The sequence below is a fragment of the Streptomyces sp. NPDC089799 genome (genome assembly GCF_040684755.1).
GTDB lineage: Bacteria > Actinomycetota > Actinomycetes > Streptomycetales > Streptomycetaceae > Streptomyces.
Window position 1 is genome coordinate 1 of sequence record NZ_JBFBGR010000005.1, and the last position, 56,695, is coordinate 56,695.

The following is a 56,695-nucleotide window of genomic DNA, read 5'->3' on the forward strand; positions in this document are numbered from 1 at the left end:
GCAGTCGCGGACACGCGAAGCCGGTACGTGTACCGGGCGTGCCCGGCCGTATCGGCTATTGCGGTCGTCATGGTGATCAAACTATTCGACCCCACTGACAGTCCGAGAAAGCACAGGTCAGACCAGATGTGCAGAGAACTCCGCCGCTACGCCGCTCCGCTCCAAGGACCCATTCCTCCCCGGCCTGAAGGCCGGGGCATCCTGGGAGAAGTCAGGTGACCGCGGAGCGACTCACCCTCCCCCTCCCCCTCGCTCCTCACCACCTCGCGCCCCGCTTGCGTACGCCGTGCGGGGCCGGCCCGGCCCTTGCGGGCGGGCCGGCCCCGCAGGACCGGGAGGCCGTCGACGTACGCCGGCGAACCGGCCCTTCAAGCCGTCAGACTCAGACCTCAGACCTCAGACGTCAGGCCTCGTACTGCCCGGTGGACGCCATCGAGCGGCGCCACAGGGCCGATGCGGCCAGGGTGAGCAGGGCCGCGGCGCCGAGCAGCGCGATCGCCGCCGCCCAGGGGGAACCGGCGGCCACGCTGCCCTCCAGGAAGCCGGCGCCGCGCACACCGTCGAGGATGTGCAGGATGATGATCCCGGAGGCGAGGGACGCGGCCACGGCCCAGCCGATCGGGGTCTCCCGCACCGCGAGCCACACTCCGGCCGGCAGGCAGAGCGCGGCGACGGCCGCGGGCAGCAGGACCGCGAGACCCTCCCCGAACGCCGTGCCGGGATCCGACGGCAGGTGGCCGAGTGCGCAGACGAAGAGCAGGACGACCGCGGACCGGCGCAGCCACGCGTGCACCGCGGACGGCGCGGCGTCCCCGTTCCCGTCCGCCTCCGCCGGGACGCCGTGGCGGACCGTCTCCGGCGGGTGTGCCGGGGCCGCCGCCGGGGAGTCCGGCACCCCCGGGGCCTCGTGCCGGGCGGTCCGCCGCCCCTCGCCCACCGCGTTCGGCTCGTGCCCGGCGGCGGAGGGGTCCCAGTCGCTGCTGTCGTCCTCCAGGAGGGAGACGAATTCCACGACGTCGTCGATGGGCCTGCCGACGGCGATGGCACGGAGGGTGGTTTCGGCCTGGTGGAGGTCCACCCCGGAGGCGTTGAGGCGCGCCACCAGTTCCCGTACTTCCTCCAGTGGTCTGGACACCGCCGCGGCGCGCAGCGCCATGTCGGCGGCGCTGGTCACCCGTCCGGTGCGCGTCAGGAGGACGACGAGCGAGGCGACCTCTTCCAGCGGGCGTTCGGCCGCCGCCGTCCTCAGGAGGGTGAGTATCGCGGCGTCGCCGCCTTCGGCGGCCGCCGACACCTCGGCGGCGATCGCTCCCGGCACCGATCCCGTTTCCGGTGAACCCACCGGTCCGGCCACCGATGCGGCCACCGATCCGGTTTCCGGTGCGGCTTGTCCTGTGCCCAGTGGCGCCCCGGGGGCCTCGGGTGCTGCGGGTGCTGCGAGTGCTGCGGCCGGTGGTGGGGCCTGCGGTGCGGCTTCGCGCGCTGCCGCGGCTCCGGACACCACCGCTGCGGATGCGTGCACCTCCGCGGATGCCGGCGCCCGTGCGGGCAGTGCTGACGACGCGGCGGGCTGTGGTGGGGGCGGGGCGAGGGGGTGTACGGGGTGGGAGGGGCCGGAAGGCACCGGGGGGTGACCGGCCGGCTGTTGGCCGAAGTCGTCTGCGGCAGGGATGTTGAAGGGGTTGGGGCTCATAGCCAGCTCCGTTCACGGACCGCCGTCGGGCGTCCGTGGTGATCTCTTCTCTTCGAGCGCGTGAAGTGCACGCCTAGCCCCAATTAGGGTGGTTCCGTCGGCAGTACGCCATCCGGGAAGGGCTCTGCTGAGCCGACAGGGGGACCGGCTCACGCATTGAGGCGGGCGAGCTGGCCCGACGTGAGGGTCAGATCGGCGGCGGCTGCCGAGTCCCGCGCGGAATGGGGGCGACTCGCTCCGGGGATCGGGATCACGACCGGGGCGCGGGAGAGCAGCCAGGCCAGGCAGACCCGTTGGGGGCTGACCCCGTGTTCCGCCGCGACCCGGTGGAAGGCCGTGCCGGACGGGGCCGGCCCCGACGGACCGTCCAGTGCGCTGCGCGAAATGCCGCCGAGCGGGCTCCAGGGCAGGAAGGCCAGGCCCAGTTCCGCACAGCGGCGCAGCTGGGGTTCGCTGTCGCGGACGGCCGGGGAGTACTGGTTCTGCACCGAGACCAGCAGGTCGCCGAGGATGTCCCGGGCCTGGTCGAGCTGTTCGACGGACACGTTGGAGATGCCGGCGGCACGGATCTTGCCCTCCTCGGCCAGCTCGCGCAGGGTGCCCACCGATTCCGCCCAGGGCACCTCCGGGTCCGGCTTGTGCAGCTGGTACAGGCCGATCGTCTCGGTCCCGAGGCGGCGCAGCGATCCTTCGCAGGCGCGCCTGAGGTGGTCGGGGCGGCCGTCCACCGTCCAGGAGCCGTCGCCGGGCCGGCCTCGGCCGCCCTTGGTGGCCACCAGCACGGAGTCGCGGTCCGGGCCGCGCTCGGCGAGCGCGCGGGCGATCAGCAGCTCGTTGTGGCCCGTCTCTCCGGCGTGCCAGTGGTACGAGTCGGCCGTGTCCAGCAGGGTGACGCCCGCGTCCAGCGCGGCGTGCAGGGTGGCGAGGGCGCGTTCGGGGTCGGGCCTGCCCTCCACGGACAGCGGCATGGCGCCCAGCCCGATCGCGGACACCCGTGTTCCGCCGATGCGGCGTGCGGTGCTCATCGGTGACCTCCCCCGAGGGACTCGCCCGCGGCCCCTCCGAGGGCCTCGTCGACGGCCTGCGGCAGCCAGTCGGTGACATGGCCGAAGGTGAAGCCGAGGCGGGTCGCCCGCGCGTTGTCCATGGCGTAGGAACGGTCGAAGGAGAACGGGGACGCGGCGCTCCCCGAGTCCACGTAGGAGAAACGGGGGCGGCGCCCGGCGCGGTCGCCGACGAGTCCGCTGAGCCCTGCGACGTCCAGCGCGCCGTGGGAGCAGGCGTTGACCGGTCCGGTGAACGGGGACCCGGCCGTCCAGTGCAGGAAGTCGGCGATCTCCCGGTGGTGGATGAAGGAGGTCGGGTACGCGGACCGGTGGGCCAGGACCGGCAGGCCGGCGGAGATACGGTCGGCGTAGTGGGCCAGCCGGCCGGTGAAGTCGGCCCGTCCGCCGCCCAGGACGTGGGCGGTGCGCACCACGGCGGTGGGGAAGAGGGGATCGGTCAGGAGCACGCTCTCGGCCTGCCGCTTGCCCTCCGCGTACGCCGTGGCCTCGTCGGCGCCGGCCGGGACACCGGGGACGGGCCGGCCGACCGGATCGAGGACGTCCTCGGTGCGCAGCAGCCCGGCTGCGGGGGCGGCCGGAAGGGCCGCCGGGAAGGCCGCCGGGAGACTCTGGGGGAAGGTCTCGGGGAAGGTCTCGGGGAAGGTCGCCGGGTCGTAGACCTCCATCGTCGAGGTCATCACGTAGCGTCCGGTCCGGCCCGCGAACACCCCGCGGGCGACGGCGGCCTGCGCCGGGGTGTAGAGGACCTGGTCGATGACCACGTCGAAGGTGCGGGAGCCGAGCGCGGCGCGCAACTGCCGCTCGTCGTCCCGGTCGGCGACCACGTGGGTCACCCCCTCCGGTACGGGGGCCGAGCCGCGGTTCACCACCGTCACCCGCGCGCCCGCGTCGCGGAGCAGTTCGACCAGGTGCCTGCCGAAGTACCGGCTTCCGCCGATCACACATATGTTTCGCATGCCCCGACTCTGCCGCGATAACGTCACCGGCAGAACTGATCACTGACTGAACGGGTATGAAGGAAAACTGATGATCGACGTGCAGCGGCTGCGCGTTCTGCGGGCCGTCGCCGAACACGGCAGCTTCAACCGGGCCGCCGCGGCGCTCCTGTTGACCCCTTCGGCCGTCTCCCAGCACATCGCCGTGCTGGAGCGTTCCCTGGGGCAGCCGGTGGCGATCCGCAGCACCCGCGGGGTGACCCTGACCGAACCCGGCCGGCTGCTGGTGGAGGCCGCCGAGACCATTTCGGCCGAACTCGACCACGTACGGCACCAGATCGACCGGCTGGGCGCGTCACGGCCCCGGCTCACCGTCGCCACCTTCACCAGCGGCGGCCGTTTCCTGCTGCCCGGAGCCCTGGCCCGGTTCGTCGCCGTCCACCCCGAGGTGGAACTGACGGTGCGGGAGAGCGAACCGGAGACGGCCCTGCCGATGGTCCGGCGCGGCGAGGCGGACCTCGCGCTCACCTACCGGTTCGACGGGCCGCTGCCGGTCCGGCCGGGCGAGCGGCCGGGCATCGAGTGGACCCCGCTGATGGACGACCCGCTGTCGGTCGTCCTGCCCCGCGGCCACCGGCTGGCCGGGCGCGGTGCCGTCGGCCTCGGGGAACTCTCCGCGGAACGGTGGGTGCTGGGCTGCCTGAAGACGGAGGCGTACCTGCGCCGCCACGCGGAGCGGGCCGGCTTCGAACTCCGTGTGGCGGCCTCCACCACGGACTACTTCTTCGCCCAGAGCCTGGTCGCGGCCGGTGTGGGGGTCTCGCTGGTACCGAAGGTCTCGCTGGACGCGGCCCCCGGGCTCGCCGTGATCGACGTGGAACCTCCACGCCCGGCCCGGTACATCGGAGCGGCCACTCCGCGCCGGAGCCGCCCCCACCCGTACGCGGCCCCCTTCGTCGCGGCCCTGACGGCTGCGGCCGACGCCCGGGGCGGGCCGGCGTAGGCCCCGAGCGGCCCGCCCGCGCCGTCCCGCCGGCCGTGCAGCCCAGGCGGGGTGCCCGGCGCGCGGGGAGGAGCGCGCCGGGCGGGACCGGTCGGGGGGCGGCAGCGTCAGAGGAGCGGGCCGAGGAGAGGGAGGACCACCCGGCACGGGATCTCGCGCGGGTGGGCGGGGTCGAGTGCGTTGAGCACGTGGGTCAGGGCGACCGGGTCGTAGCCGATCTCCAGGTGGTCGGTGGCGTCGAGCGCGCACCGGTCCTGCACGGTGATGTTGGTGACGTGTGGTCCGGACGGCAGGAAGGCGTTGGCGTACGGGGTGACCACCTCGTCGTGGCGCGTGGCGATGACGGTGTACTCGACACCCGGGACGGTCATGCCGCCCTCGTTGAGCTCGGCGAGGAAGCGCGACCCGGTCTCCTGCTCGACGCAGGCGGCGCAGGTGGTGTCGAGGAGGGCGTTCGCCGGCTCCAGGATGTGGAGCGTACGGCCGAGTTCGGTGATGCCGGACAGGGTGGTGCCCTGGTTGTTGGGAGCGATGCCGACGAGCCTGCCCACCTTGGTGGCTCCGCCGAGGTTCTTCAGGTAGTAGCGGGGCAGGAGTCCGCCGCCCTGGGAGTGCCCGACGAGGTCGGCCTCGGGGGCACCGGTGGCGGCGAGGACCCGGTCGACGAAGTCGGACAGGTCGCGGGCCGAGTCGGCGATGGGACCGGTTCCCTGGACCGGGGAGCCGGCGGGAGCACCGTAGTCGAACGCGTAGACGCAGTAGCCGGCGTTGGCGAGCAGTGGGGCCGCGCCGCGCCAGTAGTCGTTCATGTTCTCCAAGGTGCCGTGCACCAGGACGACCGGGTTGGGATGGGCGGCGCCGGGGCGGCAGGACCAGTCGTTCGCCCCGGGGGGTGCCGTTCCGGGACTGGCGAAGCCCTTCACGAACCCGGCGGCGAAGGAGTACTCCACCGGGTGCGAGGGGGTGGCGGCCGCCGGCTGTGCTCCGGCGGTCATGAGGCCGGCCGCGGTGAGCGCCGCGACGGCGAGCGCCCGTGCTCGCGTCAATCGCATCATTCACACCTTTCGATTCCCGCCGGAATTCCCTGGCGTCCGGCGGACGGATGCCGAAGCTAGGTGGGCCCCGGCGGCGTCGTCAACGCACGGCACAAGGCTCGGGGAAATACTCCGGGCGGGTGCCATTGTTTTCCGAACGGGGACGGGGAAACTGTCACGGGCGTGAGCGTCGCGCGGGCCCCGGAGTGACAGTTGGGGCGGGGACGTGCACGCCAAACCCATTGACTCGCCGGTAACTTCACCGGATACTCCCTGCTGTGCCTGGACCTTGGGGGACCCTTCCGCGACAGTTCTCGAAAGAGCTGAGGGCCGAGGAGAAAAGCCTCGCAGCCGAGATCATCAGGGAGATCAGGGCGGCCATCCCGGAATTCTCGCGCCCCCTCTCGGGGCAATTCGGGGCGGGAATCCAGAAGGGGGTGGAGACCGCACTCGCGGAGTTCGCCGACCGGGTCGAGAACGCCGGCGGCCTCGACCCGGAGCGGCTGCGGATCTACCGCTCGCTCGGCCGCGGCGAGCTCACCGAGGGCCGCAGCCTGGACGCGTTGCAGGCGGCGTACCGGCTCGGCGCCCGGGTCGCCTGGCGGCGCTACGCGCGCGTGGCACGGCGCCACGGGCTGGGGCCGGAGCCGCTGGTGACCCTCGCGGAGGCGGTGTTCGCCCACATCGACGAGATCGCGGCCGCCAGTGTGCAGGGGTTCGTCGAGGCGCGGACCGACCGCGCGGGGGCGCTGGGCCGCGCGCGGCACCATCTGCTGCGGGCCCTGCTGGACGGGGCGTCGGAGGACGAGGTCCGGCACGCGGCCGAGGCGGCCGACTGGGAGCTGCCGGAGCGCGTGGTGTGCGTGGCGCTGGACCCGCTGCCCGCCGGCCGGCCGCGACCGCCCCGGCTGCCGGAGGCGGTCCTCGCCGACTTCGAGCCGCCGGAGGGCCATCTCCTGCTCCCCGAAGGGGAGTTGTTGCTCCATGACCGGCAGGTGCTGGAGGCGCTTCGGGGCCGGGGTGCGGTGATCGGTCCGCCGGTGCCCTGGAACCGGGCCGCGCGGTCGCTGCGCTGGGCCCGCACCCTGCGCGCCCACTCCCCCGAGCGGGCCGGCGTACGGTCCGCGACGTACGCCGAGCCGGGGGCCGAGCCGGATGCCGGGCAGTACGCCGGCCCGGACGTCGGGCAGTACGCCGAGCCGTTGGACGGACGCGACCGGCTCGCGGACCTGCTGCTCCTCGCCGACCGTCCGCTCGTCGCGCTGATCGCCGAACGGCGGCTCGCACCACTGGCCGGCCTGTCGGCCAAGCAGCGCGAACGGCTCTCGGCGACACTGCTGGCCTGGCTGCAGTCGGACCACGGCACCGCGCCCGAGGTGGCGGCGCGCCTGCGGGTCCATGCGCAGACCGCACGTCAGCGGCTGCGCCGGGTGCAGGAACTCTTCGGGGAAGCCCTCCTGACACCCGGGGCCCGGTTCGAACTGGAGGTCGCCCTGCGTGCGTCGGGATCGGTACCGGCGGAACGGGCCGACGGCACCGACCGGGCTGTCCGGTCCGACCGGGCTGTCCGCCGGGCGGAATAATGGCGGGAACGGCCTGCCGCCCGCCCCGGTGTGCGGTCACGGCCGGACCGACAGCAGAGATGGATCGTGGATCGATGACGTTGACAGAGGGCCGGCGGGTGAAGCTGGCGGCGGACCTCCTCCTGGCCGGATCGCTCGTCCCGGCCGGCCACTCCCCCGAGGACCGGGAGCACCCGGATGCCGCCGTGGGGTCGCTGTCCCTGGGGGCGGGCACCGAGGGCACCGTGGAGCGGGTCCACGGGATCCGGGAGGAGCAGGAGAGCATCGAGGTCCGGGAGTACGTGCGGCTCAAGTCGCTCCTGGACGACTTCGGCCACCAGATGCCCCCGGGAAGCAGGAAGCAGCTCGAGGAGCAGGTCGGCGCCCTGGAAGCCGAGTGGACGGCTCACCGGCAGCGCAGGCCGCGCGTGACGGTCCGCGTCCGCCTCGACAACGGGTTCGTCCTCGATGCCCTGGAGGACGTGTTCACACCCGTCTGAGCCGGCCGGCCGGGCACTCCTGCGGACGGCGATGCCGAAGGCGCGGTGACGGCTCTCAGGCCGGCAGCGGGTCGAGCAGGTGGGGTCCGTTGTTGCGGACGCTGTTGACGGCCGTGCTGACCGCGGTGGCGGTCAGGCGGCCGTCGGCCGGTGTGTGGAGGAGGGCCCGCAGGCCGGCGGCGTGCTCGTTGACGGGGTCCAGCCAGCGGGCGTAGTCACCGGGGTCGAGGGCCAGGGGCATGCGGGGGTGGATGCGTCCGGCCGCGTCGGTGGCCTCGGTGGTGATGATGGTGGCGCTGGTCAGCCAGGCCGCCGGATCCTCGTCGTCGGCCACGGCCGGATCGCGCCAGAACTCGTACAGCCCGGCCATCGCCATCACGCCCCGGTCCTCGGGGCGGATGAAGTACGGCTGCTTGTACGCCCTGGTCTGCGCGGTAGCGGGTACGGTCACCCACTCGTAGAAGCCGTCCGCGGGCAGCAGGCAGCGGCGCCGGCCGAAGGCCCGCCGGAAGGCGGGCTTCTCGTGCACCGTCTCCACCCGCGCGTTGATCATCCGGGAGCCCACGGACGGGTCCTTGGCCCAGGACGGCACCAGCCCCCACCGCACGGGCCTCAGCTGCCGGACCACCTCGCCCGACTTCCGGTCGGCACGCTCCAGCACCGCCCACACCGGGTCGGTCGGAGCCACGTTCCACGAGGGGCCCGGCGCGTCCCGACCGCCCTCGGGGCGCGCGTCGAAGAGCCCGGAGAGGTCGTCCGGGGCCCGGGTCGAGGCATAGCGACCGCACATACCCCCACTGTGCCACCCGCGGCGGGGTCGCCGGGGCGGGCCACACCGGTGCCGTGGACGGGGCGCGACGGCCGGGCCGGTCCACGGGCCGGGGCGGTCGGGCGGCCCGGGGCGGCCGTGCGGCCCGGGGAGGAGCGCGGCGGGGTGGTCAGGACGAGCGGCGGGGGCGTACGGGCCGGCGCGGGCGGCGCCGGACCTGGGGGTCGTCGCCGGTGGCGGCGGGGGAAGAGAAGCCTCCCGGGACCGCGGCCGGGGCCGGGCGGCCCGTGGCGGGTGCGGGAACCATGGCGGTGCCTGCGGGAGGCGCCGCAGCGGGTCCGGCCGGCGCCCGGCCGACGACGGACATGTGCGGGATCATCGGGGCGCAGGCCTGGCACACCTCGGCCAGGGTCCAGACCTGCCCGACCGCGGCGTTGTGCACCAGGACCAGGAGCGTGGTGCCGGAGCAGTGGACGCGGTCGTCGTGGAGGGAGCACTGCCGGGCCCCGCAGGCGCAGGCCGCGTGGGGGCGGGGCGTGGCCAGCCGCGCGTGTGCCTTGGCGTGTTCGGCGGCGAAGCGCTTCAGGGCCGCGGTGTCCCTCGACCGGGGCGGCATGCGGCAGGCTTCGGTGCTGCAGGTGACGGAGGCGGTGTGGTCTGCGTGGCCGGTGAGCCGAACCGTCCAGGTCCGGCCGGGCACACGGGTTGCAGAGGTGAGCATCGAGTCCGGGTCCGATCGTCATGAGTCAGGTGGGTTGCGTCGTGCTGCTGCGGGTCTGGGTCGCGGCGGGGTGGACTTCGCGGGGCTTTCGGCCCGGGCGGTACTTCCCGTAGCGCGGACTCCGGCGGCAGAGTCGAAGGACGACCTCAAGGGGTGTGACCTTGTTGTCGCACGGGCCGCCGACCTTGTCAACATCGCCGGTCACACGACCGTGTGGCACATGCCGTCGGCCGGCCGGTCCCTGCGGTCCGCACCACCCGGGACGCGTGGGGTGCGGGGCCCTGCGGAGAACACGTCACGGCGGGCCACGGCAGGCCGGTTTGAGGGGATTTCAAACCTGCGAAGCACGATGCCCCGGTCCGCCCCCGGTCCGCACCGGTTCAGCCGTCCGACGCACGGGGACGGTTCGCGGGTGCGGGATGGTTCGAGGAGGAGTCCGGATGGGCACACGTTCGTGTGACCGGTCGTTCCGACGCGTCGTCGGGTCGGCCGTGGGCGAGTCGGGGCGTGCTGCCTGCGGGCGGCCCCTTCGGAAAGTATGATCACGCGATGGCTGATATGACCGAAACCACGCCCGGCTGGCTTCCCACGGACGAACTGGAAATGGCCCGGGCCCGGATGCCGATCCTGTACGTCGAGGCCGTTCCCGTACGCGTGGACGACAGCGGCGAAGTGACGAGCATCGGACTGCTGCTGCGCATCGGTCCGGACGGAACGGTCAGCCGGAACCTGGTGTCCGGCCGCGTCCTGCACCACGAGCGGATCCGTGACGCACTGCTGCGGCACCTGGAGAAGGACCTCGGCCCGGTGGCGCTGCCCCGTGTCCCCGCCTCCCTCCAGCCCTTCACCGTGGCGGAGTACTTCCCCACCGCGGGCATCAGCTCGTACCACGATCCGCGCCAGCACGCCGTCTCCCTCGCCTACATCGTGCCCGTGACCGGCGACTGCCGGCCCCGTCAGGACGCGCTCGACCTGGTGTGGTTCACCCCGCAGGAGGCCGCCTCGCCCGCCGTGCAGAACGAAATGCCCGGTGGGCACGGGGTCTTGCTGAAGCAGGCGCTCGCCCACGTGGGGCATACGTACTGACGCGGCGCGGGCGACGCGGGACGGCGCGCCACGATTGGTGCGGGTGGTGCGGGTGGTGCGGGTGACGCAGCACGACGCGACGCCGGCGACGAAGGACTCGGCGGACGGACGGCGGTAGGGTTCCGCCCGTGTACGGGCATCAGCGCGACCTCGTCGGCTACGGCGCCGAGCCGCCGCACGCCGCCTGGCCCGGTGGTGCCCGCGTCGCCGTCAGCCTCGTCCTGAACTACGAGGAGGGCGGCGAGCAGAACGTCCTCGAAGGCGACCCCGCCTCGGAGGGCTACCTCCACGAGATCGTCGGCGCACCGCCGGTGGTGGGCGGGCGGGACCTGAACGCCGAGTCGATGTTCGCCTACGGTGCGCGCGCCGGGTTCTGGCGCGTCCACCGCACGCTCGCGGCCCACGGCGCGCCGCTCACCGTCCACGCCGTGGAGCAGGCGCTCGCGCGCAATCCGGACGCGGCACGGGCGATGGGCGCCGCCGGCTGGGAAGTGGCGGGCCACGGCGGGCGCTGGATCGACTACCGGCACGTGCCCGAGGAGGTCGAGCGCGCCGACATCGCCCGCACGGTCGCCACCGTCGAGCGGCTCGTGGGACGCCGTCCGGCCGGCTGGTACACGGGCCGGACGAGCGCCCACACCCGGCGTCTCGTGGCCGAGGAGGGCGGCTTCCTCTACGACTCCGATGACTACTCGGACGACCTGCCGTTCTACGTCGAGGCCGCCGGGCGGCCGCATCTGGTGGTGCCGTACAGCCTCGACGCGAACGACTTCAAGTTCCTGATCGTGCACGGCTTCACGACCGCCGACGACATGCTCGCGTACCTCGTCGACACGTTCGACGCGCTGCACGCCGAGGGCGCGGACCGCCCGCGGATGATGAGCGTCGGACTGCACGGCCGGATCATCGGGCGGCCGGGCCGCATCCGTGCGCTCGACGGCTTCCTGCGGCACGTCGCACAGCGCGGCGGGGCGTGGCTCGCCACGCGCGAGGAGATCGCACGTCACTGGCTCGCCACGCATCCGCCGCCGGCCTGAGCGGCACGGTCGCGAGTCGCCGTACCGGTCCGCCCAGCCCCCCTCCGGGTCTGTGCGCTCCCCCGTGGTGCGGGGCAATCGCACAGACCCCGGCCCGCAGGGGCCTCCGGTGTTCCGGAGGCCGCCGCTGCGGACCTTCCCCCCTTCCCGCTCTCCCCTCCCCGAGACCCCCGTACCCGAGCAGAGGTGAGTGGAGACTCCGGCCGTACGCCGGGCCGCCCGTGGGCGGCGACCGCGTCGTGCGGGAACGATCTCAGGCTATGGGGCCTGAGGGCGCCCTTCCGGGGGCAGCACGCGCCAGCGGGGGGACCGCGCGCGCCACCGGGCCGGCCGATCGCGCTGGTCAGTCCCCCTGCCCGTCCGGACCGGTCCGGTGGGCGTGCCGGGACTCCGCGCCCCGCACCGGGGGACTTTTCGCGCCGTGTTGGGGACATCTCACGCCAGAGGCCCGTGAAGAGCTGGCACTTGGCGCTCGTCTATGCTCAGCCCCTGTGGTCTCGCATGCTCACCAGGGGACGATGTCCTCCGCCCTCGCCCGTCTGAACGTCAACGCCGCCCGCAGCCTCGGCGTACCCACGGACGGGTACGCGCACCTGCTGGGCATCGCCCCCGAGCACCTGGGCGACGACCTGTGCCGCGCCCCGGTGGCCACCAGCGTCCGCATCGTCGAACTGGCGACGGCGCTCACCTCCTGGCCCGAGCTGGCGCTGCTGATGGCGCAGGGGGCACCCATGGGCAGTCTCGGGGTGTGGGACTACCTGTTCACCTCCGCTCCCACTCCGCTCGAAGGGATGCGGGACGCCGCGGCGCACCTGGCCACCATCGCCGACGTGACCACGGACTCCGTACGGATCACGGAGGACGGCGGGCAGATCACCATCGCGCATGCCAACGAGGCCGATCTGACCCATGAGGGGGCCTGTGCCGTCCTCGCCTGTTCGCTCGCCGTCTACCAGCGGCGCCTGGGCGAAGCGGCGCAGCGGCAGCTCGTTCCGCTCCGCGTGTCGCTGGCCGCCAGGGCGCCGCGCCGCCACGAGGCCCTGATACGGCTGTACGGGACCCGCACCATCGGCTTCGAGGCTCCGGTCAGCTCGATCACCTTCCTCGCGGCCGACCTGAAGGCGCCGGCACCGCGTGCCCAGCCGGGCCTGTCCGCCGTGCTCCGAAGACACGCCGAGCAGACCCTGGCCTCGTCCATACCCCTGCACAACTGGCTGGACCTGTTCCGGACGGCCCTGGCGTCCGTCCACGACGAGAGCACCCCGACCCTGCCGGCCGTCGCACGCCGCATGAACCTCAGCGCGCGCACGCTCCAGCGCCGCCTGGAGGACCACGCCACCACGTGGCGGCACGAGCTGGAGGCCGTGCGCCGGGCCCACATCACCGAGCTCCTGCGCAGTACGGACCTCGGCATCGAGGCGATCGCCGCCCGCAGCGGGTACGCCGACGCGCGCGCCCTGCGGCGGGCCGTCCAGCGCTGGTACGGCACCACCCCCGCCGGCCTGCGCCGCACCGGCCGTCTCCACGGCGGCACGGACACACCGGAGTCCGACCGCTAGGGCGAGCCCGGAGCCGGAGTTCCGCATGTGGTGCTGCCGCCGGACCGGGCGGCGAAGCGGCTGTTACACGGTCGCGCACCCGTTCGGCCCAGCGTTCCCGGTGATGTGCGGGACCGTTTCCGCAGCGCTGAGGGCCGCTGCGTCAACCCGGTCTTGATCCGTGGTCGACCCAAGGGACGGTCATCGAAATGTCCGCATCGGGTAACACGCACGCGAGTTGCGCGGTATGGGGTGGTTCGCACGCCAGAGTGTGGGTCCTCGGCAGTACCCCGGGAACCGCACGGAGACCGCCCCGCCCGCCGGGGCGGGACCGGCGGGTCCGGGCCCAGCCGAGCCGAGCCGAACCAAGCTGCACGACCGAGGAGTCATCCGCATGTCCGCTTCCTTCACCACCCGCCGTCTTCTCGCCACGGTCCTCGCCGCCGGCGCCCTGGTGGGCGCGGCCGCGCTGCCCGCCGCCGCCCACGACGACGACCGGCACGACCGCCGTGGCCGGCACTCCTCGATCGTGATCGGCGACGTCCAGCACGAGGGACGCGGCCGCGGCAGCCGGGCCCTGAACGCCGAATGGGTCGAGGTGAAGAACACCGGCCGGCACTCGGTGAACCTGCGCGGGTTCACCCTCTCGGACCGGGACGGCAACCGCTACCGCTTCGACCACCTGCGTCTGGACGGTCACTCCAGCGTCAGGGTCCACACCGGCCACGGCCGTGACACGGACCGCGACGTCTACCAGGACCGCCGCCGGCTGATCTGGGACGCGCGCGACACCGCCACCCTCCGCGACGAGCGCGGGAACCTCCTCGACACCGCCTCCTGGGGTGACCGCGGACACCGTCACGACCACCGCCGCTGATCCCGGCCGCTTCGGCGGCGGCCTTCGGCACGCATCGGCGTGCATCGGCAGCCCACTCCGGTGGGCTGCCGCCCCGTGCGGCGGACGGGCGCTCACAGTGATTCGTCGGCCGCCTTGTCCATGAAGGTCTCCAGCGCGGTGAGCTGCTGCCGTACCGCCTCGCCGAACTCGGCGTCGATCTTCTTGGCGTCGGCGCCCGCCGGTCCCTTCGTGTACCAGCCGGTCGCGATCTCTCCCACCCGGGCGGAGGTGGTCTCGATGTCGTCCAGGCCGGGCCGGTCGTCCCTGCCGGTGACCAGGCGGGCCGTGGCGAGGGCCCGGGCCAGGTCGGTGTTGGCCGTGGCGTACCGGTCCTCGAACTGGCGGCGGCGGTCGCCCTCGCTCTCGGCCGGGTCGAGGCTGATGTTGAGCAGCCGGCTGGACTGCTCGACGAACTTGTTGGTGCTCCCGGCGAGATCGACGTAGGCCGCGCGGCGGATGTCGGCACGGCGCGCCTGCGCCTCGTAGCGGTGGGTGTCCCTGGCCTCGAAGTAGGCCAGCATGCTTCCGGTCAGCCCGGCGAAGGCGCCGATCAGGGCTCCCACGAGCGCGGCGAAGGCGGGGCCCCGCTGCCGCTGCCGCCCGGTGTCCCGGTCGCCCGCACCGTCCTGCTTCTCTGCCATGCACTACCCGTACCGCGGCCGGGAGGGCACGGCACCTCCACCGCCCGGAGGGGCGGGCCGGGCCGCGGGGCAACATGCCGCGATCGGCGTAATGGCCGGTTCGGGGCCGTTCTCTCCGCACGCTGTGACCGTCGGTCACGCTTTCGTCAGGAGGGCCCTGTGCACACGTCCCGTCGGTGGCCGGTGCCGCGGTGGGTGCTCGGAGGGCGGGCGGTGCGGCGCCGTCGCCCGGACGTGTCACTGGTGGTGGCCGGTGACGAGCTGGGCTTCACCCCCGTGGAGCCGCCCGTCTGGATGCGGTGCCTGCCGTTCGCCTACGTGGCAGTCGTCCTGCTGCTGGAGGCGGGGCTCCAGCAGGAGTGGGCGGTGAGCTTCTTCCTCATCGCCCTGCCCCCGATCGTCGCGTGCGCGTACGGGCCTGCCGCGGTGGCGGCGTTCACCGTGTTCGCGATCCTCCTGGAGGGCGTCCTCGCGAGCACCGCGCACCACCTGTGGGAGAACCACCACGTCACCGCCGACATCGCCACCGCCCTCGTGGGCCTCCTCTCGACGGTGCTCGCCGCGCACCGCGTCCGGCAGGCGCGTCACCTCGTCCACGCCAACTCCGTGGCCGAGGCGCTGATGCGGACCCTGCTGCGGCCCGTTCCGCACCAGGTCGGCCGGGTGCTGGCGGCGAGTCTCTACCGGCCCAGCGAGGTGGGGACCATGGTGGGCGGCGACCTCTTCGACATCCGGGTGACGGACAGCGGGGAGCGGGCCATCATCGGCGACGTGCGCGGCAAGGGGCTGCAGGCGGTGCGGGCGGTCGCGGCGATCCTCGGCAGTTTCCGCGAGGCCGCGTACGAGGCCGGGGACCTGCCGACGGTCGCGGCCCGGCTGGAGCGCCGCCTGGTGCTGGAGGCCACGGAGATCCCCGACGAGGAGCTCTTCGCCACGGCGCTGCTGATGGAGTACGACAGCCTGGCGGACCGGGTGACGTTCACCAACCACGGGCACGTGGAGCCGGTGCTCATCTCACGCGGCCAGGTGAAGGCACTGGAAGGACCGCCGGTACTGCCGCTGGGCCTGGGCGGGCTGGCGGCGGCGGACGGACCGGTGGCGTGGAGCCACCGGTTCGCCCGGGGCGACGTCCTGCTGCTGGTCACGGACGGGCTGGCGGAGGCCCGCGACCACGAGGGCGAGTTCTACCCGCTGGTCGAGCGGCTCCGGCGCCGCTTCGCCGGGCGCCCGGCGCCGGGCCCCGCCGAGGTCGTCGACTTCCTCAACTGCGACCTCCCCCGCTTCGCCCGCGGCCTCCACGACGACGTGGCCATCCTCGCCATCGCGCCCCACTCCGCCTCCGCGTGACGCGGCTTCAGGGGGACAGCCGGCGGCAGAGCAGTGCGTCCGGGGTGCCCTGGCTTCCGACGCGGGTGGTGTAGGCGATGCCGGCGGCGTATTCGTCGGGGGCGCACTGGCCCTTGTGGCGGCCGTGGGCGAACTCGCCGCCGGGGTCGGCGGCGGGGCGGTTGTCGCCCCGGTCGAACCACACCGTGCGGCCCGCGGTTCCCAGGGGCGTACGGGCGGGTGCGCACAGGGCCGAGGAGGTGCGGGCACCGCGGACGGCGTACCCGATCAGGAAGGCTCCGGGCGGGCACTGCAGTTTGGTGTAGCCGCCGGCCCAGTCGCCGCCGGGCGGCACGTGGCGTTCGTCGCGTACGACGGTCTGCTCGGGCCCGGTGGCGCGGAGGTCGCCGGTGGCGGTGTCGGTGCACAGGCCGCGGCCGCCGGTGTGGGACAGGCCGGTCAGGCGGAGGCCGTCCGGGCAGGCGGCCTTGCGGGCTCCGGGGTCCCAGTCACCGGTGGCACGGACCCGGAGGGATTGCACGAAGTCCCGGTGGTCGGTGGTGAGTTGCCGCCACTGCGCTTCCCGGGGGACGGTGCCGGTGCGGCCCGTGGCGGCGGCGAGGCGGTTCCACACAGGGGTGCGCCAGTCCCCCGCGTCCAGGAGGCCGGAGCGGGTGCCGTCCGGGGCGTAGCGGAGCATGGCCCAGCTGTCGTGGCCCTCCCAGCCCACCAGCGGCCAGTACGCGAGGTCGGCGTCGGCGGCGATCAGTTCGTCGGTCATGTTCGCGAACCAGGCGCGCGGCTTGGCGCTCGTCTCGTCCGAGCCGATGCCGAACTCGCTGATCCAGACGGGGGCCGTGAAGTGCCGGCCGGTCTCGGCGGAGACGAAGAACGCCTGGTCCCGCAGGACTTGGTGGAGTTCGTCCCGGGACAGGTCCTGGTAGCGGGGGTCGCTGGTCTCGCCGAGGCCGGTGGCGCCGCTGTGGTGCGGGCCGGTGTAGCCGTAGAAGTGCGCCGAGTAGACCAGCTTGTCCGGGACGGGCGGGGTGTGCGAGAGGATGCGGGCCGGGGTGAGCGTGGGGCGGCCGTGGGCGAAGCCGTCCACGGGGATGCCGGTCCAGTTGATGCCCTCGATCACGACCAGGAGGTCGGGGTTGGCCTCGGTGAGGATGCGGTCGGCGGCCTCCTGCGCGGCCGCGTGCCAGTCGTGGGCGTCGCCCAGGCCCCAGTTGGGGTCGTCCCACACGTCCCGGCGGACCTCGTTGTAGAGGTCGGCGCCGGCCACGCGGGGTTCGGCCCGGTAGCGGCGGGCCATGAACACCCAGTCGTCGGTCCACTGGCGGGTCGACTGGGAGCTGTTCCAGCGTTCGTTGCCGTCGACGCCGCAGCACCAGCGGGTGGTGTTGGTGTGGTTGTTGAGGATGACGGCGAAGCCCTCCGAGGCCAGCGCGGAGACCACGGCGTCGAACACCTGGAGCGGGGTCTTGCCGCGCAGCTGCGGGTTGGCCGCCACCGCGGCGTCCGGGACGGGTGCGGTGGTGCGGATCATCTCGTTGGAGAAGGGCAGCCGGACGCTGTTCAGGCCCAGGCGGTGGAAGTCGGCGAGCAGGGTGGGCAGCGGGACCCGGTCCAGGCCCAGCGGGATGCCGTGGGAGTCCTGCCCGGCGTGGTGGGAGGCGGGGTCGCCGATGTCCCCGGAGCCCGACCAGGAGCCCTGGGCACCGTCCCAGTTGGCCGCCGTGAGCCGGAAGCGGTTGCCGTCGGCGTCCACGACGTACCGGCCGCGGGTGGACAGCGGCGGCCGCCAGGCCGGAACCGTCGCCGTGCCGGCCGTCCGCGGCACCGTGCCGGCCGTCCGCGGCGCGGCGGCTCCGGCGGCGGGCGGGGCGGGCGGCTGTCCGGCCGGCGGAGCAGTCGGCGGAGCGGCGGCGGCCGTGCCCGCCACCGCGAGCCAGAGGGCCGCACCCGCCCCCAGCACCCGTAGCAACCGTCCCACGTCCGCCCACCCCTTCGTCGCCGGATGTCTGTTCGACGGCCGTAAATTACTGGCCGGTTGCGTCATGCGCCACCCCTGTGGGAAACCCCGCCCGCCCGGTCGGCGGAGCACCGCGCGCCGGATCTCCGGCGGGCGCGCACAGTGGGAAGCCCTGGAGGGCGGTACGGCCGCCGCCGCGCACGGGCGACGGCGGGTACCACGCGACGAGGGATCGCCGGACCGGCGGCCCGGAACGGAAGAACGGCGATGACCTCTGACGCCCCCGTACAGCTCGGAATGGTCGGACTCGGCCGGATGGGCGCCAACCTGGTGCGCCGGCTCATGCGGGACGGCCACCACTGCGTCGTCAACGACGTCAGTCCCGATGCCGTGCACGCGCTGGAGCGGGAGGGCGCCACCGGGGCCCTCTCCCTGGAGGAGCTGGTCGAGCGGCTGGACCGGCCGCGGGCGGTGTGGCTGATGGTGCCGGCCGGTGTGGTCCAGGGGACCCTCGACCGGCTCGTCGGCCTCCTGGACCCCGACGACATCGTGATCGACGGCGGCAACTCCTACTACCGGGACGACATCAGCCGGGCCAAGAGCCTCGCCGAGCGGGGCATCCACTACGTCGACTGCGGAACCTCGGGCGGTGTCTGGGGCCTCGAACGCGGCTACTGCCTGATGATCGGCGGCGAGCCGGGCCCGGTCGAACGGCTCGGCCCGGTCTTCCGCACCATCGCACCGGGCACCGGCAGCGCCGAAGCCACCCCGGGGCGCACCCGGGTGGACGGCACCGCTCCGCAGGGCTACCTGCACTGCGGCCCGAACGGTGCCGGGCACTTCGTGAAGATGGTCCACAACGGGGTGGAGTACGGGATGATGGCCGCCATCGCGGAGGGCCTCTCCATCATCCGGCACGCCGACGCGGGCCTGCAGGCGCGTACCGCCGACGCCGAGACGGCGCCGCTCTCCGATCCGGAGGCGTACCGGTACGAGATCGACGTGGCCGAGGTCGCCGAGGTGTGGCGCCGCGGCTCTGTGGTGGGTTCCTGGCTGGTCGACCTGACCGCCGACGCCCTCGCCCGCTCCCCGAAGCTGGACGACTTCACCGGCCGGGTGTCCGACTCCGGGGAGGGCCGCTGGACCCTGCTGGCGGCCATCGAGGAGAGCGTGCCCGCACCCGTCATCAGCGCGTCCCTGTGGCAGCGCTACGAGTCCCGCGACCTGGGCGCCTTCACCGCCAAGGTGCTGTCGGCCATGCGCAGCGAGTTCGGCGGCCACGCCGAGAAGCAGACCGGCGCCGGCTCCTAGCCCGACGCCTCCGCGTGCCCGGGCAGCCGACCGGCCGCCGCCCACCGCCCGACCAGCAAAGGACGTCCGCCATGGCCGAGTCCGCGCATTCCCGTCCGCCGCGCCCCGCGGAGCACGTCGTCGTGCTGTTCGGCGCGACGGGCGACCTGGCCCGGCGCAAGCTGCTGCCCGGGCTGTTCCACCTCGCCAAGGCGGGGCTGCTGCCGCACCGCTACCGGATCGTGGGGACCTCCCCGGCGGCCGAGGCCCTGGACGACGCGGCCTTCCGGGCGCACGCGCGGAAGGCCGTGGCGGAGTTCGGGCGCTCGAAGCCCGAAGGAGCGGCCTGGCAGGAGTTCGAGTCCACCCTGTCCTTCGGTGCGGCCGACGAGGGCGCCACCGGGCCGCTGGAGGAGGCGGTGCGCACGGCCGAGCAGGCGGTCGGCGGCACCCCGCGGCGGCTGTTCCACCTCGCCGTGCCCCCGGTGGCGTTCACCTCCGTGATCGGGATGCTCGGGAGCACCGGGCTGGCCGAGGACGCCCGGGTCATCGTCGAGAAGCCGTTCGGTACCGACCTCGCGTCGGCGCGCGCGCTCAACTCGGCCATCCACGCCGTCTTCGACGAGTCCCGGGTGTTCCGCATCGACCACTTCCTGGGCAAGGAAGCGGTGGACAACATCCTCGCGCTGCGGTTCGCCAACGGGCTGTTCGAGCCCATCTGGAACCGCGATCACATCAGCCACGTGCAGATCGACGTGCCCGAGCGGATCGACATCCAGGGCCGCGCCCACTTCTTCGAGGGCACCGGCACCTTCCGGGACATGGTGGTCACCCATCTGTTCCAGCTGCTGGGGTTCGTGGCGATGGAGCCGCCGGTGGCCCTGGAGGCACAGGCGCTCCGGGACGAGCAGGTGAAGGTCTTCCGCAGCATGCGGCCGCTGGACCCGGCGCACGTGGTCCGCGGCCAGTACGACGGCTACCGCGCCGAGCCCGGGGTCGATCCGGCCTCCGACACCGAGACCTTCGTCGCGCTGCGCGTGGGCATCGACAACTGGCGCTGGGCCGGGGTGCCCTTCCAGCTGCGCACGGGCAAGGCGCTGGCCGAGGGCCGGCACGTGGTCACCCTCGGCCTGCGCAAGCCCGCGCTGAGCATGTTCCCGCTCGACGCGCGGGCGGCGGGTGCCGGGCGGGCCAACGCACTGGTCATCGACTTCGCCGACCCCGGATCCCTCACCTTCAGGATCCTCGTCAAGGAGCCCGGCCCGGCGATGCGGCTGGAGGAGGCCGACATGGTGTTCGGGTACGACACCTCCTTCGCCTCCGAGAACTCCCTGGAGGGGTACGAGCACCTCATCCTGGAGGCGATGCTCGGCGACCAGTCGCTCTTCACCCGGTCCGACGGCATCGAACGGCTCTGGGAGGTCGCGGCCCCGCTGCTGGAGGCACCTCCGCCGGTGGAGCCGTACGCAAAGGGCAGCTGGGGACCGGCCGGCATCAAGGCGGTCACCGCGCCCCACCGGTGGCACCTCCCCGACGGGCACTGACCCCTCCGCTCCGGGCGCCGGCCGGCGCCGCGGCGCTGCTCCGAACGCCACACCGGCCCATCCGGACGGGGGACCCTGCTCCCGCCGTCGACGCCCCGGGCTGCGGGAGGCGCCGACCGCTCCTAGCCTCGACGGCATGCTGGGACTTCCCGACCACGTCACCGCCTGCCTGTTCGACCTCGACGGCGTCCTCACCAAGACCGCGAAGGTCCACGCAGCCGCCTGGAAACAGATGTTCGACGACTACCTGCGGCGGCGCGCCGCCGACGAGGGCAAGGTCTTCGTGCCCTTCGACCCCGTGGAGGACTACGACGAGTACGTGGACGGCCGCCCCCGCGAGGACGGCGTACGCACCTTCCTCGCCGCCCGCGGCATCACCCTGCCCGAGGGCGACCCGGGGGACGGCCCCGGGGAGGAGACGGTGCACGGCCTGGGCACCCGCAAGAACAACCTGGTCCTCCGCATGATCCGCGAGCAGGGCGTGGAGGCGTACGACGGCTCGGTGGCCTACCTCCGGGCCGTCCGCGACGCCGGACTGCACCGCGCCGTCGTCTCCGCCAGCGCCAACTGCCGGGACGTTCTGGTCGCGGCCGGCATCGAGGACCTGTTCGAGCAGCGCATCGACGGCGTCACCGTCACCGAGCAGCACCTGCACGGCAAGCCGGCCCCCGACAGCTACCTGGCGGCCGCGGAGCTCTTCGGCGTCGACCCGCGGAACGCCGCCGTGTTCGAGGACGCGCTGGCCGGGGTAGCCGCCGGCCGGGCCGGGAACTTCGGCTTCGTCGTCGGCGTCGACCGCACCGGCCAGGCGGCCGAACTGCGCGACCACGGGGCCGACGTCGTGGTCACCGACCTCTCCGAACTGCTGGACCGCGGATGATCACCCACACCGGTTTCGCCACCGACCCCTGGCAGCTGCGGGAGACCAACCTCGACCTGGACGTCCTCGCCCAGAGCGAGTCCGTGTTCGCCCTGTCCAACGGCCACCTCGGCTGGCGCGGCAACCTCGACGAGGGCGAACCGCACGGGCTGCCCGGCACCTATCTGGCCGGCGTGCACGAGACGCACCCCCTCCCCTACGCCGAAGCCGGCTACGGCTATCCGGAGTCCGGGCAGACCACGATCAACGTCACCGACGGGAAGATCGTGCGGCTGCTCGTCGACGACCATCCCTTCGACCTGCGCTACGGCGAGCTCGTCGCGCACGAAAGGGTTCTGGACTTCCGCACCGGAGTGCTGGACCGCACCGTGGAGTGGTGCACGCCCTCCGGGCGGAGGGTGCGCCTGACCACCCGGCGGCTGGTGTCCCTCACCCAGCGCGCCGTGGCCGCGATCGCGTACACGGTCGAGGTGGTCGACGCCCCGGCGACCGTGGCCGTGCAGTCCGAGCTGGTCGCCAACGAGCAGCTCCCCGGCCTCTCCGGGGACCCGCGCGTGGCCGCCGTGGTCGACTCCCCGCTCCTTCCCGAGGAGGACCAGGCGCGCGACACCCGGCTGCGGCTGATCCACTGCACCCGCGCGAGCCGGCAGCGGGTGGCGGTGGCCGCCGACCACCTCGTGGACGGGCCTGAGGGCACCACCTGGGCGGCGGAGAGCGAGCCCGACGTCGCCCGGCTTACCGTGACCGCCGACCTGGCGCCCGGGCAGCGGCTCACCCTGGTCAAGTTCGTCGCCCACGGCTGGTCCGCGGAACGGTCGCTGCCCGCCCTGCGCGACCAGGTGGAGGGGGCGCTCGCGGCGGCCCGGAACACCGGCTGGCAGGGACTGCTCGACCAGCAGCGCGCCTGCCTCGACGAGTTCTGGGGCAGTGCCGACGTCGAGGTGGAGGGGGACGCGGAGGTCCAGCAGGCCGTGCGCTTCGCCCTGTTCCACCTCTTCCAGGCCGCCGCGCGGGCCGAGGAGCGCGCCATCGCCGCCAAGGGCCTGACCGGGACCGGCTACGACGGGCACGCCTTCTGGGACACCGAGTCCTTCGTGCTGCCCGTGCTCACCCACACCGCGCCGCTCGCCGTGGCGCCCGCCCTCCGGTGGCGGCACGCGACGCTGCCCAGCGCACTGGAGCGGGCCCGGCAGCTCGGCCTCAAGGGCGCCGCGTTCCCCTGGCGCACCATCAGCGGCGCCGAGTGCTCCGCCTACTGGCCCGCCGGCACCGTCGCCTTCCACGTCAACGCCGACATCGCCGGATCCGTCGCCCGGTACGTGACCCTCACCGGTGACGAGGACTTCGGCCGCGGACCCGGCCTGGAGCTGCTGGTGCACACGGCGCGCCTCTGGCGGTCGCTGGGCCACTTCGACGCCGGGGGCACCTTCCACATCGACGGGGTGACCGGCCCGGACGAGTACAGCGCCATCGCCCGGGACAACCTCTACACCAATGTGATGGCCCGGCTGAACCTGCTGGCCGCCGCCGAGGCGGTGGGCCGGTACCCCGACCGGGCGCAGGACCTGGACGTCGGGGCCGAGGAGGCGGCGGACTGGCGGAACACCGCCGCCCGGGTGGCGATCCCGTACAACGACCGGCTGGAGGTGCACGAGCAGGCCCTGGGCTTCACCGACCAGGAGCCGTGGGACTTCGAGGGCACGGCCGAGGACCAGTACCCCCTGCTGCTGCACTTCCCGTACTTCGACCTCTACCGCAAACAGGTCGTCAAGCAGGCCGATCTGGTCCTGGCGATGATCGCCTGCCCGGACGACTTCACGGCCGCGGAGAAGGCCCGCAACTTCGCCTACTACGAGCCGCTGACCGTGCGGGACTCCTCCCTCTCCGCCTGCTGCCAGGCGGTCCTCGCCGCCGAGACCGGCCACCTGCACCTCGCCTGGGCCTACGCCCGCGAAGCGGCCCTGATGGACCTGGACGACCTCGAACACAACACCCGCGACGGCCTGCACCTGGCTTCGCTCGCCGGTACGTGGATCTCCCTGGTCCAGGGTCTGGGCGGTCTGCGCCGGCCCCATCCCCCGTCCGCTCCCGGGAGCGGGGACGCGGAGCCGCCGCTTCGGTTCGCCCCGCGGCTGCCGCCCAGCCTGACCCGGCTGGCGTTCACCGTCCGCGTGCGGGGGCGCAGGCTGCACGTCGACATCGGGCAGGACTCGACCCGGTACACGCTGCGCTCGGGCGAGCCCCTCACCGTGGTGCACCACGGCACCGTGGCCCCGGTGAGCACGGACGCGCCGGCCGAGCTCCCCGTCCCGGCGGCCGCCGAGGCTCCCGAACCCCGCCAGCCCAAGGGGCGTGCGCCCCGGGCGTGAGGCGGCGGGCTCAGGACGGACGTACGGGCGGGACGGAGGGAGGTGCGGGATGGTTCGGATCCACGAGCGGGCGCAGCGCCTGAAGGGCCGGGCCGCGGCGCTCCGCGAGCGCCGTGCCCGGGAACAGGCGCGCCAGGACGCCGAGGAGAGAGCCGAGCGGGCCCGGCAGGCGGAGGCCCGGCGGGCCCGTCCCCGGCCCTCCGAACCGGCCCAGGCGGTGCCCTGGGGCGTACGGGTCGCGGCGGAGGCGGGCTGGCGGTTCGTGGTCCTCGCCGCGACCGTGTGGATCGTGATGCGGGTGATCGGTTCGGTCCGGCTGATCGCGCTCGTCCTCGTCGCCGCGCTGCTGGTCACCGCGCTGCTCCAGCCGACGGTGGCCCGGCTGCACCGCGGCGGCCTGTCGCGGGGACTGGCCACCGTGACCACGGCGCTCTGCGGGTTCATCGCGCTGGGTCTGGCCGGCTGGTTCGTCGTATGGCAGGTGCTGGACAACCTGGGGAGCCTCTCCAGCCGGCTCCAGGAGGGCATCGACGAGCTGAAGCGGTGGCTCCTGAACAGCCCGTTCCATGTGACCGAGGAGCAGATCAACGACATCGCCGGGAAGCTGAGCGACGCGATCGGCGCCCGCTCCGACAAGATCGCCTCCACCGGTCTCCAGGGCGTGACCATCCTGGTGGAGGTGATCACCGGCCTGCTCCTGACGATGTTCTGCACCCTGTTCCTGCTGTACGACGGGAAGCGCATCTGGGAGTGGACGCTCCGGCTCGTGCCGGCGGCGGCCCGGCCGGGGATGGCCGGGGCGGGACCGCCGGCCTGGCGCACGCTCACCGCGTACATCCGCGGGACGATGCTCGTGGCGCTGATCGACGCCGTGTTCATCGGCGTGGGCATCTACTTCCTCGGGGTGCCCCTCGCGGTGCCGATCGCCGTGGTGATCTTCGTGTCCTCCTTCGTGCCCCTGGTCGGCGCGGTCGCCTCGGGCGCGCTGGCGGTGATCGTCGCGCTGGTCACCCAGGGGGCGTTCACCGCGCTGATGACGCTGATGGTGGTGCTCCTCGTCCAGCAGATCGAGGGCCACGTCCTGCAGCCGTTCATCCTGGGGCGGGCGGTGCGGGTGCATCCGCTGGCGGTGGTGCTGGCCGTGACCACCGGCGGGCTGATCGCCGGGATCGGCGGTGCGGTGGTCGCTGTCCCGCTCGTCGCCGTCGCCAACACCGTGGTCGGGCACCTGCGCGCCCGTGCGGAGGACGAGCCGGAGCCCGACCGGGAGCCGGGGCGGGAACCCGGTGGGAAACCGGGGCAGGAGCCCTGATCAGGGGTGTGTGCCTCCGGCGGTGTGGTCCGCGTGGGGGGACGCGCCGTGCTGGGGGGACGTACCGTGCTGCGGGGCCGATTCGATGGTGCCGCCCAGTCGGGTGCGGAGCGGGGTGAGGGCCTCGGGGGTCGCCGCCGTGACGACCCAGCGGGCGCCGACGAGGTAGGTGCCGCCGTAGTCACGGGCCGCCGCCAGCCAGGCGTCGCGCCCCTGGTCGGAGGCGAAGGTGGCCATGCGGTACGCGCCCGGGCCCGACCCGCACGCCCCCTCGCGCACCTCCTCGGCGTCGACGGTGGTCTCGGGGGTGCAGCCGAGTGCGCCGGCGATCTCCTGGAGGGAGGCGGGGCGCACGGCGGGGGCCCGGTCCGGGGCCGGGACGGGATCCTGCGGGGCGGCCGTGCCCCCGCCGGCGCAGCCACCGCACAGGAGCAGCAGGGGCAGGACGGCGCGGGTGGCGAAGGGGCGGAAGCTCGGGGGCACGGCTGCCTCACAGGGGCGGGGAGGGTGTCGGGGCGGGTTGCGGAGGGGCGGGTTGGAGGGGCGGGGGCTCCGTCAGGCGGCCTTCTTGCCGGTGTCGGTGACGGCGAACCACAGGTTCTGCGCCTTGTGGCCGTTGGTCTGTCCGGGTGCGGTGTCCCCGGTGAAGGTGTAGACCGGCCAGCAGTCGATCGTCAGCTGTTCGGTGCCGTCCGGCCGCTTCACCTTCCCGACGAGTTCGGGCCGGATTCCGGAGGTCTTCGTCTTGTCCACGGGGGCGGCGGGCTTCCACGTTTCCGCGCAGGCGCCGACACAGGCGATCTTCATCGGCCAGGCGCTGTCCTTGGCGAACCGGTAGAGGGTCCGCCACTGTCCGTCCACGAGGATCTTCCCCAGCTTTTCGTTCGACGCCACGGAGAGTTCCTTGTCCGAACCCGCCCCGGTTCCCGATCCTGAATCGCCTCCGTTGTCCCCGGCGCCATTCCCTCCGTAATTCGATCCGCTGTCCGCGGGCTTCCCTCCCATGTCCATTCCGGAATGGCCGGAGCCGCCCGGCTTCTGTTTCGCGTCGACGGCCTTCCTGCCGTCCGGTGCAAGCGCGTGCCAGGTGCCTCCGACGCCCTCGCCCTTCGCCTCGCCCGGTGCGGTGTCCTTGGCGTAGCGGTACACCGGCCAGCCGCCGAGGGTGAGCTGCTTGGTGCCGTCCGCCCGGGTGACCGACCCGATGAGGCCGGCCTCGATGCCGGTGGTGGCCGCCGCGCCGTCGGCGGGCACCGGCGGCCAGGCCTTGGCGCAGTCGCCCTCGCAGGCCGACTTGGGGGGCTTGGCCGTGTCCTTGTCGAAGCGGTAGAGGGAGGCGCCCTCGCTGTCGGTGACCACGGTGCCGACGCCCGCGATCTCCCGGACGGCGAGCCGGCCGGCCGGTCCGGACTCCTCCGCGGACTGTGCGGATCCGCCGTAGGCGTCGCCGGTGTCCGCTCCCCCGCCGGAGCCGTATCCCGAACCGGATCCGTAGACGTCCTGCTGGGCCTTTCCGGCGGCTGCCGGCTGTACGAGGTTCGCGCTGCGGGCATTGTTGTCGCCGTTGCTGCCGCAGCCCACGGCCAGGGACAGGAGGACGGCCACCGATCCGGCTGCCGCGAGGCGGCTCTTCTTCTTCACGGTTTCTCCTTCGAGTCGTTTCCGGAGGGGCTTGCCGAGATATTCATAAACCCTGGCGAGCCCCCGGAATTGGATCGGGCGGGAATTTGTCAAATTCCGCCAAGCCGTGAACTCGGGCTGCTGTGCGGGACGTTCGGGCGGGTGCCGACCGTTCATTCCTGGATGCGGAGGGCGAGTGCGGGGCAGCGCCGTACCGCCCGCAGGGCCTTGGGCCGCAGCCGTCCGGGAACGGGCATGACGGCCTGCGCCGGGTAGCCGTCGGCGTCCAGCCGTACGACGTCCGGCAGCAGGTCCACGCACAGCCCGTGGCCCTTGCACAGCGTCCAGTCCACGACGAGCCGCTCGGGGTCCTCCTGGGCGTGCAGGGGCAGCGTCCCCTGGACGCGTCGGCCGCAGCCGCTGCCGAGAGCGTGGTCGCGGAACTCCTCGGCGAAGACGGTGAAGGCGGAGGCCACGAAGGAGGCGGTGCCGTCCGGGTGGCTGCACGCGCCGCGTCCCCGCACTCCGCGTGCGCGGGCCTCCACCGCCTCCCAGGCGGCCCGTCCTCCCCCGGCGACCAGTTCCTCCACCGCGGAGGCGAGCGAGGGCAGCCCCCGGACGCAGGGGCCGCACTGGCCCGCCGATTCGTCGGCCATCCAGCGGACCACCCGGGCGACCTCGCCGGCCGGGCAGGTGTCCGCCGGGAGGGGCAGGACGGCCCCGGCCCCCAGGACGGCGCCGGCCGTGGCCAGGGACTGCCGTGAGAGGGTCACCGAACGGGCTGCGGCGGGGGCCAGGAACCGCCCGTGGTAGCCGCCGACGAGGACGCCCTCGCCCGGGGAGAAGCCGAACAGCTCCAGGACGTACGCCAGTGAGGTGCCGGCGGGCACCTCGACGACCGTCGACCCGGCGATGGTGAGCAGCAGCGTCCCCGGTTCGGTCGGCAGGCCGAGCGTGCGGTAGCCGGAGGAGCCGAGGCGGGCCGCGACGGCGAGCTGGGCGTAGGTCTCGGTGTTGGACAGCAGGGTGGGCACGCCGCCGAGGCCGCGGTCGCTGGTGCGCACCTTCTGGCCGGAGGGGAGCGCGGCCCTGCCCTCGATGCCGTTGATCAGCGAGGTGCCCTCGCCCGTGACGAAGCGTTCGGGCAGCCGGGCGACGCGGACCAGGCCGCCGGCCGGACCCCGTTCGGCGACCGCGGTGCGTACGGACCGGGCGACGTCCTCCCGGGTGACGCCGATGACCACCTCCTCGGCGCCCACCGCCGCGGCGGCCAGCAGGGCTCCGTCGAGGACCAGGTGCGGGGTGTGGAGCAGCACGGCCGTGTCCTTGAGGCAGCTCGGTTCGCCCTCGCTGCCGTTGACGACGACCGCCGTCCGGCCGTCGCGGGCGGCGGCGGTGCGCAGGACGGCCCGCAGCTTGCGGGCGAAGGGGAATCCCGCTCCGCCCCTGCCCCGCAGGTCGATGCGCTCGGCGAGTGCGGCGAGGTCCTCGGGGCCGTAGGCGGGGAGTGGCCCGTGGACGGCGAGGTGGTCGTTCGCGTCCAGTCGCGGGAGGGCGTCGAGTCCGGCCAGCACCCGCGGGGGGCCCACGCAGCCGAGGACGGGGGTGGTCACGCCCGCCACGAGCGCTCCCGGGCGCCGCCCTCCGGCCGGGCGGGCGGCTCGGGGGCCCCGTCGGGCCGGCGCGTGACGGCGTCGAGGCGGCTGGTGACGAAGGGGGATTCGGCTCCGTAGGGGAGGCGGTCGGGGACGGTCGGGTGGACCGGGCGCTCCGGGGCCACGATCCAGGCGGGCGCGGACGGCGGGGCGGCGGGAGCGCCTGCGGGGGGCGGGCCCGCGGGCCGGCCGGCGGGAGGACCCGCGGAAGGACCGGCGAACGGGTCGGCGAACGGGTCGGCGAACGGTGCCGTGAGCAGGTCCGGGCGCCCGGCGGCCGGGCGCGGGCCGGCGCCGGTTCCCGCACCGGATCCCGCTCCGGCACTCATGCCGAGCCCCACGCCCGCGACCGCTGCCGGTCCCGGCCCCGCCGCCTGTCGGGCCAGCCGGGCGGTCAGGAGCTCGGCGGCCCATTCGGCCGGGCGCCGTACGAAACGGTCCTTCACGCTTTGCCGGCCCTGCCCGGGCGCACGATCGGCGGAGGGCGCCTGCGCGGCGGCCGGGCGGGCGCGCTCCGCACGCAGCCTCGCCCTCAGCCGTACGAGCAGCAGGGCCGCGACGGCCAGGATGCACAGGGCGTAGGCGGCGGTCACCCAGCCGGCCGCGGAACGGCCGGACTTGAGGCCGTGCACCAGCGCGGCCCCCCAGGCCGGATAGGCGCCCAGGTGCAGGGCCCGCCACCAGGACGACCGGCCCTTGGTGGCGAACGCGCTGCGGACCGCGCCCGATACCGCCACGGACACGAAGAAGTACCCGGCGAGGCTGCCGAGGCCGATGAGGAAGGGCCGGTCCCCGCCCGAGAAGGGGACGAGGACGTCGAGGAGACCCGCCCGCGCCTCGGCGACCTTGATCCATATGTGCAGCACCAGGAAGCCGAGCCCGCCGACGGCGAGACCCCGGTGCACCCCCTGGGCGATCAGCCGGTGCCCCGAGGTGAGGAACACCCGGTCCGTGGCGGCCAGGCCCCACAGGACGGCGGAGGTCAGGGAGACGAGGGCGAGGACGCCGGCTCCGTAGTCGAGGAAGTCCCACAGGCGGGTGAGGGCTCCCGCGTGGGCCAGCACTCCCAGGGCGAGCAGGGCGGCGAGGGCGGCGCAGGCCAGGGCCGCGGGGCGGATGCCACCGGCCCGGGAGAGCAGCGGCGGCCTGCGCACGGCGCGCCGTCCGGTGGCCGCGGCCGCGCCGGCGTGGCGTCTGCTGCGGCGGACCCGGTGGGAGTGGGGCGCGCGGGGCGGGGACAGGGACATCGGTTCTCCCATACGTCCAGGTCCGAGGCATGGCTCTGCGCTCTCGGTGCCCGGGGGTCGACGGAACTGCTCCGCGGCGGGCGGCAGTCGGGAGGCTCGCCGACCGGGAGCGGGGGCCGGAGTGCAGAAGCATCGTGGACTTCCGCAACACCTCCACCACGTTTATCGAATCGTGACAAGTTCTTGCGCGCGTGGCATCGTGCTGCCCCAACTCCCCGGAGGATTCCGTTCCAACGGCGCGGTGACAGGAAGGAGCCGACTGCTCGTGCGAATCCCGACCCTGCGTGCCACCGCGCGCCCGACGGCCCACACGAGACGCGGCCGAGGGAAGACAAGTGGACGGCACTCTCCAGGAGGGTGTACGAGGTGCCCGACTCCCCGTCTGCACCGGCGCAGACGGGAAAGGGGCGGCGCGAGGGGCCTGCCACCCTCCCCCATGGGGGCAGGTCGTACCCCGGCAAGAACGAGGTAACACATGTGCGAACTGCTGAACCGAATCTGGGCCCGCCCTCGGGGCGAATGGACCCGGGTCCTGCGCAGGGAACTGCCCGCACTGGCCTCCACCATGGTGGAAGAGCTCAAGGACGGGATGTCAGGCTTCGCCGAACTGGTCGACGACCGTGACGACGAGGTGGTCAGGGCCTTCGAGACCGCCCTGCTCACGGCGCTGGGCTACCGCGAGCCGGTGCCCCGGCCGCAGGACCGGGAGGCGGTGCACGGCACGGCCCCCGACGGACGCTCCATGCCGTCCCGGGTCGACGGACCGCCCGGTCTCTCCGAGCTGTCCGAGCTGTCCGAGCTGTCCGACCACCCCGAACTGCCCGGACTCCCGGGGGCGTTCCGGAGGGACGGCGACGGCGCCTACGAGTCCGCCGCCGGGCACCCCGACGTCGAGGACGCCGCGGCCGGGCACCGCGCTCTGGAGCGGATACCGCGACAGCGCCGGCCGGAGGACTCCGGCGACCGGATGCCGTCCCGGAGCCGGCCCCGGAACCCGCACGGGCCGGGAAAGACGGTCCCGCTGACGGTCGTACCGCCCACCGGCCCGGAGAACACCTCCGAACGCCCCCGGCGCGAGCTGTTCTCCGCTCTCACGAGTGACATGCCCATGTCTGAAATTGCCCTGTCGGAGCTGGCCCGCGCCGCCGACTGGCCCCTTGCGGCCGAGGTGCGGGCGATCGCCCTGGCGACGCCGGGCGAAACGCAGCAGCTGGCCGCCGCCCTGGACGACGGGCTCGCCGGCGTGGTCTGCGGCCAGCCGTGCCTGCTCGTCCCCAGCCCGGAGGACCCCGACGCCCGCACCGCCCTGGAGGCCCTGCTGCGCGGCCGGCTGGCCGCGGTGGGCCACCCCGTCGCCCCCGGCGACACCTCCCACTCCCTGCGCTGGGCCGTGCGACTGCTGACCCTGGCCCCGCACCGGCCCGCCCCGGACGGCCAGCCGCTCTTCGTCGACGACCACCTCTCGACGCTCCTCCTGCTGCAGGACGAGCCGCTGGCGCACGCACTGGCCGCGCGCTGGCTGCAGCCGCTGGCCAACCTGACACCGCGCCAGAGCGAGCGGCTCGAAGTGACCCTGCTCGCCTGGCTCGAAGGCGGCGGCGCGCCCGAGGCCGCCAAGGCACTGCAGGTCCACCCCCAGACGGTGCGCTACCGGATGCGGCAGCTGGAGAAGCTGTTCGGTCCGGCCCTGCGTGACCCCCGTACCCGCTTCGAGCTCGAAATGGCCCTCCGCAGCAGGCGGTTGATGGCCCGGGTACGACGCCAGAACCCGCGGGCGGGGCGCAAGGTGCGCACCCCCGCGACCGATGTCACCCCCCTCGGACTGGGGCGCATGGCCCGCGTGAACGGCCTGTAGCGACCGCCGCCGGGCGGAGCGGTACCCTCCCCGCCGCCTCCGCCCGGCCCGGTCCGGCGCCCCTGCGGCCCCGGTCCCCTCACCGCCTTGGTGGCGCGAGGGGACCGGGGCTGTGGCGTGTCCGGGGGCGGTGGGGTGTCCGGGAGCGGTGAGGCGTCCGGGGGCGGTGAGGTATCCGGGGGCGGTGGCGCGGCCGGGGCTGCGGCACGTACGGAGGCGGTGGCACATACAGGCGCAGTGGCACATACAGGCGCGGTGGCACGTACGGGGGCGGTGGCACATACAGGGGCGGTGGCACGGACGGGGACCGCAGCGCGTTCGGTGGCCGCGGCGTGACGGGGACCGCGGCGTGACGGGGGCTGTGGCACGTACGCGGACCGACCGCAGCCGCGCGTCCCCGGGCCCGTACGCGACCGGTGCCGGCCCGGAGCCGATGCTCCGGGCCGGCACCGCGCCGGGGAGGCCGGGGTCAGCGGCAGGCACGCCCGCCGTTGATGCAGCGCACCGCGCGCCCCATCAGGCCCTCCGACATGACGTTGATGAAGTCGCCGTGGTCCGTCACCGGCTTGTGGAGCTGCTCGGGGAAGCTGTCCACGGCGAAGCGCGAGCCGGGCGGCACGCTGTAGACGATCCGCTGCACCAGCTGCGGTACGGCCCTGAAGCCGGGCTTGCAGGAACCGTCCCGGTTGGCGAAGGCCACGTGGGTGCGGTGGTTGGCGCTGTCGATGTTCCGGCCGTCCCAGCAGCTCTGGAAGTTGAAGGTGCGCACCACGTCGCTGCCCTTGGGGCAGAGCGGATACTTGTCCTTGAGCTGGCGGTTCTCGAATCCGGTGCAGCTCCACGAGGCGTTGGCGTTGGCGGTGCCGTTGGTGAACGCCTTGGCGTCGCCGGTGATGATCCGCAGGAAGCGGGGCATGGCCGTGACCTTCGACACCGGGCTGCCCTTGAACTCGATGGTGACCTGTTTGGGCCGCAGGATGGTGCCGACGTTGCCGTCCTGACCGCCGCCGGGCGCCTGCGCGTCCCGTTCCGCGCGGCCGTCGCGGAGCCGGAGCACCGGCCAGTAGTAGGTGGACTGGTCGCCGTTGGTGCAGGTGGTGCCGGAGGCGGCGAGGCTGTTGTTGGTGGAGAAGGCGTCGGTGGTCCGGTTGCCGACGTAGTCGTGCATGTGGTGGGCGCCGTTGCTGACGCCCGGCGCGACGATGACGTTGTCGGGGTTGAAGTGGCCGTTCTCGTTGCGGCCGCAGTTCACCGAGAAGGAACCCGTGGAGGCGCCCTGGCGGACTCCCGGCTTGCGCACGTTGGGCCGGACGGTGCCGATGGCGACGAAGTCGCTGCGGGCGGGCGAGCGCTGCCCGGCGGCCGCCGCCGCGCCGCCTTCGGCGGCGGCCTGCCGGTCCGCGGCCGGCTCGGCCTCGGCCTGCTGCATCCGGCAGTTGCTGAGGCCGTCCAGCCCCTGCGGGCGCGCACCGGCTCCGGCGATCGCGTCGCCGATGGCGTCGATGGTCCTGCCGCGCTCTTCCTTCAGCCCGCCCAGGAGGGCGTTGCGGTCGGCCCGGCCGGAGGAGAGCCGCGTGTAGGCGTCGGCGACCTGGTTGTCCAGCTGCGCGAGGTTCCGGTCGACCTCCTGCCGGGCCCCGTCGGGAACGGTGCGCAGCTTGTCCCCGACGTCGGGGCAGTCGATGGTGGCCGTCGCCGGTGCGGCGCGCTCCTCCTGTCCGGCGAAGGCGCCCTGGGCGATGAACACGACACCGCCGCTGCCCAGTACGAGGGCGGAGACCATGGCGAGGAGCTTGCGTGACATCCAGGGACGGTGTGCGCGGCCCTGTCGGCCTTCTCGGCCCTGTCGGCCCTTTCGGCCCATTCGGCTCATGCGATCACTTCACTTCGTCGGTCGGAGGGGAGTGGAGGGGGTGCGTGGGGAGACGGAACCGGCGGGCGGGGTGTCCGCGAGGCCGTCGAAGTCGACCAGTCCGCTGGCTTCGAGCACGCTGATGTGGTCCAGGACGGTGCTGTTGGCGTCGGTGGCCAGCGCCCGGACCATCGAGTTGCGCGTCTGTGCGCGCACCTGGGCGACGAGGGTGAACACCTTGCCGTGCGCCCTGCGCAGCAGCTGGATGAACAGGGGTTCGTACGCGGCGCCCCGGGCCGCTTCCAGCTGGTCGAGCCAGGCCTGCTGCTGGCCGGAGGGCTGGTTCGGCAGCTCCATGCCGAGGGCCTGGCCCACTTCCAGGACGCGCCGGTCCAGTTCGCTGTGGCCCTCGACGAGGTGCTCGCCGGCGATCCGGACGGTGGGGCGTTCGCCCTTCTGCATGGCCTGCCGGCCCGCGGGCAGCTCCCACAGTCCGGCGAGCCGCACCTTGCGGACGAAGTCCCGGTCCTGGGGGGTCAGCGGCCCGAAGGCCGTGCTCATCGTGCCGAGGCCGTCGTCGTCCCCGGACGGGGACGGCACGGCGGCCGCGGCGGTCCTGCCGCCGAACGTGTGGGCGGGGATCAGCAACGCGAGCAGCGTGCAGGCGAGGGCGGCGATGACGACGCCCGTGGCCAGCACGTGTCTCGACGCCAGCGACATGCCGCCGACGGCAGAACGACGCAATGACAGCACTGTGCCTCCTTGTCACGGGGACCGGGAGGGCGGGCGCCTGCCGATGGGCGGTGTGCCGGTGCTCTGTCGGCGTGGTGCCGTCGGCGTGGTGCTTCTCGTTCGGTGTCGCCGGCGTGGTGTCGCCGGCGTGGTGTGCCGACGTACCGGTGCCGTCGCGCACCCGCGCTCCCCGGATGCCAGGTGACGGTAGTGCCGTGCGCGGGCCCCGTTCGGAAGGGCATCACGAATGGACAAAGAACCGGGCGGGGCCCGGGAGGCTGGTAATGTGCCGCGGCCCCGCAGAGGGTCAGGGCCTCGGGCCGGACGGCCTCGGGTCAGGCGTCGCGCTCCATGGTGGGGCGGAGGCGTTCGAGGAGGGCGTAGAGCGTCGCGCTCTCGGCGGCGTCGAGGGTGTCGAGCGCGCCGCGGGTGGCCTGCATCTCCTCGCGGACGCGGCGGATGACCTCGCGCCCGGCGTCGGTCGCGACGACGTTCTTCACCCGGCGGTCGGCCGGATCGGCTTCCCGCCGGACCAGCTCGCGGGCCTCCAGCCGGTCCACGATGCCGGTGACGTTCGAGGCGTCGCACACCAGCAGGGCGGCGAGGCCGCGCATCGGCACCGGGCCGTCGAGCTGGGCGAGGACGCGGGCCTGGGTGGAGGTGAGCCCGTGGTGCGCCGCCGCGGCCGCGAAGTCGCGCCACTGGGCGGTGCCGATGGCGGCGAGCAGCTCCAGGAGCTGGAGCTTGGTCGGGGTGTGCGGGGCGGTGGCGCTCATGGCGGGGAGCGTAATCAGACTGCTTGAGATTATCAACCTTTTACTTGACGTTCTTAACCATTGAGATCTACCGTCTTCGAAGTACTTGAGGACATGAAACATCTACGATCTGAAGCAGTGAGAAGGTCACCCTCCGTCATGAGCACCAGCGCACCCTCCCAGGCCACGCCCGAGGTCAAGAGCAGGAACGAGACGGTCATCGTCTTCGCCCTGAGCCTCGCCGCGATGGTCGTGTCGATGATGCAGACCCTGCCGGTCCCGATCCTGGGCCTCATCCGCAACGATCTCGGCGCCTCGACCGCCGGCGTCAGCTGGGTGACCACCGCCACCCTGCTCTCCGCCGCGGTCTTCACCCCGCTGCTCGGCCGCTTCGGCGACCAGCACGGCAAGAAGCCCACGCTGGTGGCGGTGCTCGGCGTGATGGTCGCCGGCTCCGTGATCGCCGCCATGGCGACGTCGCTGCCGCTGCTCATCCTGGGCCGGACGCTCCAGGGCGCCGCCACCGCGATCTTCCCGCTGGCCCTCTCCGTGCTGCGCGACGAGCTCCGCCCGCAGAAGCTCCCCGGCGCCATGGCCCTGGTCAGCGGCACCCTCGCGTTCGGCAGCGGCCTCGCGCTCGTCGCCACCGGCCTGCTCACCTCGGGCTCCGACGCCGACTACCGCAACGCGTTCTGGATGGCCACGGCCTTCGCGGTCCTCGCGCTGCTCGCCGTCGTCTTCCTGGTGCCCGCGACCCGGACCAAGACCGGTGGCCGCACCGACTTCCTCGGTGCGCTCACGCTCGGCCTCACCCTGCTGCTGCTCCTGCTGGCCATCTCGCAGGGCCACGAGTGGGGCTGGACCTCCGGCCGTACGCTGGGCAGCTTCGCCGGCGCGGCCGTGATGGCGGTGCTCTGGGTGCTGACCGAGCTCAAGGTCCGCGAGCCCCTGGTCGACATGCGGATGTTCGTGCACCGCCCGGTCCTCATGGCCAACCTGGCCGGCGTCCTCGTCGGCTTCGGCATGTTCGCGAACTTCCTCGGCATCTCCTACCTCGTCCAGATGCCCGAGGCGATCACCGGATACGGTTTCGACGCCTCCATCCTCCGCGCCTCCGTCGAGTTCCTGCTGCCGAGCGCGATCGTCTCGCTGCTCGCCTCCCCGATCGGCGGCCGGCTGGTCCGGCACCGCGGCCCCCGTTACGTGCTCTTCGTGGCCGCGGCGTTCGGTGCCGTCGGCTTCGGCTGGCTCGCGCTCGACCACGCCCACACCGCCTCCGTCATCGGCGCCGGCCTCTTCGCCGGTGCGGCCGTGAGCTTCGGTTACGCCGCCATGCCCGCCGTGATCATGGCCAGCGTCCCGCCCCACCAGAGTGGTATCGCCAACGGCATCAACTCCATCTCGCGCTCCACCGGCAGTGCGATCGGCAGCGCCGTGGTCACCACGATCCTGGCCTCGAAGACCATCGAGCACCTGCCCGCGGGCGTCCCCGCGCTCCCGGCCGAGTCCGGCTTCACCCTCACCTTCTGGATCGGTGCCGCGGCCTTCGCCCTGGTCGCCGTCATCGGGGGGCTGGGCCTGCGCGGCGGGCACGGCGTCCCCGCCGCGGCGTCCGCCGCTCCCACACGTGAGGCCGGGACCGAGGCCGAAACGGCGAAGGTCTCCGAGCCCGCCTGAGCCCCGCCCCTCGCGCGCGTACGCCGACCCGCTGTACGCCGTACGCCGCCACGCCCCCGCCCGCCGCACCGTCGGCGGGCGGGGGCGTACGCGTGGGCCCGTCCTGACGGCCGGTCAGCGGACCTCGCCGTCCAGCACGTCGGCCTGCCAGGCGGCCACCCGTTCGCCGAGCACGCCCTCGCCGTCGAGGAGGTGCCGGCCGAAGGCGTCGCGTTCATGGGCGAGGACCGCGGCCTCCCACACGCACGGGGCGAGGCCGGACCTGCCGGGGCGGAGCCCGCCGGGATCTCCCGCCGGACCGGTGAAGACGGCGAGGTCCGCCATGTACCCCTCGATCCAGGTGTGGACGAGCACGTAGTCCCCGTCGGCACCGGCGTGCACCAGCAGGACGGACAGCCCCAGCGAGCCCCGCAGCCGCGCCGATGCCAGATGGGCGGCGGCGACCTGCTGCGCGGCCCGCGCGGCCTCCTCCGTCACGGTCCGCCCCGGCGCCAGGACCGCGTACGACTTGACCAGGTGCCCGGCCAGCGTGGCACAGCCCAGGGGACGTACGGTGCGCGGGTGGTAGGCGTCGGCGAGCGCGGTGAGCGCGCCGGCGTCCACGGCGGCGGGCGTGCGGTCGGGTGTGCGGTCGGGCGTGCGTTCTCCTCGATCGGTCATACGGCCATGATGCACGCGCCCGTTCGACCCCGGCACGGGAGCCGTCGGCGGGCGGGTCAGGGGTGGAGGGCCGCGAGGAGGGCCTCGGTGACGGCCCGTTGGCCGGCCGGCGTGAGGTGGAGGCCGTCCGGTTCCTGGTGGGTCCGGGTGGCCGGACGCGTGTCGACGGCGGGTTCCCGCTGGGCGTGCAGGAAGTCGGCCGTGGCGTCGATGTCCGCGGCCGACCAGCTCAGTCCGGCGCGGCGGAAGTGCTCGTAGGAGTCGGTGCGGGCGGGGTCCACGCTGCTCGGGGTGAGCCAGATCCAGCGGGCACCGGTGCGCCGGACGGTGAGGTCGCGGAGGGCCGTGAGGTTGCGGCGGGTTTCGGCGGCGGTGACGAGCGGGACGCCGTCGAGCCGCTGGGCGTCGTTCGCGCCCAGCATGCACAGCACCCAGTCGGGCCGCTGGAAGGCGAGCAGCGGGAGGTCTGCCAGGGCCTGGGTGGTGGTGCTGCCCGGGACGGCGAGGTTGGTGCACCGGACCCCGTCGGGGAGCAGGTGCCGGAGGATCTCGAACCACGAGAACCGGTCGGCGGTCGTGCTCTCCCCCACGGCGACGAGGTGCTGCCCCGGGCGGAACGGAAGACCCGCGATCCGGGCCGCCGCGCCCGGCCGGGCCTCCAGTTCGGCGGCCGCCGTGCGGTTGTGCTCCTCGAACGCCGCCAGCCGGTCGCGGTAGTCGCCGGCGTCGGTTCCGAACAGGGCGGCCAGTGCCGTGTCGGGGGTGGCGCCCAGCCGGCGCAGGGCGTTCTCCGGCCGGTGGAAGCGCAGCCGGTGCTGCCTGTCGTCGGGCCGGCGGGATGCGGGGGTCGGGCGCGATGTCCGGTGCGGGGTCGGGTGCGGGGTCGGGTGCGGGGTCGGGTCGGGCATGTCAGGGCTCCTTGCGGGTGCGGCGGCGCGGCAGCAGGAAGCCGGCGGCGATCAGCCAGACCATTCCCCCGAAGCGGGCGACCGGGAGCAGCAGGGCGGCGTCCTCGGTCAGCAGGACGAGGGTGGAGAGTTCGGCGACGGCGGCCAGGGCGAGCCCCGTGAGGGCCAGTGCGCGCGGGAGCAGGCCGGCCAGCAGGCCGGGTACGGCGATCCCCGCGACGAGCAGGCCGAGCAGCACCACGTGCGCGGGCCCGCCGAGGCCGAAGGCCAGGTACTGCAAAGCCCGTACCGGCTCCGGCCGGGCCGTCACCGCCTCGTGGGAGAGCACCCAGGTGACCAGCCCGGAGCAGGCCAGGAAGGCCGAGGCGAGGACCCCTCCGGCGAGGGCGATCGTAGCGCCGGGGGCGCGGACCCCGAGCCGGTGGAGCCGGGCCGAGACGGTCGCGGCGTAGAGGGCGAGCGGCACCGAGGCGGCGAACTGGAGGGCGCCGGAGACACGGGTCGCCTGCGCGTGGTCGCGGAAGTACGCGATGACCGTGTCGGTGGCGCCGAAGGGCGAGGGGAAGGGGCTGCCGTCCGCCAGCAGGGTGCTGATGACGAGTCCGGCGAGGAAGAGCGCGGTGAAGACCACCGCGAGGATCCCGGGCGGCGGGCCGGCCTGGTGGTCGCGGCGGCGGTGGGGCCCGTCCGCCGTCCGGTTCCCGGTCGGTGCCGGTGCTGATGCCGGTGCCGGTACTGATGCCGGCATCGGTGCTGACGTCGGCGTCGGCGTCGGTTCGGTCGTTGCCATGGGACGCATCCGTTCTCTTCGAGAATGATTCACTGAGGAGAATCGTTTTGTGTTGCGTACGATAGCCCCGTGACCAACGCCCGGCAACCGGAAGAAACGCCCGCCGCAGCGGCCCCCGCCCCCCGCGGAGCCGCCTTCCTGCTCGCGCAGATCGGTGCGCACGCCGCCGGGCGGTTCGCCGAACGCGTCGGCGAGCTGGGGCTGACCCCGGCGGACGTCGGCCTGCTGCGGATGATCGGCGGACGGCCCGGCCGCAGTCAGCGCGCCCTCGCCGAGGACCTGGGCGTCGTACCCAGCCGCGTCGTGTCACTGATCGACGGCCTGCAGGACAAGGGCCTGGTCGAGCGGCGGCGCAGCGTGGAGGACCGCCGCAACCACGAACTGCACCTGACGGCCGACGGCCGGCGGGCGCTCGGCTCCGTCTCCCGCACCGCCGCCGCGCACGAGGACGACCTGCTCGCCGCCCTGGACCGGGACCAGCGCGACCTGCTCCTGGGCCTGCTGCAGCGGGTGGCGGCCCAGCAGGAGCTGACGCCCGGCGTGCACCCGGGCTACCGCACCGCCGCGCAGAAGCCCCGGCGGTCCCGGGACTGACCCGGCCGGGGAACGGGCACCGGAGGGCGGAGGACCTGTCACTTTCCGCCAGTACCGGACTCGCCCTGCGTGTTCTCACGGCTCCGCGGTCCGCGGTGCGCGACCATAACGGACGCCGAGACGGGGGGTCGCCGTGCTCGACACCGGCAGGCGGCCGACGTCACGGACGGGCAGCAGCCAGCACAGGGAAGTACCAGACAGGAAGAAGGACGTACGTGTCCGGCAGCGAGAGCGAAAACCCGGTGATCCCCTCCCCGACCCCCACGCCGACCCCGCCCAGGACGAACCGGGACTGGTGGCCGAACCAGCTGGACCTTCAGGTGCTCCACCAGCACTCGCCGCAGTCCAGCCCGCTGGGCGAGGACTTCGACTACGCGGCGGAGTTCGGCAAGCTCGACGTCGAGGCGCTCAAGCGGGACGTCTTCGACGTGATGACGAACTCCCAGGAGTGGTGGCCCGCCGACTACGGCCACTACGGGCCGCTGTTCATCCGGATGAGCTGGCACGCCGCCGGGACCTACCGCATCGCCGACGGCCGGGGCGGCGGCGGCAGCGGCGCGCAGCGCTTCGCGCCCCTCAACAGCTGGCCGGACAACGCGAGCCTCGACAAGGCCCGCCGGCTGCTGTGGCCGGTGAAGCAGAAGTACGGCCAGCAGGTCTCCTGGGCCGACCTCCTGGTGTTCGCCGGCAACTGCGCGATCGAGTCCATGGGGTTGAAGACCTTCGGCTTCGGCTTCGGCCGCGAGGACATCTGGGAGCCCGAGGAGGTCTTCTGGGGACCGGAGGACACCTGGCTCGGCGATGAGCGCTACGTCGGCGACCGGGAGCTGACCGGCCCGTTCGGCGCGGTGCAGATGGGTCTGATCTACGTGAACCCGGAGGGGCCCAACGGGAACCCGGACCCGCTGGCCGCGGCCACGGACATCCGCGAGACGTTCGGGCGCATGGCGATGAACGACGAGGAGACCGTCGCGCTCATCGTCGGCGGCCACACGTTCGGCAAGTGCCACGGCGCCGTCAACGCCGACTACGTCGGCCCGGAGCCCGAGGCGTGCCCCCTGGAGGAGCAGGGGTTCGGCTGGCGGAACACGTACGGCAGCGGCAAGGGCGTCGACACCCTGACCAGCGGTCTGGAAGGTGCCTGGACCAACGAGCCGACCAAGTGGGACAACGGCTACCTGGACAACCTGTTCGCGTACGAGTGGGAGCTGACGTCGAGCCCCGCCGGCGCCCACCAGTGGACCCCCAAGGAGGCCGCGGCCCAGGGCACCGTGCCCGACGCGCACGACGCGTCGAAGCGGCACGCGCCCATGATGCTGACGACGGACCTCGCGCTGCGGCTGGACCCGGTCTACGGGCCCATCTCCAAGCGCTTCCACGAGAACCCCGAGGCGCTCGCGGACGCCTTCGCCAGGGCCTGGTACAAGCTGCTGCACCGTGACATGGGACCCGTCTCCCGCTACCTCGGGCCCTGGGTCCCCGAGCCCCAGCTGTGGCAGGACCCCGTCCCGCAGGCCGGCCGGGCGACGGTGTCGGACGCGGACGTCGCCTCCCTCAAGGAGAAGGTCCTCGCCTCCGGGCTGCCCCTCTCCCGGCTGGTCTCCACCGCGTGGGCGTCGGCGGCGAGCTTCCGCGGCACCGACAAGCGCGGCGGGGCCAACGGCGCCCGGATCCGGCTGGAGCCGCAACGCCACTGGGAGGGCAACGACACGCCCGAACTGGCCGCGGTGCTGCAGACCCTCGAAGGGATCCGGCAGGACTTCAACTCCTCGCGGTCCGGCGGCGCGGAGGTCTCGCTCGCGGACCTGATCGTGCTGGGCGGCTGCGCGGCCGTGGAGAAGGCGGCCAAGGACGCCGGCCACGTGGTCACCGTCCCGTTCGCGCCGGGACGCACGGACGCCTCGCAGGAGCAGACGGACGTGGAGTCGTTCGCCGTGCTGGAGCCGAGCGCGGACGGGTTCCGCAACTACCTGCGGGCGGGGGAGAAGCTGTCCGCGGAGACCCTGATGCTGGACCGGGCCAGCCTGCTGACCCTGACCGCCCCCGAGATGACCGTGCTGGTCGGCGGAATGCGCGCGCTGGACGCCAACTTCCGGCAGGCCCCGCACGGTGTCCTCACCGACCGTCCCGGGACCCTGACGAACGACTTCTTCGTCAACCTGCTCGACATGGGCACGGAATGGAAGGCGTCGGAGTCCGCGGAGAACGTGTTCGAGGGACGCGACCGCGCCACGGGGAAGGTGAAGTGGACGGCCACCCCCGTGGACCTCGTCTTCGGCTCCCACTCCCAGCTCCGGGCCCTGTCCGAGGTCTACGCGTCCCGGGACGCCGGGGGCCGCTTCGTGCGTGACTTCGTGGCGGCGTGGGACAAGGTCATGAACCTCGACCGGTTCGACCTGGCCTGAGCGGGCGCCCGTCCGGGCCGGCCGGCGATCGCCCGGCCGGCCCGGACCGCCCGTCGGTGGTGGTGGTGCGTGCGAGGGTCCGGGCTCCCGGACGGCGGAACGGTGGGTACGTACGTGGGCGAGAGCGGGAGCGAGGGCCGGAGCGGGGGCGGTGAGGAGGACGGGGGCGCGGGCGTGCGCCTCCGGGACCGGGCCCGGGCCTGGGCGCGTCCGCGGGCCCGGGTGCGGCGGGTGCTGGTGGCCGAAGGGCCGGTGGCGGCACGGATCGCGGTGACGGTGGTCGCCGCCTGGCAGACCGCGCTGTGGCTCGGCGCGGACCAGCCGCCGGTGTTTGCGGCGATCGTGCCGCTGGTGGCGGTGCGCAGCGACGCCTCCGCGGTGTTCACCACCTCGCTGGAGCGTGTCGCCGGTGTGGTCGCGGGGGTGCTGCTGGCCATCGGCGTGCTCCAGGTGCTGCGCCCGTCGACGGTGGCACTGGCCCTGGTGGTGGTGCTCGGGCTGGTGCTGGGGATGTTCCTGAACTCCGGGAGCGGCATCAACGTCCAGATCGCCGTTTCCTCGCTGCTGGTCCTGGCCAATCCCAGTCCCGACTCCTACGCGCTGGACCGGGTGTGGGAGACGATCGCCGGCGCGGTGGTGACGGTGCTGCTGGCACCGCTGCTGTGGCCGCCCGATCCCCGGCGCGCGCTGGCCGGCGCGGTGGAGGAGTGCCGGTCGCGGCTGGCCCGCGCCCTGGCCGGAAGCGTACGGGTGCTGGGGACCGACCCGGCCGCGGCCCGCGACAACCTCGGGCTCGTACGCCGTGAGACCGAGGCGGTGCGGCGGCCGGCGAACGAGGCGCGGAACGCCCGGCGCGTCCTGAGGTTCGATCCGCTGCGCCGGCACCAGCGCGCGGAGGTGAGCGGTCTCGTGGGGCGCCTGTTCCTCGCCCGCGACCTGTGCGCCGGGGTGGAGACACTGGCGGAGGAGGTGGCCGTGTTCACCGGGCGCGCGGACCTCGCCGCCGACGTCGAGCGGGCGCGCCGGGACCTGGCCGCGCTGGCCTCCGCCACGGTGCGGGCGATGGACGACGCGCTGGCCGGCCGTGACCCCGGGCCCGCGGTCGCGGAGGCCCGGGGCTGCTTCGCCGCGTACTCGGCCGCGGTGTCGCGCCCGGTCGCGGTGGCCCTGCGGCGGCCCTTCCTGCGGCTGCTCGACACCGTCGACGCCGCCGGGCGGCCCGGCTGAACGGCACGCACGAGGTCCGGTCGTCCGGCCGCGCGGGGTCTGGTGCCCGTAAGGCGGCGGTGTCACGATGCGGGCGTGACCGCCACCCTGCTGCCCTCCGGTACCGAGCGCGGACCCCGCCGATGGCCGCTGCTCGGCAATCTGCCCGCCTTCGCCCGCGACCCGCTGGCCTTCTTCGAGCACCTGCGCGACGGGTACGGCGACTGGGTGCCCTGGGCGCTCGGACCGCGCCGCAACGTCCTGGTCTCGCAGCCCGCCCATGCCGGCGAACTCCTCGCGGCCGTGGAGTCCTCCTTCTCCCCCAATGAACTGGGCTGGGCCTTCCGGCAGTTGCTCGGCAACGGGGTGGTCGTCGCCACCGGGGACGACTGGCGGCGCAAGCGGGCCCTCGTCCAGCCCGCCGTACGGCCCCGCCAGGTGCGGGCGTACGCGGCCGAGATGGTCGGGTGCGCGGACGCCCTCGCCGCGCGCTGGAGCGCGGGCGAACGGGTGGACGTGCACCGGGAGATGGCCGGGCTGACCCAGCGGATCGCGGTCCGCACCCTGTTCGGGAGCGAGGCCGCGGGCCGGGAGGCGCCGATCAGCGCCGCCATGGCCACGGCACAGCACGAGCTGGGGGCGGAGTTCCGCGGGGTCACGCTCTTCCTCCCGTCGTGGGTGCGGACCCCGGGGCGGACCCGGATGCGCCGGGCCGTGAACGTGCTGGACCGGGAGATCGCCCACGTCATACGGGAGCACGAGAGGGCCTCGGCGGCCGGGGAGGAACGCGACGACCTGCTGAGCCGACTGCTCGCGGCCCGCGACGAACACGGGCACCCGCTGTCCCGGCGGGAGTTGCGGGACGAGTCGATCACGCTCTACATCGGCGGCCACGAGACCACCTCCACCACCCTGACCTGGGCCTGGCAGCTGCTGTCCGGTGCACCGGAGGCCCGGGCACGGCTGACGGAGGAGCTGGACCGGGTGCTGGGCGACCGGCTGCCCACCTACGAGGACTACCCGCGGCTGCCGTGGACGCAGCAGGTGGTGAAGGAGGCGCTGCGCATCTATCCGCCGATCTGGCTGATCTCCGCGGTGGCGCGGGACGGGGCGCGGATCGGCGGGCGCCCGGTGCCGGCGGGAACCACCGTGTGGACGAGTCCCTGGTCGCTCCACCGGGACCCGCGCTGGTTCCCCGATCCGCTGGCCTTCCGGCCCGAGCGCTGGGACGACGACGCCCCGGACCCGGTGCCGGAGCACGCCTGGATCCCCTTCGGCGGCGGGCCGCGGGCCTGTCTGGGCGCCCGCTTCGCCCTCGTCGAGGCGGCGCTGGTGCTGGCGGTACTGGCCCGCCGCTTCCACCTGGACTCCGGCCCGGACCCGGTCCCGGTCTTCCCCGGCCTCACCCTCCAGCCGGCCCGGCCGGTGCACGCCGTACTCCGCAGCCCGGAGCGGAGCCGGGCCGGGCTCACCTGAGCCGAGCCGGGGGCCCGATCTGACAGAACCTCGTCATTGCGGACACGCAAGTGCCCGGAAATGATCGGGACATGCCTCCGCCGCACACCCCGCACTCACCGCTCGTTCCTCAGATGCCTCACACACCCCGCCCGTCTCACACACCACACATGCCACACCTGCCGCACCGGGTGGTGATCACGGCCTTCCCCGGGGTCGAGCTGCTCGACGTCACGGGTCCTGCCGAGGTGTTCTCGGTCGCCACCCGAGTCGGAGGCGGCGGCCGCCCCGGCTACCGGGTCCGTATCGCCACGTCCGCCGGAGGGCCCGTGACCACGGCGGGCGGGGTCCGGCTGCTCTCCGACCTCCGGCTGGACGAGGTGGGTGACGAGGTGGACACGCTCCTGGTGGCGGGGGCCGTCGAAGTGCGCGGGGACCAGGTCGTGCCGGTGCTCGACGAGGAGGTCGCCGGCTGGCTTCGCGGCGCGGCCGCACGGCCCGCCCGGGTGGGCTCGACCTGCGCGGGGGCACACCTGCTGGCCGCCGCAGGCGCGCTGGACGGCCTGTCCGCCACCACCCACTGGCGTACGGCCCCGCACCTGGCCGCGGCCCACCCGCGGGTCACGGTGGACCCCGACCCGATCTTCATCCGGGCCGGCCGCGTCTGGACCTGCGCGGGCATCACCTCGGGGATGGACATGGCACTGGCCATGGTCGCCGAGGACCACGGCCCCGACCTCGCCCTGGCCACCGCCCGGATGATGGTGATGTACGTCAAACGATCCGGCGGACAGAGCCAGTTCAGCGTGCCGCTGGCGGTGCCCGCCGAAACCGGCGACCGCATCGGCGACCTGAGGCTGTGGATCGGAGAGCACCTCACCGCCGACCTCTCCGCCGAGGCCCTGGCCGCACGACTGCACCTGAGCGTCCGCCACTTCAACCGGGTGTTCCGCGCGCGTACGGGGACCACTCCCGCCGCCTACGTCGAGGCCGCCCGGCTGGAGGCGGCCCGGCGCCTGCTCCAGGAGGGCGACCGGCCGCTGCCGGAAGTGGCCGGGGCCAGCGGCCTCGGCTCGGTGGAGAGCCTGCACCGTGCGTTCCGGCGCCGACTGGGGACCACCCCGGCCGAATACCGCCGCCGCTTCCGCTGACCCGGCCCTTCGGGCCCGGCCACCGCCCCGCGCCGTCCGCGGGGCGGAACCCCGGCATGCCCGGCGGACGCGCCCGCCGGCTCCTCCCCCGCCCCCTCACTCACTCGCTCGCTCACTCACGAGGAGAACTCCATGTCCCACCGGACGAAAATCGTCCCCGTCCCCGTCATGGGCCGCCACGGCATCAACGCCTATCTCCTGCTGGGGCGGCGCCCCGTACTCGTCGATGCGGGAACCCCCGGCAGCGGACGGAGGATCCACGACCGGGTGGCCGCCCACGGCGTGGACCCGGCCGACATCTCCCTGATCGTCCTCACCCACGCCCACATCGACCACTTCGGCTCCGCGGCCGAGCTGCACCGCCTCACCGGGGCCCCGGTGGCCGGGCACGTCGCCGACCTGGGCCCGTACCGCAGCGGCCGGGGGTCCGCAGATGGGCCGCCCGGGAGCACCGCCGGCTTTCCCGCCGGGCGGCGTCCGGCCGTCTCCCCGTGCGCACGGAGGAGACCACCCCCTGATTATCGTCATTGCGACGATAATCAGTTAGGATCAACCCATGGACGAAGCACAGCGTGAAAGCGATGCAGAACTCACTTGGCGTGCCGCGGAGTTGGCGACCGCATGGGTATCGGCCGACACGCGGCTGACGGAAAGTCAGGGGTGGACGCTGGTCGGCTTCCACTACGTCGGCTCCGCGCAGGAGGAGATGTACGTCTGGGACCGCGTGCTGGGCTGGGAGCGCGCGCTGGCCGAGGTCCTCGCCGGCGAGGACGGCACCGAGGAGAGCCGGCAGCGGATCGGGGCGGCCCGGCTCACCGCGACCGAGCGCATGCGCGACATGATGCTGGAAGGGATCCCGAAGGGCGGCCCTGCCCACCGGGGCTGGAAGTACGGGCGGATGCCCGACCCCCGCGAGGCCCTCCGCCGGTTCATCACCTCCCACGACACGGCCGCGGCCGGCTGACGGCGCCGGCGATGTGAACCCCTCCGCCGGGCGAACCGGTCGGCAGCAGGCCGCGCGCCTTGAGGAATCGGCGGGGTCAGGCCGCCGCGCGGAGTCGGGACGCGGCGCGTTCGGCGCGGCGTACGACGGACGGTACGTCGACGTCCACCAGTGCGCCCCGGTCCTTGCGGAGCCGGCCGTCGACGAAGACGTGGCTGATGTTGGAGGGGTAGCCGTTCAGGACGATCTGGCCGGTCCAGTCGGTCCGGGGGGCGAAGTTCAGTGCGGCCGGGTCGATGACGATCACGTCGGCTCGCTTTCCGGGGGTCAGGGATCCCACCCGGTCGGCGAGCCCGATACATTCGGCGCCGCCGAGGGTGGCCATGCGCAGCACCTCGGGGATGCCCGGGTGGATCGCGGCGTCGCGGTGCAGTGCCCGTTGCAGGCCCACGGCGGCCTTCATCAGCGCGAACATGTCGGAGGTGTCGTTCGAGCCGCCGTCCTGGCCGAGTCCCGCCTTGACCCCGCGCGCGTGCAGCTCGGGCAGGCGCATGATGCCGGAGGCGAGCCGCATGTTGCTCAGGGGGCAGTGGGCCACGCGTACGTCGTGGTCGGCGAGCCGGTCGATCTCCTCGTCCGTGAGGTGGATCGCGTGGTTCAGCAGCAGGTCCGGTCCGAGGGCGCCGATGGTGCGGAGGGCGCCGATGGGGTCGTCGGCCCGGTCCCCGGGGTGCTCCAGCACGTGTGAGTTGAACATGACCCCCATGTCGCGGGCGATCTCGTGGAAGCGCCGCAGGGGGTCCAGGACGGACTGCTGGGCGTGGACGGCGACCTGGGCCGAGGCGAGCGGCAGCGGGTCCAGGAGCTCCCTCTTCGCCCGAGGCACCAGGTCCGCCTGCCGGACGTCCTGCGCCATCGCGTACACGAACCGCAGGCCGGTGTCGGCGAGGGCGCGGACGTACCGCTCGGTGGTGTCGAAGGGGATGGGGTGCACCCAGTCCACGACGGTGGTGACGCCGGCCCCGAGGACGTCGAGGGCGGAGAGGCGGACGAAGTCGTACATGTCCTCGGCGCCGATGTGGGCGAGGGTGGGCCGGTTGCACGCGCCCAGCCACCCGTACAGGTCCTGCGAGGAGCATCCGCCGCGCATGCTGGACTGCCACAGGTGATTGTGGACGTCCACGAAGCCGGGCATCACGATCCGGCCGCTCATGTCCAGGACCCGGGTGCCGTACGGCGCGGAGAGCCGGCGGCCCACGGCGGCGATCGCCCCCTGCCGCAACAGCACGTCCGCGTCGGCCAGGGTGCCGAGCGGGCCCTCCCCCACGGCGGGGTCCATGGTGAGGATCAGGTCCGCGCCGCGCAGGAGCACGCCGTTGCCGTCCGCCCCGTCCGGGGGCCGGGCCGGGGACGGGGCGGACAGCGCGGACGGCTCGGGGCGGCGGGCACCGGCGGAGGGCGCGGCGACGGCGAGGGGGGCGACGGCGAGGCCCGCCAGGAGGCCTCTTCGGCTCGGGTGCGAGAAATCGGTCATGTGGGGTGTATCTCTCGCACACGGCACTGACGCAAGGTCAATTTCCGGACAACGAGAACGGATTTCCGTTTCCACCGGACCGAGGGAGGGCCTGCATGGTATGGAAGGCCCTCCTCCGTGGTGCCTCAGGGACCCGTCAGCCGGTGGTGGCGGTTTCCGTGTCCCGGTGCGGGCGCGGAGCCTCGTGCGTGCCTCGGCGTTCGCGCCAGAAGGCGCCGGACGCGGCACGCCGCAGCAGCATCAGCACCACTCCGGCGGCGGCCAGCAGGAGCGCGATGACGAGGGGCGCGCCCAGCCCGAACCAGGCCGTGCCGCCGGCGGAGTTGGCCGGGTCGGCCATGTCGGTGACGGATTCGAACAGCAGCCAGACCAGCATCGCCGCGCCGAGCAGCGGTCCCGCGCCGAGCAGGAGGAAGGAGCGCAGGTCGCGGGTGAGCCGGTGCCGGTACCAGACGGCGCAGGCGATTCCGGTGAGGGCGTAGTAGAAGGCGATCAGCAGCGACAGGGCGGTGAGGGAGTCGGCCAGGGCGTTCTCGCTGATCCGGTGGATGACGACGTACCAGACGATCGCGGTGCCGGCCACCCACCAGGTGCTGGTGCCGGGTGTGCCCCGTTCGGGATCGATCCGGCCGAACCGGGCGGGCAGGGCCCGGCGGCGGGCCATCGACAGGGCGGTACGGGAGGCCGGGATGATGGTGGTCTGCGTCGAGGCGAGGGCCGAGGTGCTGACGGCGAGGAGCAGGACCCAGTCCCAGCCGCCGAGCACGTCGCCGGCGAGCGCGGCGAAGACGTCCTCCTCCGCGTCGGCCCGGCCGGCGAGGTAGCCGGTGCCGGCGAAGGCGACGACGGCGAGCGCCACGGACACGTAGGTGACCAGCAGGACGACGGTCGACCAGAGGCCCGCCTTCCCCGGCGCGTCGGCCGAGTCCCTGGTCTCCTCGGTCAGGTTGACCGCCGACTCCCAGCCCCAGTACGCGAACACGCCCAGCAGCAGCCCGCCGGTGAGGGCGGTGCCGCCGGCCCCGAAGGGGTTGAGCCATTCGGCGGACGGACGGACCGAACCCGGGGTGCCTGTGCCGGCGTACACGCGGTGGACGGCGACGGCCGCGAACACCACGAGGCAGACGACCTGGAGGAGCACCAGGACGTTCTGGAAGCGGGCCGACACCTCCGTGCCGCGTACGCAGAGCCAGGACATCAGGAGGATCAGCAGGACCGTGAGGACCTCGCGGACCAGGGTGTTCGCGGCGAGACCGTCGGCGCCCACGGCGAGCAGGCCGAAGCCGACGGCCACGTCGGCGAGGGAGCCGACGACCAGCACCCCGGTCATCGCGATGGCCCAGCCGCCCAGCCAGCCGGTGGTGGGGCCCATCGCCCTGGTGACCCAGGAGAAGGTGGTTCCGCAGTCCGGATCCGCCCGGTTGAGGAAGTGGAAGGCGGAGGCGATCAGCAGCATCGGGACGAAGGAGGCCAGCATCACGCCGGGGGCGTGCACGCCCACCAGGGCGACGACCGGGCCGATGACGGCGGCGAGCGAGTAGGCCGGCGAGGTGGCGTTCAGGCCGATGGCCAGGGCGTCGAGGAAGCCGATGGCGTCCCGCTTGAGCGTGCCGGTGCCGGTGCCTGTGTCCGTGGCCGTGCCGGTGCCGGTGCCGGTGTCCGTGGCGGCTCCGGCAGTGGCGGCGGCTGGGGCGGTGGTGGCTGGGGCGGCTGTCTCCCGCGGGATGTCTACGGCCATCGTCCCTCGCTGTGCTGAGTGCGCTGCGCTGAGCGCGGTGTGCGGACTGCGGTGTGCACACGGCGCCGCGGCGGCGCCAGGTGAACAGGGCGTGAATGGGGAAGAGGAAACCCGCGCGGCCGCACAGGGGTCAATGGTGTTGGCGTAAGGGCGGGATCAGCGCTCCCGCAGACCCTGGAGACGGCCCTCCGCGCTGGAGAGCAGCATGTCCAGGGCGACCGGGTAGGCGCTGTGGTTCATCCGGGCCGCGAGCAGCTTCGCGGTGGCGGCGATGTGCGGGTACTCCTCGGCCGGCAGCCGGGCGTAGGTGGACTCCCACTGCTGCTCGTCGGAGGTGCGGGAGGACTCGGCCAGGGCGAGGGCACCGGCGTCGAGGGCCGCGAAGGCCAGGCTCTGGTCGATGAAGGCGTGGTAGATCAGCACCGCCTCCGGGTCGGGGAAGCCGGCCGTGCGCAGGATGCCCAGGACCGCCTCGTCGGCGGCGATCTCGCGGGGCCGGCCGGTCACGCGGCTGGCGGTCAGGACGGCGGCCTGCGGGTGGGCGAGGTAGGCGCCGTGGATGCGCAGGCCGAGTTCGCGCAGGTCACGACGCCAGTCCCCGGTGGGCGCCCACCCGTCCAGAGCCCGGCCGATCAGCTCTTCGCCGATGGCCAGGGTGAGGCCGTCCATGCCGTCGAAGTACCGGTAGAGGGTGCTCGGGTCCGCGCCGAGCGCGGCACCGAGGCGGCGGGCGGACAGTCCGGCGCTGCCGTGTTCGCGCAGCATCCGCAGGGCGGTCTCGACGATCAGCCGTTCGGACAGGACGACGCCCTGCCGGGTGGGGCGCCGCCGCCTGCGCGCCTCCTCGGGGACCACCTTCTTGGCCATCGCGGGCCTCCCTGCGTCTCGTGACGTCCTGCGCCGGCTCGGCACCGGGCCGGGCGTGCCGAGTCGTGTGCGCGGCATGCGCGCTACCTTATGCCAACACCATTGACCTTATCTCGGGCGGCCGGTTTTCATCGCTTCCCATGAGGCGCGGACCTCCGTGGACCTCACCGAGAGAGGGTTTCGTCATGCGTGTTCTGCTTGTGGGCGCCGGTGGCGTCGGTACCGCGATCACCCGGATCGCGGCCCGCCGGGACTTCTTCGACCACTTCGTCGTCGCCGACTACGACCTGGCCCGGGCGGAGGCGGCCGTGGCCGCGATCGGCGACGCCGCAGGCCGGTTCAGCGCGCGCTGGATCGACGCCTCCGACGAGGCGGCCGTGACCTCGCTGCTCCGCGAGGAGCGTTGCGACGTCCTGCTGAACGCCACCGATCCGCGGTTCGTGATGCCGCTGTTCGAGGCCGCCCTCGCGGCGGACAGCCACTACATGGACATGGCGATGTCGCTGTCCCGGCCGCACCCTGGCCGGCCGTACGACGAGTGCGGGGTCAAGCTCGGTGACGAGCAGTTCGCGCGGGCCGAGGCGTGGGAGAAGTCGGGCCGGCTGGCCCTGGTCGGCATGGGCGTGGAGCCCGGTCTGTCGGACGTGTTCGCCCGGTACGCGGCGGACGAACTGTTCGACGAGATCGAGGAGATCGGCATCCGTGACGGGGCGAACCTGACCGTCGAGGGCCACGACTTCGCGCCGTCGTTCAACATCTGGACGACGATCGAGGAGTGCCTGAACCCGCCGGTGGTGTACGAGCGGGACCGCGGATGGTTCACCACCGAGCCGTTCAGCGAGCCGGAGGTGTTCGACTTCCCGGAGGGCATCGGCCCGGTCGAGTGCGTGAACGTCGAGCACGAGGAGGTGCTGCTGGTCCCGCGCTGGGTCGACGCCCGGCGGGTCACCTTCAAGTACGGGCTGGGCGACGACTTCATCGGCAAGCTGAAGACCCTGCACGCGCTGGGCCTGGACTCGACCGAGCCGGTCACGGTCCGCGGCGCGGACGGCGCCCCGGTGCGGGTCTCCCCGCGCGACGTGGTCGCCGCGTGCCTGCCCGACCCGGCCACTCTGGGCGAGCGGATGACCGGCAAGACCTGTGCGGGCACCTGGGTGAAGGGCACCAAGGACGGCGAGCCGCGCGAGGTGTACCTGTACCACGTGGTGGACAACCAGTGGTCGATGCGCGAGTACGGCTCCCAGGCCGTGGTGTGGCAGACGGCGGTGAACCCGGTCGTGGCGCTGGAGCTGATGGCCGGCGGGGTGTGGGCGGAGGCCGGCGTGCTCGGGCCGGAGGCCCTTCCGCCGCGCCCGTTCCTGGACCTGCTCACCGCGTACGGCTCGCCGTGGGGTGTCCGGGACCAGGGCTGACGCCGGACCGGGGCCGGGGAGAGCAGGCCCGTTCAGGAGCAGGCGCGTGCGGGAGCAGACGCGCGCGGCAGCAGACGCGTGCCGGAGCGGCCCGTGCGGCAGCCGGGTCGCGTGGCAGCGGCCCTGACGGGCCGGCGGCGGGTGCGTCCGGCCGGGTGAGTTGCGGGGCGGCGTCCGCGGAGCCGCCCGGTTCTCGGGGATCATCCGGGAGGCAATCGTTCGCACGGCGGTGAGGCGGCTCCGTGGTGGGTGTTCTGTCGCGCTGCGGGCCGCTGATCGCCGGCGCCGCGGCCCCCGTGGTCCTGCTCGGGCTCCTCCCGGGGCTGACCGGGCCCGGGGAGGATCCGCCGCGCACGCCCGTCCCGGCGGTGAGCGCCGCGGCCCGGCACCCGCAGGCATGGAAGGCGCGGGTGCTCGGCACCCTGCCGCACGACCGCACCGCCTTCACCCAGGGCCTGGAGATGCACGACGGCCTGCTGTACGAGGGGACCGGCCTCACGGGCCGGTCCGCGGTCACGGCGGGTCCCCCGGGGCGGGAGCCGACCCGCAGGGTCGCGCTGGACCGGGCGTTCTTCGGCGAGGGCATCACCGTCACGGGCGACCGGCTGTGGCAACTGACCTGGCGCGACGGCGTGGCCTTCGAGCGGGACGCGACCACGCTCGCCGAGCGGCGGCGGGTCGCGTACCGGGGAGAGGGCTGGGGCCTGTGCGCCCGGCCCGGCCGGCTGGTGATGAGCGACGGGTCGGCCACCCTCGTCTTCCGCGATCCGGAGACGTTCGCCCCGGAGGGCTCGGTGACGGTGACCGAGGACGGCCGCCCGCTGGCCCGGCTCAACGAGCTGGAGTGCGCCGCGGACGGCTCGGTCTACGCCAACGTCTACCTCACCGACCGGATCGTCCGCATCGACCCGGCGACGGGCGAGGTCACCGCGACGATCGACGCCTCCGAGCTGATCGCCGCCGCCGTGGCCCGGGCCGAAGAGGCCGGTGTCCTCAACGGCATCGCCGAGGTGCCCGGCACCGGCGAGTTCCTCGTCACCGGCAAGAACTGGCCGTTGACCTTCCGGGTGGCCTTCGTACCCGCGTGAGCCCTTCGCCCGTGCCCCGGCCCGTGCCCCGCCCCGGGTCGTGGCGCCCGGGTCGGCGTTCGGCTGCGGCTCCCCGGTCCACGACGCCTCGGCCGGTGTCCCTGGCGGAGCTCGGGCAGCGGGCCGCCGTGCGGCGGAGGACCTCGTTGCCGTCGGCGGTGACCACCCGGTTCCACCGGGCGCCGTGGATGCGTTCGACCATCGTGGTCGTCGGCCGGCACGAGGACGGGGCGGTGGTCGCCGCCGGGTTCGCCGAGCAGGCCGATGACGGCCGCCCCGACCGGGAACCGGTCGCCGTACGGGCCGCTGCCCGCGGAGGCGCTGCCGCCGCCCGCCGGGTACGGGGCGGGATCCGCCGCGGTGCGCAGGGCCCGGGCCTGTGCGGCGGGCAGCCGGTCGATCGGTCCGAGCACCTCCCGCAGCACGACCTGCAGCCCGGCGTACGGCAATCCGGCGCCCGGTTCGACTCCGGCGCCGCGGGAGCAGTGCCCCGCCGGCGGCTCCGGCGACCGTGGCAGACGCCGCCGGGGTCAGCGGGCGAGGGTGTTCTCGTCGCCGGGTTCGGTGTCCAGCGCCCGGCGGTCGAAGACGAGCATGCCGAGGAAGAAGACCCCGCCGAGGACGATCAGCCCGGCCACGATGACGACGGACGTGCGCGCCTCGACCGGTGAGACGAGCACGAACAGGGCGAGGAGGGTCCAGGCCAGGGCGCACACGGCGACCGGCATCTCGTGGCGTCCGAGGTCGAAGGCGCCCTTGCGGCGGTCGAGGCGCTTGCGCACGGCCAGGTAGAGCACGATGGTCGCGCCGTAGATCAGGGCCGGGAGGATGGTGGACGCGGTGATCAGCTCCAGCAGGGCGGCGCCCGGCAGGGCGAGCATCAGCACCAGGCCGAGGGCGAGGATCAGGAGGGTCGCCGGCACCGGTGTCCGCGTCCGCGGGCTGACCCGGCGCATCACCCGGTGGGCGGGGAAGCGGGAGTCGCGCGACATGGCGTAGACGAGGCGGGAGCAGGAGACCATGACGACGATCCCGGCGCCGAAGAACGCGAAGGTGATACCGGTCAGCAGCACCCGTTCGGCGACGGCGCCGAGGCGTTCGTGCATGATCGCGGCCACCGGCGATGCCTCCCTGCTGATCCGCGGGATGTCCTCGATGGCGACGGTGAGGGTGATCAGGAAGAGCATGCCGAGGATGCCGGCGGCGATGACGGATCCGACGATGGCGCGGGGCACGCTGCGGTAGGGGTCCTTGGCCTCCTCGGCGAGGTTGGCGGCCGAGTCGAAGCCTACGAGGGTGGCCAGACCCATGATCATGGCGATCATCAAGCCGCCGCCGATACCGAAGTAGTCGGGGGCTCCCTCGGTGATCCCGCGGGAGGTGAGATTGCCGACGGAGCCGGCGTCGGTGACCGCGACGGCGATGACGAGCGCGATGGCCACCACGACGACGAGGGCGAGTTCGAGCCCGACCGCGGCCGAGTTGATCCAGCTCACCAGCCGGGTCGAGGCGATGGCGACGACGGCCTGGACCAGCAGGACCACCAGGGTGATCACCCGGGCCGTGTCCTCGTCCGCCGGGATCCCGACGAGCGGCATGAACGCCTGGCCGGCCAGGGCGTTGGCGACGGCCACCACGGCAATGGCCAGGTAGCAGAAGGTGAGCCAGCCGAACCACCAGCCGACCCTGGGGCTGCCGAGCCGGGAGGCCCACTGGTAGGAGGAGCCGCTGAGGGAGATCCGGGCGGCGAACTGGGCGACCACCAGGGCCACCAGGGTCTGTCCGACCGCGGCGATGATCCACAGCCAGATCCCGACCGGGCCCGCGGACACCAGCACGTCGTCGTAGGTCGCGAAGATCCCGACCGCGACCGAGATGAACGCGAAGGAGATGGCGAACACCTGGAACGGGCCCAGGGTCCGCTTGAGCTCTTGCCGGTAGCCACCCTCCGGACCCTCCGCCACGCCGGTCACCTCGCCTCTCTCGCTCCCGGAGCAGTCTCCCCCTCCGGGACCTCCGCACGAGGTCCACGGCGGGCGACGCACGGGGGTGGTGCCGCACGATGCCCCCGGATGGACCCGTCGGGCGGGGCGGGGTCCCCCACGGGATCGGGATCAGCCCGTGGAGAACCCCACGAGGTCCAGGTCCGGGAGGTGGTACTCCAGGGTCATCACATGGGTCACGATCTCGGCCTTCGGCGGCTCGGAGTTCCGGGGCCCGGGCTTCGGCGGCTGCTCGGGCTTCGGGGGCTCGGGCTTCGGCGGCTCGGGCTTCGGCGGCTGGGGCTTGGGCGGCTCGGGCTTCGGCTGCGGCTCGGGCTTCGGTTCCGGCGGCGTGTCGGGCTTCGCAGGCCGCGCCTTCGGGTCCGGTGCGGTGTCCGGCTTCGGGGGCTCCGGGGTCGGTCCGGGTTTCGCCGATTCCGGACCGGCGGACCCGTACCCGCAGAGGAGGCTGCCGTCGTGGAGGACGCAGCCGGCCGTGTTCCGCACCTCGCCGGGCTCGTTCACGCGCTCGTTCTCCACCTCCCTCCCCGTGCCCTTGCCGCCCTGGTCACCCCGTGCGTACGCCCCGTGGCCGGGTGCGACCGCGGCGACGTCCCGGGGCGGCGGATGGACGGGGGCGGCGAAGGCGCCGGTGGACAGCAGCGCACCGCTTCCGACCAGGGCGGACGACAGTGCGAGCATCGCGAGGCGCTGCTTGCGGGGCATACGGGTGCGGGGCATGGAGGATCTCCTCGGGGCAGGACGCGGTTGCGATCCATTGAGCCCGCCGGGGAGCGCGCCCCGCACGCCCCTGGTTTTCGGGGCTTGACGGCCGGGTGCTGGGACGCCCGCCCGGCATGCCCGAGATGTGCCCCGCACGGAACGGGGTCACCATGGCGGAAGACCGGCAGGGAGGCGACGCATGCATCTCGACGAGTCGGGCAAGGCCTGGGCCATGATCATCGGCGTTTTCGCCGTCATCTTCGCGAACCTCGCGGCGATCGTCCTGATGAACGCCCTCGGGCGGTGACGCGGGGCCGGCGGCAGCCGGCCCGCCCTCCTGCCGCCGGCGTCCCGCTCTCGCGCCAAGTCCTGCACCGGGACGTGGCGTTGGGGATAGGGTGGGCGGATGATCACAGTTCGTCGGGCCGGGGCGGGCGACGGGGACGTCCTCGGCGGGATCCACGCCGCCGCCTGGGAACGCGTGTACGCGCCCCTCTTTGACCCGGAGTTCGCGGAGCGCGAGGTGCGGAGCAGGCTTACGCGATGGCACGAGAGGGTCGAGCGGGGGACCGCGGAGATCCTGGTCGCCGAGCTGGACGGCCGGCCGCTCGCCCTGTCCTCGTACGCGCCGTCCCCGGCCCGGACCGGGTCGGCCGAGATCCTCAG

At 73.8% G+C, this 56,695-nt stretch carries 48 protein-coding genes (1 of these 48 cut by a window edge); 25 read left to right on the forward strand and 23 right to left on the reverse strand.

From position 1 onward, the window contains the following. Positions 1–403: 403 nt before the first annotated feature. From AB0O36_RS06065 to AB0O36_RS06075, 3 genes are all read right to left on the reverse strand, one after another. Complete coding sequence (locus AB0O36_RS06065) at positions 404–1,318, reverse strand: hypothetical protein (RefSeq protein WP_365104725.1); 915 nt, start codon at positions 1,316–1,318, stop codon at positions 404–406. 524 nt (positions 1,319–1,842) lie between these two features. Then, positions 1,843–2,718 carry an aldo/keto reductase gene (locus tag AB0O36_RS06070; protein WP_365104728.1) on the reverse strand — a complete coding sequence of 292 codons (876 nt, stop codon included), beginning with the start codon at positions 2,716–2,718 and terminating at the stop codon, positions 1,843–1,845. Beyond that, complete coding sequence (locus AB0O36_RS06075; protein WP_365104730.1) at positions 2,715–3,716, reverse strand: NAD-dependent epimerase/dehydratase family protein; 1,002 nt, start codon at positions 3,714–3,716, stop codon at positions 2,715–2,717. The genes AB0O36_RS06070 and AB0O36_RS06075 overlap by 4 nt, the downstream gene beginning before the upstream one ends. A 70-nt stretch (positions 3,717–3,786) precedes the next feature. On the opposite strand from AB0O36_RS06075, the gene AB0O36_RS06080 reads away from it, so the two are divergent. After that, entirely contained in the window at positions 3,787–4,698 is a 912-nt protein-coding gene (locus AB0O36_RS06080; protein ID WP_365104732.1) for a LysR family transcriptional regulator, read from the forward strand. 107 nt (positions 4,699–4,805) lie between these two features. Here AB0O36_RS06080 and AB0O36_RS06085 read toward each other — a convergent pair whose 3' ends face one another. Further along, positions 4,806–5,753, reverse strand: coding sequence for an alpha/beta fold hydrolase (locus AB0O36_RS06085; RefSeq protein ID WP_365104735.1), 948 nt, complete (start codon positions 5,751–5,753; stop codon positions 4,806–4,808). A gap of 416 nt (positions 5,754–6,169) precedes the next feature. Between AB0O36_RS06085 and AB0O36_RS06090 the strand changes: the two genes are divergently transcribed. Both AB0O36_RS06090 and AB0O36_RS06095 read left to right on the forward strand, forming a co-directional pair. Next, on the forward strand, positions 6,170–7,315 hold the full coding sequence (locus AB0O36_RS06090; protein WP_365104737.1) for a helix-turn-helix domain-containing protein: 1,146 nt from the start codon (positions 6,170–6,172) through the stop codon (positions 7,313–7,315). Between the two features lie 74 nt (positions 7,316–7,389). Next, entirely contained in the window at positions 7,390–7,794 is a 405-nt protein-coding gene (locus AB0O36_RS06095; protein WP_365104739.1) for a hypothetical protein, read from the forward strand. A gap of 55 nt (positions 7,795–7,849) precedes the next feature. On the opposite strand, the gene AB0O36_RS06100 is transcribed toward AB0O36_RS06095, so the two are convergent. Beyond that, positions 7,850–8,584 carry an SOS response-associated peptidase gene (locus AB0O36_RS06100; protein ID WP_365104741.1) on the reverse strand — a complete coding sequence of 245 codons (735 nt, stop codon included), beginning with the start codon at positions 8,582–8,584 and terminating at the stop codon, positions 7,850–7,852. A gap of 148 nt (positions 8,585–8,732) precedes the next feature. Further along, a complete protein-coding gene (locus AB0O36_RS06105; RefSeq protein WP_365104744.1) occupies positions 8,733–9,284 on the reverse strand; it encodes a hypothetical protein in 552 nt (183 codons plus the stop codon). A 549-nt stretch (positions 9,285–9,833) separates the two neighbouring features. Between AB0O36_RS06105 and AB0O36_RS06110 the strand changes: the two genes are divergently transcribed. The 4 genes from AB0O36_RS06110 (at position 9,834) to AB0O36_RS06125 (ending at position 13,822) form a co-directional block, all read left to right on the forward strand. Continuing rightward, complete coding sequence (locus AB0O36_RS06110; protein WP_365104747.1) at positions 9,834–10,370, forward strand: NUDIX hydrolase family protein; 537 nt, start codon at positions 9,834–9,836, stop codon at positions 10,368–10,370. Between the two features lie 128 nt (positions 10,371–10,498). Beyond that, positions 10,499–11,407, forward strand: coding sequence for an allantoinase PuuE (gene puuE, locus AB0O36_RS06115; RefSeq protein ID WP_365104750.1), 909 nt, complete (start codon positions 10,499–10,501; stop codon positions 11,405–11,407). Positions 11,408–11,898: 491 nt separating this feature from the next. After that, positions 11,899–12,966: an AraC family transcriptional regulator ligand-binding domain-containing protein gene (locus AB0O36_RS06120; protein ID WP_365104753.1), complete on the forward strand. Its 1,068-nt coding sequence runs from the start codon at positions 11,899–11,901 to the stop codon at positions 12,964–12,966. Positions 12,967–13,339: 373 nt separating this feature from the next. Continuing rightward, a complete protein-coding gene (locus AB0O36_RS06125; RefSeq protein ID WP_365104756.1) occupies positions 13,340–13,822 on the forward strand; it encodes a lamin tail domain-containing protein in 483 nt (160 codons plus the stop codon). Positions 13,823–13,914: 92 nt separating this feature from the next. Here AB0O36_RS06125 and AB0O36_RS06130 read toward each other — a convergent pair whose 3' ends face one another. Next, on the reverse strand, positions 13,915–14,484 hold the full coding sequence (locus AB0O36_RS06130) for a hypothetical protein (RefSeq protein ID WP_365104759.1): 570 nt from the start codon (positions 14,482–14,484) through the stop codon (positions 13,915–13,917). A gap of 159 nt (positions 14,485–14,643) precedes the next feature. Here AB0O36_RS06130 and AB0O36_RS06135 point away from each other — a divergent pair, with 159 nt between their 5' ends. Further along, entirely contained in the window at positions 14,644–15,831 is a 1,188-nt protein-coding gene (locus AB0O36_RS06135) for a PP2C family protein-serine/threonine phosphatase (RefSeq protein ID WP_365104762.1), read from the forward strand. A gap of 7 nt (positions 15,832–15,838) precedes the next feature. On the opposite strand, the gene AB0O36_RS06140 is transcribed toward AB0O36_RS06135, so the two are convergent. After that, a complete protein-coding gene (locus tag AB0O36_RS06140) occupies positions 15,839–17,806 on the reverse strand; it encodes a cellulase family glycosylhydrolase (RefSeq protein WP_365104764.1) in 1,968 nt (655 codons plus the stop codon). 246 nt (positions 17,807–18,052) lie between these two features. Here AB0O36_RS06140 and gnd point away from each other — a divergent pair, with 246 nt between their 5' ends. The 5 genes from gnd to AB0O36_RS06165 all read left to right on the forward strand — a co-directional run bounded on the left by gnd (position 18,053) and on the right by AB0O36_RS06165 (position 25,180). Further along, the gene (gene gnd, locus AB0O36_RS06145) at positions 18,053–19,096 is read left to right on the forward strand and encodes a phosphogluconate dehydrogenase (NAD(+)-dependent, decarboxylating) (protein ID WP_365104767.1); all 1,044 of its coding nucleotides are present in this window, start codon (positions 18,053–18,055) and stop codon (positions 19,094–19,096) included. 71 nt (positions 19,097–19,167) lie between these two features. After that, positions 19,168–20,619, forward strand: a complete 1,452-nt coding sequence (zwf, locus tag AB0O36_RS06150) for a glucose-6-phosphate dehydrogenase (RefSeq protein WP_365104770.1) — start codon at positions 19,168–19,170, stop codon at positions 20,617–20,619. Between the two features lie 136 nt (positions 20,620–20,755). After that, the gene (locus AB0O36_RS06155) at positions 20,756–21,499 is read left to right on the forward strand and encodes a beta-phosphoglucomutase family hydrolase (RefSeq protein WP_365104773.1); all 744 of its coding nucleotides are present in this window, start codon (positions 20,756–20,758) and stop codon (positions 21,497–21,499) included. Beyond that, positions 21,496–23,868, forward strand: a complete 2,373-nt coding sequence (locus AB0O36_RS06160) for a glycosyl hydrolase family 65 protein (protein ID WP_365104775.1) — start codon at positions 21,496–21,498, stop codon at positions 23,866–23,868. The genes AB0O36_RS06155 and AB0O36_RS06160 overlap by 4 nt, the downstream gene beginning before the upstream one ends. A 49-nt stretch (positions 23,869–23,917) precedes the next feature. Beyond that, positions 23,918–25,180, forward strand: coding sequence for an AI-2E family transporter (locus AB0O36_RS06165; RefSeq protein WP_365104778.1), 1,263 nt, complete (start codon positions 23,918–23,920; stop codon positions 25,178–25,180). On the opposite strand, the gene AB0O36_RS06170 is transcribed toward AB0O36_RS06165, so the two are convergent. The 4 genes from AB0O36_RS06170 to AB0O36_RS06185 form a co-directional block, all read right to left on the reverse strand. Beyond that, a complete protein-coding gene (locus AB0O36_RS06170; RefSeq protein ID WP_365104781.1) occupies positions 25,181–25,663 on the reverse strand; it encodes a hypothetical protein in 483 nt (160 codons plus the stop codon). Between the two features lie 72 nt (positions 25,664–25,735). Further along, positions 25,736–26,821 (reverse strand): SCO0930 family lipoprotein, encoded by a 1,086-nt coding sequence (locus tag AB0O36_RS06175; RefSeq protein ID WP_365104784.1) that lies wholly within the window; start codon positions 26,819–26,821, stop codon positions 25,736–25,738. Between the two features lie 152 nt (positions 26,822–26,973). Continuing rightward, positions 26,974–28,413, reverse strand: a complete 1,440-nt coding sequence (locus AB0O36_RS06180; RefSeq protein ID WP_365104787.1) for an NADH-ubiquinone oxidoreductase-F iron-sulfur binding region domain-containing protein — start codon at positions 28,411–28,413, stop codon at positions 26,974–26,976. After that, complete coding sequence (locus AB0O36_RS06185) at positions 28,410–29,702, reverse strand: hypothetical protein (protein ID WP_365104790.1); 1,293 nt, start codon at positions 29,700–29,702, stop codon at positions 28,410–28,412. The genes AB0O36_RS06180 and AB0O36_RS06185 overlap by 4 nt, the downstream gene beginning before the upstream one ends. A gap of 475 nt (positions 29,703–30,177) precedes the next feature. On the opposite strand from AB0O36_RS06185, the gene AB0O36_RS06190 reads away from it, so the two are divergent. Further along, a complete protein-coding gene (locus tag AB0O36_RS06190; RefSeq protein WP_365104793.1) occupies positions 30,178–31,557 on the forward strand; it encodes a helix-turn-helix domain-containing protein in 1,380 nt (459 codons plus the stop codon). A 469-nt stretch (positions 31,558–32,026) separates the two neighbouring features. On the opposite strand, the gene AB0O36_RS06195 is transcribed toward AB0O36_RS06190, so the two are convergent. The 3 genes from AB0O36_RS06195 to AB0O36_RS06205 all read right to left on the reverse strand — a co-directional run bounded on the left by AB0O36_RS06195 (position 32,027) and on the right by AB0O36_RS06205 (position 34,917). Beyond that, positions 32,027–33,361 (reverse strand): DUF1996 domain-containing protein, encoded by a 1,335-nt coding sequence (locus AB0O36_RS06195; protein ID WP_365104795.1) that lies wholly within the window; start codon positions 33,359–33,361, stop codon positions 32,027–32,029. Between the two features lie 78 nt (positions 33,362–33,439). Further along, positions 33,440–34,153, reverse strand: a complete 714-nt coding sequence (locus AB0O36_RS06200; protein ID WP_365104798.1) for a DUF4142 domain-containing protein — start codon at positions 34,151–34,153, stop codon at positions 33,440–33,442. Positions 34,154–34,476: 323 nt separating this feature from the next. Continuing rightward, a complete protein-coding gene (locus tag AB0O36_RS06205) occupies positions 34,477–34,917 on the reverse strand; it encodes a MarR family transcriptional regulator (RefSeq protein ID WP_365104800.1) in 441 nt (146 codons plus the stop codon). A gap of 138 nt (positions 34,918–35,055) precedes the next feature. Between AB0O36_RS06205 and AB0O36_RS06210 the strand changes: the two genes are divergently transcribed. Next, positions 35,056–36,573, forward strand: a complete 1,518-nt coding sequence (locus AB0O36_RS06210) for an MFS transporter (RefSeq protein WP_365104803.1) — start codon at positions 35,056–35,058, stop codon at positions 36,571–36,573. A 114-nt stretch (positions 36,574–36,687) separates the two neighbouring features. Here AB0O36_RS06210 and AB0O36_RS06215 read toward each other — a convergent pair whose 3' ends face one another. From AB0O36_RS06215 to AB0O36_RS06225, 3 genes are read right to left on the reverse strand one after another with little or no spacing between them, the layout of a single operon-like run. Then, positions 36,688–37,233, reverse strand: coding sequence for a hypothetical protein (locus tag AB0O36_RS06215; RefSeq protein WP_365104806.1), 546 nt, complete (start codon positions 37,231–37,233; stop codon positions 36,688–36,690). Positions 37,234–37,289: 56 nt separating this feature from the next. Beyond that, positions 37,290–38,141, reverse strand: a complete 852-nt coding sequence (locus tag AB0O36_RS06220; protein ID WP_365104808.1) for an SGNH/GDSL hydrolase family protein — start codon at positions 38,139–38,141, stop codon at positions 37,290–37,292. A 1-nt stretch (position 38,142) separates the two neighbouring features. Beyond that, positions 38,143–38,931, reverse strand: a complete 789-nt coding sequence (locus AB0O36_RS06225; protein ID WP_365104811.1) for a hypothetical protein — start codon at positions 38,929–38,931, stop codon at positions 38,143–38,145. A 69-nt stretch (positions 38,932–39,000) separates the two neighbouring features. Between AB0O36_RS06225 and AB0O36_RS06230 the strand changes: the two genes are divergently transcribed. The 7 genes from AB0O36_RS06230 to AB0O36_RS06260 all read left to right on the forward strand — a co-directional run bounded on the left by AB0O36_RS06230 (position 39,001) and on the right by AB0O36_RS06260 (position 46,706). Next, on the forward strand, positions 39,001–39,525 hold the full coding sequence (locus AB0O36_RS06230) for a MarR family transcriptional regulator (RefSeq protein WP_365104813.1): 525 nt from the start codon (positions 39,001–39,003) through the stop codon (positions 39,523–39,525). A 242-nt stretch (positions 39,526–39,767) separates the two neighbouring features. Further along, complete coding sequence (gene katG / locus AB0O36_RS06235; protein ID WP_365105414.1) at positions 39,768–41,930, forward strand: catalase/peroxidase HPI; 2,163 nt, start codon at positions 39,768–39,770, stop codon at positions 41,928–41,930. Between the two features lie 102 nt (positions 41,931–42,032). Continuing rightward, positions 42,033–43,157, forward strand: a complete 1,125-nt coding sequence (locus AB0O36_RS06240) for an FUSC family protein (protein ID WP_365104815.1) — start codon at positions 42,033–42,035, stop codon at positions 43,155–43,157. 75 nt (positions 43,158–43,232) lie between these two features. Continuing rightward, positions 43,233–44,612: a cytochrome P450 gene (locus tag AB0O36_RS06245; protein WP_365104817.1), complete on the forward strand. Its 1,380-nt coding sequence runs from the start codon at positions 43,233–43,235 to the stop codon at positions 44,610–44,612. Between the two features lie 149 nt (positions 44,613–44,761). Continuing rightward, the gene (locus AB0O36_RS06250) at positions 44,762–45,742 is read left to right on the forward strand and encodes a helix-turn-helix domain-containing protein (protein ID WP_365104819.1); all 981 of its coding nucleotides are present in this window, start codon (positions 44,762–44,764) and stop codon (positions 45,740–45,742) included. A gap of 168 nt (positions 45,743–45,910) precedes the next feature. Continuing rightward, entirely contained in the window at positions 45,911–46,318 is a 408-nt protein-coding gene (locus AB0O36_RS06255) for an MBL fold metallo-hydrolase (protein WP_365105417.1), read from the forward strand. Further along, complete coding sequence (locus AB0O36_RS06260; RefSeq protein WP_365104821.1) at positions 46,299–46,706, forward strand: hypothetical protein; 408 nt, start codon at positions 46,299–46,301, stop codon at positions 46,704–46,706. The genes AB0O36_RS06255 and AB0O36_RS06260 overlap by 20 nt, the downstream gene beginning before the upstream one ends. Positions 46,707–46,782: 76 nt before the next feature. Here AB0O36_RS06260 and AB0O36_RS06265 read toward each other — a convergent pair whose 3' ends face one another. The 3 genes from AB0O36_RS06265 to AB0O36_RS06275 form a co-directional block, all read right to left on the reverse strand. Beyond that, positions 46,783–48,219 carry an amidohydrolase family protein gene (locus AB0O36_RS06265; RefSeq protein WP_365104824.1) on the reverse strand — a complete coding sequence of 479 codons (1,437 nt, stop codon included), beginning with the start codon at positions 48,217–48,219 and terminating at the stop codon, positions 46,783–46,785. A gap of 136 nt (positions 48,220–48,355) precedes the next feature. Next, entirely contained in the window at positions 48,356–49,957 is a 1,602-nt protein-coding gene (locus AB0O36_RS06270) for an APC family permease (protein ID WP_365104826.1), read from the reverse strand. Positions 49,958–50,113: 156 nt separating this feature from the next. Next, complete coding sequence (locus AB0O36_RS06275) at positions 50,114–50,824, reverse strand: TetR/AcrR family transcriptional regulator (protein WP_365104828.1); 711 nt, start codon at positions 50,822–50,824, stop codon at positions 50,114–50,116. Between the two features lie 185 nt (positions 50,825–51,009). Here AB0O36_RS06275 and AB0O36_RS06280 point away from each other — a divergent pair, with 185 nt between their 5' ends. Next, positions 51,010–52,236: a saccharopine dehydrogenase C-terminal domain-containing protein gene (locus AB0O36_RS06280; protein WP_365104831.1), complete on the forward strand. Its 1,227-nt coding sequence runs from the start codon at positions 51,010–51,012 to the stop codon at positions 52,234–52,236. Positions 52,237–52,478: 242 nt separating this feature from the next. Beyond that, positions 52,479–53,324, forward strand: a complete 846-nt coding sequence (locus tag AB0O36_RS06285) for a glutaminyl-peptide cyclotransferase (RefSeq protein ID WP_365104833.1) — start codon at positions 52,479–52,481, stop codon at positions 53,322–53,324. Positions 53,325–53,854: 530 nt separating this feature from the next. On the opposite strand, the gene AB0O36_RS06290 is transcribed toward AB0O36_RS06285, so the two are convergent. Next, entirely contained in the window at positions 53,855–55,288 is a 1,434-nt protein-coding gene (locus AB0O36_RS06290) for an amino acid permease (protein WP_365104836.1), read from the reverse strand. A 150-nt stretch (positions 55,289–55,438) separates the two neighbouring features. Then, positions 55,439–56,047 carry a hypothetical protein gene (locus tag AB0O36_RS06295; RefSeq protein ID WP_365104839.1) on the reverse strand — a complete coding sequence of 203 codons (609 nt, stop codon included), beginning with the start codon at positions 56,045–56,047 and terminating at the stop codon, positions 55,439–55,441. A 388-nt stretch (positions 56,048–56,435) separates the two neighbouring features. Between AB0O36_RS06295 and AB0O36_RS06300 the strand changes: the two genes are divergently transcribed. Next, positions 56,436–56,695: the 5' portion of a GNAT family N-acetyltransferase gene (locus AB0O36_RS06300; protein WP_365104841.1), read on the forward strand. It continues 238 nt past the right edge of the window; only the first 260 of its 498 coding nucleotides appear in the window; the start codon lies at positions 56,436–56,438; the stop codon falls past the right edge of the window.

Bases quoted from the DNA above. Each gene is read 5' to 3' on its own strand.
- AB0O36_RS06070 (WP_365104728.1), bottom strand. From the start codon at position 2,718: ATGAGCACCGCACGCCGCATCGGCGGAACACGGGTGTCCGCGATCGGG.
- AB0O36_RS06075 (WP_365104730.1), bottom strand. From the start codon at position 3,716: ATGCGAAACATATGTGTGATCGGCGGAAGCCGGTACTTCGGCAGGCAC.
- AB0O36_RS06080 (WP_365104732.1), top strand. From the start codon at position 3,787: ATGATCGACGTGCAGCGGCTGCGCGTTCTGCGGGCCGTCGCCGAACAC.
- AB0O36_RS06085 (WP_365104735.1), bottom strand. From the start codon at position 5,753: ATGATGCGATTGACGCGAGCACGGGCGCTCGCCGTCGCGGCGCTCACC.
- AB0O36_RS06095 (WP_365104739.1), top strand. From the start codon at position 7,390: ATGACGTTGACAGAGGGCCGGCGGGTGAAGCTGGCGGCGGACCTCCTC.
- AB0O36_RS06100 (WP_365104741.1), bottom strand. From the start codon at position 8,584: ATGTGCGGTCGCTATGCCTCGACCCGGGCCCCGGACGACCTCTCCGGG.
- AB0O36_RS06105 (WP_365104744.1), bottom strand. From the start codon at position 9,284: ATGCTCACCTCTGCAACCCGTGTGCCCGGCCGGACCTGGACGGTTCGG.
- AB0O36_RS06110 (WP_365104747.1), top strand. From the start codon at position 9,834: ATGGCTGATATGACCGAAACCACGCCCGGCTGGCTTCCCACGGACGAA.
- AB0O36_RS06125 (WP_365104756.1), top strand. From the start codon at position 13,340: ATGTCCGCTTCCTTCACCACCCGCCGTCTTCTCGCCACGGTCCTCGCC.
- AB0O36_RS06130 (WP_365104759.1), bottom strand. From the start codon at position 14,484: ATGGCAGAGAAGCAGGACGGTGCGGGCGACCGGGACACCGGGCGGCAG.
- gnd (WP_365104767.1), top strand. From the start codon at position 18,053: ATGACCTCTGACGCCCCCGTACAGCTCGGAATGGTCGGACTCGGCCGG.
- zwf (WP_365104770.1), top strand. From the start codon at position 19,168: ATGGCCGAGTCCGCGCATTCCCGTCCGCCGCGCCCCGCGGAGCACGTC.
- AB0O36_RS06155 (WP_365104773.1), top strand. From the start codon at position 20,756: ATGCTGGGACTTCCCGACCACGTCACCGCCTGCCTGTTCGACCTCGAC.
- AB0O36_RS06160 (WP_365104775.1), top strand. From the start codon at position 21,496: ATGATCACCCACACCGGTTTCGCCACCGACCCCTGGCAGCTGCGGGAG.
- AB0O36_RS06165 (WP_365104778.1), top strand. From the start codon at position 23,918: ATGGTTCGGATCCACGAGCGGGCGCAGCGCCTGAAGGGCCGGGCCGCG.
- AB0O36_RS06185 (WP_365104790.1), bottom strand. From the start codon at position 29,702: ATGTCCCTGTCCCCGCCCCGCGCGCCCCACTCCCACCGGGTCCGCCGC.
- AB0O36_RS06190 (WP_365104793.1), top strand. From the start codon at position 30,178: ATGTGCGAACTGCTGAACCGAATCTGGGCCCGCCCTCGGGGCGAATGG.
- AB0O36_RS06195 (WP_365104795.1), bottom strand. From the start codon at position 33,361: ATGTCACGCAAGCTCCTCGCCATGGTCTCCGCCCTCGTACTGGGCAGC.
- AB0O36_RS06205 (WP_365104800.1), bottom strand. From the start codon at position 34,917: ATGAGCGCCACCGCCCCGCACACCCCGACCAAGCTCCAGCTCCTGGAG.
- AB0O36_RS06210 (WP_365104803.1), top strand. From the start codon at position 35,056: ATGAGCACCAGCGCACCCTCCCAGGCCACGCCCGAGGTCAAGAGCAGG.
- AB0O36_RS06215 (WP_365104806.1), bottom strand. From the start codon at position 37,233: ATGACCGATCGAGGAGAACGCACGCCCGACCGCACACCCGACCGCACG.
- AB0O36_RS06220 (WP_365104808.1), bottom strand. From the start codon at position 38,141: ATGCCCGACCCGACCCCGCACCCGACCCCGCACCCGACCCCGCACCGG.
- AB0O36_RS06225 (WP_365104811.1), bottom strand. From the start codon at position 38,931: ATGGCAACGACCGAACCGACGCCGACGCCGACGTCAGCACCGATGCCG.
- AB0O36_RS06250 (WP_365104819.1), top strand. From the start codon at position 44,762: ATGCCACACCTGCCGCACCGGGTGGTGATCACGGCCTTCCCCGGGGTC.
- AB0O36_RS06255 (WP_365105417.1), top strand. From the start codon at position 45,911: ATGGGCCGCCACGGCATCAACGCCTATCTCCTGCTGGGGCGGCGCCCC.
- AB0O36_RS06260 (WP_365104821.1), top strand. From the start codon at position 46,299: ATGGACGAAGCACAGCGTGAAAGCGATGCAGAACTCACTTGGCGTGCC.
- AB0O36_RS06265 (WP_365104824.1), bottom strand. From the start codon at position 48,219: ATGACCGATTTCTCGCACCCGAGCCGAAGAGGCCTCCTGGCGGGCCTC.
- AB0O36_RS06270 (WP_365104826.1), bottom strand. From the start codon at position 49,957: ATGGCCGTAGACATCCCGCGGGAGACAGCCGCCCCAGCCACCACCGCC.
- AB0O36_RS06275 (WP_365104828.1), bottom strand. From the start codon at position 50,824: ATGGCCAAGAAGGTGGTCCCCGAGGAGGCGCGCAGGCGGCGGCGCCCC.
- AB0O36_RS06280 (WP_365104831.1), top strand. From the start codon at position 51,010: ATGCGTGTTCTGCTTGTGGGCGCCGGTGGCGTCGGTACCGCGATCACC.
- AB0O36_RS06295 (WP_365104839.1), bottom strand. From the start codon at position 56,047: ATGCCCCGCACCCGTATGCCCCGCAAGCAGCGCCTCGCGATGCTCGCA.